Here is a 57,671-nt window from a genome sequence, read left to right on the forward strand (position 1 = left end):
ACGCCTAGTGCATGATTTGGTCGTGCATCAAGATGCACGCTACGCACGAAATCGTAAATTACGCATTCGAGGTTAATCATTCGTGCAATAGGTATAATAAAAAACCTGTGCTGAGTGTTTCTCAGTCACAGGTTTTTTTGATCGCGTTATGGCAATATTATTGTTTTATACCACCAAATGCACCGCGAGATTGATCCGCCTCATTGGTGAATAACCCACCCATTTCTTGAGCATTTTCACCGAAGAATCCACCTTGGGTTTTGATACCATTTACTTCACCGGCAAAGCTATTCGCGGTAATTTTACCACCAAAATGCATTTCCGGCACGGCATTGGTTTTCTTCATGATATTAATGTCAATGACTTTATTGGCAAAATCAGCGGTCGCTTTCATTTCAGTTCTCTCACTGAAATTTCTATCGCCATCTTTCTTATAAACAGCACCTCCTTTATATTCAGCGATACCTGCAGTCGGAATTTGCGCAACAACGGTCGGCAGACCTTGGGCAAAGAAGTATTGGTTGCCGGTTCGATTGTCAACATAGGTTCCGAATGCACTGGATTTAAAGTTATTATTACTTAAAATAGTTTGGCGTTCTTTTCGGAGATTATAGGGATCATCATAGGCTTCATAACTCTCTGGATCCATCTCTCCGGCTCTTCTTAGAATATTGATATCAACAATTTTGCCATTTTCATCAATGATGGCCAGATCACGGATATCTCTTGTTAAAAGACGGGCAGGGCTATTTTGTTTGCCGACTAACGTGCCGCCGGAAATTGTTTCCGTCATTTCACCACTAGCGCCACCAAAAATTTTATCACTGAGCGGAATACGTGATTTTTCATTAGCTTGTAACGTTTCTAATTGTTTTAAACGTTTTTCAGCCTCTTTCTGTGCTTCTTGAGCAGCATTTTTCTCTGATTCAGTTTTTTGGCTGTTAGCTTGTGCCGCTTTGGCAGCCTCTTCGGCTTTTTTTAATGCCTCTTGTGCAGCGTTTTTTTCAGCTTCAGTCTTTTGGCTATTAGCTTGTGCAGCTTTGGCTGCCTCTTCGGCTTTTTTCAATGCCTCTTGAGCGGCTTTTTTCTCAGCTTCAGTTTTTTGGGTGCTTGCTTGTGCAGCTTTAGCGGCCTCTTCGGCTTTTTTCAGTGCTTCTTGAGCAGCATTTTTCTCAGCTTCAGTCTTTTGATTATTGGCTAGTGCGGCTTTAGCGTCCTCTTCCGCTTTTTTCAGTGCTTCTTGAGCAGCATTTTTCTCTGTGTCAGGTTGTTGGCTTTGTGGTTTTTCTGTTTGAGTTGCCTCTTCAGCTTTTTTGTCTGACTCAGTTTGTTTTTGGCTATTCGCTTTTGCTGCTTCTTCCGCCTTTTTCACGGCAGCTTCCGCTTTTTTATTGGCTTCTGCAATTTTTTGGTTGAGTTCAATTTCGGTTTGACGAATTTGTTCAGAATTGTCTGTACCGCCTTTTGAACTGGAAGAACACGCACTTAATGCCATAATACAAGAGAGTGCAATGATTGAGGGTTGAAGTTTATTCATAGGAAAGTCCTTTAAATGAGTTTATAGATTAAATAGACAGCGATATAATCATATGAAAAATGAGAATAATTTGCAATAGTATTGTCAAATTTATCTGATTTTTGTAAACTTTCTCGCAGTATTACTTAATAAACTCTCAGGTGAATATATGCCTCTTAAATATCCTCTTTCCTTAGGTGCATTATGCGTGCTAGTAGCTTTGCAAGCATATGCAGGAGAACAAACCGAATTAGATACTATTACCGTTGATGGAAATGCGACTGAAGTCAAAGCGAATCAAATCAAAAAGACACGTAAAGTGATTCAAGAAGAGCTGATCGCGGATAATTATGACTTGGTGCGTTATGCCACCGATGTCGGCATTAGTGATAATGGTCGGCGTAATAAAGGCTTTGCGATGCGTGGCGTTGAAGGCAATCGCGTTGGTATTAGTATTGATGGGGTGAATTTACCTGATTCAGAAGAAAATTCACTTTATGCGCGTTATGGTAATTTTAATAGTTCACGTTTGAGTATCGATCCTGAATTGGTGCAAGGCATTGATATTATGCGTGGTGCGGATTCTTTCAATGCCGGAAGTGGTTCATTAGGCGGTTCAGTAAATTACCGCACTTTAGGGGCAGATGATATTATTCTGCCGGAACAAAAGTGGGGTGTATTGCTTAAAAATGGTTATGCCAGTAAAAATCGCGAATGGACAAACACATTAGGTGTTGCCTATAAAGATGATAAATTTGATGCAACATTACTTTATTCTTATCGTGATGGACACGAAATGAAAAGTCGTGGTAGTGGGGAAGATATTACAGGGAACGCGCGAGGTATTCCTGATCCTGCACATCATAAAAATCACAGTTATTTAGCAAAGATGGGGTATTTTATTACGCCGTCACATCGTGTGAGTGCGTCATTTAACGGTCAAAGTGCGGATAATTTTATTGATGAAAAATCTTATACGCTCAATCTCAGTTCTTGGCGTGAGTCTAAAGATATTGGAAAACGCTATAACGCCAATTTAGCCTATGAATATTTTCCGGAAAATAATCGTTGGTTAAGTTATTTAAGAACCGATTTAGATTGGCAAAAAACAGATATTGGTTCAAAAAACTATAAAGGCGGACGACGCTATAATTCTGATTTGACAAAACTTTTACCGCAAAAGCATTTATATGAAATTCAAGATACGCATATGAATACACGTTTTATGCGTGCCTCATTACGTGCTGAGCTTATGCCATGGGAAAGCCCTTGGGGAAGTCATCAATTCACATTAAGAAGTGGAATTTCGCAAAAAGATTTTGATAACCGTAACAACCATGAATATCCCAACGATAAAGACAGTAGTGCAAAAGATAGCGAATCTATTCAGCATCCGGTAAGAACACGTTCGTTTTTTGCTCAATTACAAGATAGCGTTACATGGAATGATATGTTCTCTAGTCAATTAGGCGTTCGTTATGACTGGGACGAATTAGTACCACAGGATTTAAAAGCCACTTGCCGTGCTTGTAGTCGTAAACCGGCTTCAAATACCTTTCAAAGTCTAAGTGGATCATTAGGGCTAGACGCACAACTTAATGATATTTGGAAAGTCGGTTATAACGTTTCCAGCGGTTTCCGTATTCCAACAGCATCTGAAATGTATTTTTCTTATGAACATCCTGCCGGTAACTGGATTCCGAATCCGGATTTAAAAGCTGAACAGGCATTAAATCAGTCTATTCACATTCAAGCGGCGCATCAATTAGGTCTCTTTGGGCTAAATGTTTATCATACCCGATATAAAAACTTCCTCACTGAACAGGAATCAACCTATAAAAAATGGAATAAATTTTATAATTCGCATAGTGCCAGCTATGGTCAGCAGCCTTATTACACCACCATTGCACAGCAAGCAGTCAATATTGATCGTGCGCGAATTTCCGGTTTGGAGTTCAACAGTAAAGTTAACTTAGATCAGGTGATTTCGACAATTCCACAAGTCTGGAAATTCCTTGCTAATCTTGGTTATGCCAAAGGAAAATTAAGTGGCACGGAAGCAAGTTTGCTGTCTATTCAGCCGATTAAAGTCATTTTAGGCGTTGGTTATGAAGATCCGAATGACCGTTGGGGCATTAATGCCAAAGCAAGCTATCTTGGGGCGAAAAAAGCCAAAGATGCGCAAGTTGTCCAATATACCTCAAATTTTGTGAGAGAGGTTAAAACCTATCCATATCTTAATGGTTCCGCCGTGTTATTCGATTTATATGGCTTTTATAAAGTCAATCGTCATGTCACATTACGAGCCGGGGTGTATAACATATTGAATCGTAAATATCACACATGGGATACTTTACGTGGAATTAATAAAGTGAGCACCACTGATTCGGTAGATAAAGAAGGAAAAGGGTTAGAACGTTTTTATGCACCGGGACGCAATGTTGCCGGTTCTATTGAAATTCGTTTCTAATTTATCAAGACTTAGTTCAAGTCATTCTAAACGAGAAAGCCCTGATATCTCAGGGCTTTTTTCTTAAAATAATTGTTTAATTTGTGCGGTGCCTAAATGTCCCGGCAATGTTTTTTGCAGTGTGAAATTGGCATCCAATACTAAACTGGACGGATAACCGCGCACTTTGCCGCGTTTAATGGTTTCGCCCTTTTCATCGAGCAACACAATGATGTTTTTGTAATCCAACCCTTTGTACCACTCAATGAAATCTTGGGTTTCCTTTTCGCCTTTGGCTCCCGGAGAAACGATCGTGATAACGTCAAAGTTTTTGCTTTGATCGGCACTCAGTTCGTTAATTTCCGCCAAACCGGCAAGACAAATCGGGCACCAAGACGCCCATGTTTTAACGTAAACCGGTTTGCCTTTGGTGGTAACTTGATCGAGTGTGACCACGTTATTATTTAAGTCCTTAAATTGAATGTCTTTCAATGTATTTTCTCCTTCGGCAAAGCTATTTACGCTGAATGCCATTAATAATAATGCAATGATTTTTTTCATAGTTAATACGTCCTTTTATCGTAAGTTATTGTAAGTTATTGGTAATGAGTAAAACGCCCATGACGATAATTAATAATCCGCCGACAATTTTAAATTTACCCAAGTGTTTATTCAGTGCTTTGCTGCGTTTGAGCAATTCTTGGGAAAACAAAGAGAACAGCACAAACGGGGTAGCCAAACCGAGTACATAAACTAACATCATTCCTGCACCGTATAATGCAGATCCTTCGTCACCGGAAAGTGCCAACACGGATGCTAAAATCGGACCGATACAAGGTGTCCAACCTAGACTAAATGTCAATCCGAGGAAAAAGGCTTCAAAGGAGGCACTTTTCCCTTCGGTTTTTACTTCCACCACTTTGGTTCTTTCTAAGAAATTCAACTTGATAATGCCTAATTGGTGAATCCCTAAAATAATGACGATAATACCGGCAACGATTCTGACGTTATCATTAAAGAACAAATTGCCTAGAAAACCGAAGCTAAATCCAAGGCTCACAAAGGTTAAGGATAAGCCTGCAATGAACAAAAAGGTGTTCAGAATCTTTCTGCCGCCTTTCGCCAAAATACCAAAATAAATAGGAATAATGGGGAAGATACAAGGCGACAAAAAGGAGGCAAGACCGGCAAGGAAAACCGTGCCGATTAATAACTGCTGATCAAACATCTTTTACTCCTTCACCGCATTAATCAGGTAGCCATAGTTTTCCTTTGCCATGTCTTCCAATGGAATGAATTTGATGGAGGCGCTGTTAATGCAATAGCGTAAACCGCCTTTATCTTTCGGGCCATCATCAAACACATGACCTAAATGGGCTTTTCCGCTACGGCTGATGACTTCCGTTCTGAGCATATTAAAGCTGTGATCGTCTTGATAAGTTACCACCTCTTTAGCAATCGGTTTGGTAAAACTCGGCCAACCACAGCCGGATTCAAATTTATCCTTAGAGGAGAACAACGGTTCGCCCGTGGTGACATCCACATAGATGCCCGGTTTGAAGTTATCCCAATACTCATTGCTGAAAGAATGTTCGGTATTTTTGTTTTGTGTCACGCTATATTGCAGCGGGGTTAATTTTGCTTTGAGCTCTGCATCGCTTGGTTTTGGATAGTCTTTTTCGTCAATAATGACGTTATTGGCTTGTTCCAAATCGATGTGGCAATAGCCATTCGGATTTTTCTTTAAATAATCCTGATGGTAGTCTTCCGCTAACACGTAATTGCGTAACGGTTCCACTTCAATTTGAATTTTGTTTTTGTATTTTTCTTGCAGTGTGGCAAGTTCTTTTTCAATCACAGCTTTATCCGCGACGTCTTGATAATAAATACCGGTGCGATATTGTCTGCCACGGTCATTACCTTGTTTGTTGACACTGGTCGGATCAATCACTTGAAAATAATATTTCAATAATTTATCTAACGAAATTTTATTGCGATCATAGGTCACTTTTACCGTTTCTGCGTGATCCGTAATACCGATCATTTGATAACTGGTTTTGTCACCTTTGCCGTTAGCATAGCCGGACACGGCATCTTCCACGCCATAAATGCGCTCCATATAAGCTTCAATGCCCCAAAAACAGCCACCGGCTAAATAAATTTCGTGGATATCTTTTGTTGCTTCGGACATGTTGCTTTTCTCCATGGTTGGTTGAACGTGATTTTCTGCCATAACACTTGTCGGGATTGCTGCACAGGATAAAAGTGCGGTCAATATCAGGACTAATTTTGATTTTTTCATAATAATTCCTTTATTACAGATGAAATAATGAAAATGGTACCCTTTCATTTATGTTAGACGGTGCGACTACAAATTACTTACATATTTTTTTCAAAAAAGACAGAAAGAGGAATGAGGCGAGGGGAGAAGGGCGCGGATGATCCCATGTCATACACGCGCGAAAAAGAGCTTAAAGCTGGTGATACACTTTCAATGCATACGCATCTGACATGCCGGCAATGTAATCGCAAATCACGCGTTTTTTACCGTTTTCTTCTGCATTCCGCCAGCGGTTGGCTGTATTGGTTGGGAGTAATCGTTGCGGATCCGAATCAAAAATTTGGAACAGCTCCGTCAAAATACGCTGACCTTTGTATTCTACACGTTGCGTTTCCACGTTATTGATCACGTATTTCTGGACAAAATTTTTGAATACTTTCAATACACCCACCACTTCCACCGGTAATTCGGCGTTATAACGCAACAGCGGATCGCTAAATTCAGGCTGAATTTTCCAACGCACATTGGTGATGAAATAATTTACTAACGCACCGATAGCGTTTTTGCGTAAGTAATGTTGATCGGAAAACAGTTTTGTACTGATATCTTCAATATGTTGTCGCATCCAATCTGATTGACAGTCTTTCAATGCATTCAAGGCCTCTTGCCATTGCTGCACATTGACCACACCGACGACGATAGCGTCCTCCAAATCATGAACGCCATAAGCGATGTCATCTGCCAGCTCCATAATGCTACAGTCGAGGGATTTAAAACGCGTCTTTAAAATCTCTTGCGGATTTGACCGCACTTTTTGGAGTGAACCGAATAACGCACGATCACTGTCAGAAAGCGGTTCGAGCAACCAGTTAAACATGTCAAGATCGTCACGGAATAATCCTTTCCCCGGTCGCCAGTCAGCGATTTTGACATAACGAGGATCACTGTGTTGGCTTTCAGCGAATTGATCATATTGCGCAGAAGAGACATCCAAAATGGTCGGGTATTTCACAATGCCAAGAAGGGTACGACGGGTTAAATTCATCCCCGCATTGGGCGTGTAAGGTTCAAGCTTGGTGAGCAACCGAAAAGTCTGCGCATTGCCTTCAAAACCGCCATTATTACGCATCATATAATTGAGTGCGACCTCGCCACCATGCCCAAAAGGCGGATGGCCGATGTCGTGCGCAAAACACAAACTTTCGATTAAATCATTGGTAGGCAACAAAGGGCTAAGTTGCTTTTGCAACTCGCTTTTATCCTGAGACAGTTGTTGTGCCAAGGTCGCAAAGGCTTCAGCAAATTTGAGTTGCGCCACAAGGCTGCTGCCGATTTGTGCCACTTCCAAAGAATGGGTTAATCGCGTGCGGTAAAAATCATTTTCGCCCACGGCATGAATTTGCGTTTTTGCCTGTAAACAACGAAAAGCAGCAGAATGGAGAATACGTCCGCGATCACGACGAAAAGGCGGACGGTGGTCTTTTTCCCGTGGTTTATCATCAATAAAACGTTGCTGCCAACGGGGATTAATTTGATTTTTCATGCTATACCAATGCGTAGATCAATTTGAAGACAAGAGGTGCTAAAATTGAGCTAATGATACCGCACAATACTAAAGAAATGGAACTGTAACTCCCTGCTTTTGCATTATTTTCCATGCAACTGACCGTGCCTAACGCATGAGAAACAGCCCCAACGGATAAACCGATCGCTTCTTGATTTTTTAAGCCGATTTTTTTTAAGAGTAAATAGCCGAAAATGGAGCCTTGCAAACCGGCAACGACGACCCCAACAGCTGCCACCGAAGGAATCCCGCCCAAATTTTCAGAGACTGCCATGGCAATCGGTGTAGTAATAGATTTCGGTAAAATGGTCGCCACAATATCCGGTTTCGCCCCCAGAAGTAATGCCAATACGGCGCCACTAAACATGGCTAGGAGAGATGCGGACACAGTGGTAATTAAAATAATCTGCCAGTGACGGCTGATTTGTCGAAGTTGCTCATATAACGGCACTGCTAATGCCACAATACTCACGCCCAATAAATTATTGAGCGGCGCATTACCGGCCATATAGGTGTCATAAGGCAGATGAAATGCCAGCAAGACAGCCACTAACATTAGCACGGTTAACACAAAGCTATTTAATACCACCGATTTCCAGCGTTGATTGATTTTCACCGCCAAAACAAAAGCAAGAATTGTCAATAATGTATAAGCATAAACAAGGTAAGACATCATTCCTCCTTCGCCCGTTTTTTCATGATTTTATGTTTGAGGTGTGTAAAGGATTTGAGGGAAAACAGATAGTCGGACAGTAAACCGATCACAACCAAGGTCACGCAAGTACTGACAATATTCGGCACTAATAATTCTTTCATTTGATCCATGAGCAAGCCGGAATATTTGACGATTCCCACACTGACCGGCACAAATAATAACGCCATATAACGAATTAAAAGACGGGAGGAAAACATCACCCATTCCACTTTGACGATACGTAACACCAAACAGGTAAACAGCAGCAATAATCCCCAAATACTCGATGGAATACCAATAGGTACGTAATGGGCGACTAAACCGCCAAGATAGAGCATAAGATAAAGAATGAGCAACGATCTTGCTAATTCAAACGCTTTCCGATACATAAACAAACTCAACTTTTTTTTAAACTTTAAAATAAAGATGTAAGGTCATTCTACGCCTATTTTAGTACTTAGGTTAGTACTTCGGGGGAATTTTTTATGACAAATTTTCTGCGTTTGTTAGATAGGCTCCTCAAAGCCTCATTTTATCGTTGATAAATTGCCTCACTATAACGATAATTGGCAAACTTCACCCACTTGTTTTATATCGTAAAATTTAGGATAAAAAATGTTTAACCTTATTATTGCTGTTCTTTGCAGCGTTGCGGTGTCTGTCTTACTAAAAGTCGCGCGCAAACGTCATATCGAGATTCAACAAGCCATTGCCTTTAACTATATTGTGGCGTTGTCACTGAGTTGGTTTTTATTGAAACCGGATTTCAAAGGGCTTGAATTTACTGACTTTATCGCACAAAGCGAAAATACGCCGATTTTCTTAGCATTGGGTATTTTATTACCAAGCGTGTTTATTATTATGTCCAAAGCCGTAGAATTCGCCGGCATTGTACGTTCTGATGCGGCACAACGCTTATCCTTATTTTTACCCATTCTCGCTGCGTTTTTAATTTTCCACGAAACCCTAAGCCAATCAAAAGTCGTTGGTATTGTGTTGGCATTTGTCGGGTTGTTTTGCCTTTTAAGTAAACCGAATCAACAAAGTGCGGTCGCTTTTCGAGGTGTTTTGGGCTTAGTCGGTGTATGGTTTGGCTATGGCATCATCGATATTTTGTTTAAACAAGTCGCAAAAAGTGGGGGAGCATTCCCAACGACGTTATTCATTGCGTTTTCCTTGGCAGCCTGCATTATGTTCATTTACTTGTTATTCAAACGAACTCAATGGAATGTCGCCAGTGTTGTGGGCGGCATTATTTTAGGGGTACTGAATTTCTTCAATATTCTATTTTATATTAAAGCTCACCAGAGTTTTGGCTCGAATCCGACATTGGTTTTTGCCGGCATGAACATTGGGGTGATTTGTTTAGGTACGATTACCGGCGCATTAATTTTTAAAGAAAAAATCAGTAAAATTAACTGGTTAGGCATTGTATTCAGCTTGTGTGCAATTTTCTGTTTGTATTATCTCGATAAAATCTTGGCTTAAATTTGAGAAAAATAATGGCAAAAAACGATTTCAGCTTTTTCATTTATGACTATGAAAGTTTTGGTGTCAATCCGGCAACCGATCGCCCGGCGCAATTTGGCGGTATTCGTACAGATGCGGATTTTAATATTATCGGCGAGCCCGTTGTGTTGTATTGCAAGCAAACTAACGATTATTTGCCTGCTCCGGAGGCTGTGTTAGTGACAGGCATTACACCACAGGAGTGTAATGAAAAAGGCCTGCCGGAACCGGATTTTGCCGCTCGAATTTTACAGGAATTCATCCAACCAAATACCTGTGTTATGGGCTTTAATAATATTCGTTATGACGATGAAATGACACGCTATACCTTTTATCGTAATTTTATTGATCCTTATGAATATAGCTGGAAAAACGGTAATTCCCGTTGGGATTTGTTGGATTTAGTGCGTGCGTGTTATGCCTTGCGTCCTGATGGCATTGAATGGCCTTTAGATGATGAAGGTATGCCGAGTTTTCGTTTAGAAAATTTGACAAAAGCCAATGGAGTAGAGCATACCAATGCGCATGATGCCATGTCTGATGTATATGCTACTATCGAAATGGCAAAATTAATTAAGCAAAAACAGCCAAAGTTATTTCACTATTTCTTTGAAAATCGTGGAAAAAAAGAGATTGAAAAACTCATTAATACCGCAGAAATGACACCGTTAGTGCATGTGTCGGGGATGTTAGGCAATTATCGTGGAAATACGACATTAATTGCGCCTTTAGCATGGCATCCAACGAATAAAAATGCGGTGATTGCGTGCGATTTAACCGCCAATATTGATGATCTGCTAACAAAATCGGCAGAGGAGTTGCGTGAAAATCTTTATACGAAGAAAGAAACATTGTTAGAGGCTGGCGTGCTTCCTGTTCCGTTAAAGCTCATTCATATTAATAAATGTCCTATTGTAGCACCGGAAAAAACCTTATTACCGCAAAACGCTGAACGTTTAGGGATTGATCGAGAGTTGTGTGCGCAAAATCAACAGCGTTTGTTGGCATCTAAGGATGTTCGTCAGAAAGTCATGGATATTTTTCAACAAGAACGTGAGTTTGAAGCCTCTGATAATGTTGAAACTGCACTTTATCATGGCTTTTTTAGTGATGCAGATAAAAACAATATGGCGATTTTACGCACTTTGGAGCCCGAAAAGCTTGCTGAACATAATCTGAGTTTTCAAGATCCAAGAATCCCTCAATTGTTATTTCATTATCGTGCCAGACATTTTTATCGCACCTTAAACCGTTCTGAACAAATTAAATGGCAAAAATATCGCCGGAAAAAATTAGAGGCTGAAATTTTGCGATTTGAGCAAAGCCTTCAAGCATTAGCCGCACAACATGCAAACAATGAAGAGAAGCTGATATTATTACAAAAAGTTTATGAATATGGCAGTAAACTCATTGGTTAGAAAGTGCGGTTAAATTTTTTAATGTTTTTTCAATAGAAGAAAAGAGACAACGTCACTAATTATTTAAAACACATCACGGAAAATGGTGTGTTTTTTTATAGCCAGCCAAAGTCTAGCTATAAAAACGATACGCTATGCGTAAATAGCTAAGCGATGAACAGAAAAAAATCCTCGCTATATAATGAACAAAAGGCTGACAACCAAAATTCAACATATAGGACGATTATCTAACCCCTCGTAGCGTGCAACTTGTTGCACGAATAATTAACCCCGATGTGTAATTCGTGATTTCGTTCGTAGCGTGCATCTTGATGCACGACCAAATACGCACAGAACGTTATTTAACGCTTTCAGGCATTCATGATTTCGTGCAACAAGTTGCACGCTACGATTCACTAAAATAGTGATATGAAAATAAATACGGTGACCAGTTTTCACAAGTCCCTTGAGGAACTTGCGAAGTATAGGTCCTTATAAGAGCCTAAAAAACCGCACGTTTTATGTATGGATTGTTATTTGTCTAATTTTTAAAAACTCAAGATAGGAGAGGGAAATCGTTAAAAACACTTCAGATTTAACGTAGCGTTACCAATATATATGGCATCATTTTCTAAATATCAATACCAATAAAAGAAAAACGATAGCAGATTCATTTTGGATGCGCTTTAGCACATTTTTAAACATATTAATCCATATCCATAATCCCTTTGCAATTCATTTACATATTAATCCATCAGTCTATAACTTTAGTTTTCTATTTGTTACATACCTTATCAATCCTAGATTTCATCATGCTTAACTAGTAAGAGTGACTTGTGTATAACTCTGTGATCTTCTTAATCCTTAGCTTTCGCTCACCTTATAACTAATTTCGCATAATGTATATTATGTTAAATATAATATTATCAAAGTCACAATTTAACTTCACCACTCTTATTACCGTGTAACATTATCGCGTCGAGATTTTTGAGATTTTGAATCGTTAAACATCGTTAGACGTTAAAATCTATTTTCAGGAAGGAAGAATTGAATGAGATATGCATACAATCAATATAGATGTTTACCATCTTCTTTTTATCGAAATACATAATCTGTCAATCTGATTGCAATTGAGAATTCATTTCAAGAAAAATATCTAAATGAGAATAGTTGTTGTTATAAATACATTTAAAATTAATAAGTTATCCCGTATAAATGAAAAAATAGCTTGACGATTATCAATTAGGTGGATAGAATGCGCCCAGCAAATTAAGTTGTATTGTGATTGTCTTATAAATCATTAAGGAAAGGAGTTAGTTATGCTTAGCAAAGCAATTACGACCAAATTAAATGAACAAATTAACCTTGAATTTTATTCATCAAATGTTTATTTACAAATGAGCGCATGGTGTGATAACCATGGTTATGAAGGTGCGGCAGCATTTTTACTTCGTCATGCTGATGAAGAACTAGAACATATGCAAAAGCTATTTACTTATGTCAGTGAAACCAGCGGAATGCCTTTATTAGGTAAAATTGATGCACCTAAACACGATTATACTTCATTAAAAGAAGTTTTTGAGACAACGCTTGAGCACGAAAAACTTGTGACCTCAAAAATTAATGAGTTAGTTGAGAGTACTTTTGCAGAAAAGGATTACTCTACTTTTAACTTCTTACAATGGTATGTGGCTGAACAGCATGAAGAAGAAAAATTATTTAGCACTATTGTTGATAAATTCAAACTTCTTGGTGAAAGCGGCACCGCACTTTACTACATTGATCGTGAATTAAAAACGTTATAAGAATTTAGGAGAAATAAAATGTTATCAAATAATGTAATTAAGCTATTAAACGACCAAATGAATTTGGAATTTTATTCTTCAAATTTATATTTACAAATGAGTGCATGGTGTGAACAACAAGGTTTTGAAGGCGCGGCTAAATTTTTATCTGCGCATGCAGCCGAAGAAATGCAACATATGCGCAAATTATTTACCTATTTAAATGAAACAGGTGCGTTGGCAGTGATTACTCAAATTGATGAGCCACCACATCAATTTAAATCATTAAAAGAAGTTCTTGAATTAACGTATCAACATGAAAAATTAATTACCAGTAAGATCAATGAGTTGGTCGGTAGAACTTTTGAAGAGAAAGACTACTCTGCATTCAACTTCTTACAATGGTATGTTGCAGAACAACATGAAGAAGAAAAATTATTCAGTCGTATTTTGGATAAATTAAATCTTCTTGGTGAAGATGGTAAAGGCTTGTTCCTTGTTGATAAAGATTTAGCGGAATTAGCAACAGCAAGCAACTAATCTTTCTAAAACAAAAAAGGCTAGGTTTTACAACTTAGCCTTTTTTATCATATCTCATCCGATAAATGCTAAATTATCAGATGAAATTTACTCCACGCAATTATTTCTTCCGCTCTACCCACTTGCCATCCACAAAATCAACAATCCATTTGGTGGCTTTGCCATTTTTTTCAGAGGTAACATATTGACGTTTTTCTTTACGGCTAAAACGAATAATTGCTTCGTTGCCTTCCGGATCGAATTGTGGTGCATCGGCTAAGTAACGCAATTTTTCCGGTAAACGCTCACGATACAACGCCAATTCTGCCACTTTCGGAGCGCGAGTTTCGCGAGATTTTGGGAAATTATGTGCAGACATAAATACACCGCTGGCACCATCACGGAGTACAAAATACGCATCGGATTTTTCACATTTTAATTCCGGGAAATGAATCGGATCTTCTTTTGGTGGCGCAACTTCACCATTTTTCAAAATCTTACGAGTGTTATCACATTGCGTACAAGCCATGTATTTACCAAAACGACCGAGTTTTAGATGCATATCACTGCCGCATTTATCACATTCAACAACTGGGCCATCATAACCTTTGATTTTGAATTTACCTTCTTCAATTAAATAACCGTCACAATTCGGATTATTACCACAAATATGCAATTTACGATGTGGATCAAGAATATAGCTATCCATTGCTGTACCACATTTCGGGCAACGCTTACGCTCCATTAATGCTTTGGTTTCGGACGCTTCATCTAACACGTTTAATAATTCGGCTTCCGGAATCAAGTTAATGGTGGTTTTACAACGTTCCTTTGGCGGTAAGGCATATCCGGTACAACCTAAAAACACACCGGTACTGGCGGTTCGAATTGCCATATTACGGCCACAAGTCGGACAAACAATATCGGTTTCGACCAAATTATTCGGGCGCATTCCGCCTTCTAATTCATCTAATTCTGCCTTTGTTAACTGCGTAGAAAAATCTTTGAAGAATTGGTTTAATTCCGTTTTCCAGTCTTTTGTACCGGAAGCAATTTGGTCTAATATATCTTCCATATTGGCAGTGAAATCGTAACTCATTAAATCAGCAAAAGACTGATTTAAGCGATCGGTCACAATTTCCCCCATTTTTTCTGCATAAAAACGGCGATTTTCTGTACGCACGTAACCGCGTTCTTGAATCGTAGAAATAATGGCCGCATAAGTCGAAGGTCGGCCAATCCCCCGTTTTTCCAGCTCTTTTACTAATGCAGCTTCAGAAAAACGAGCCGGTGGTTTTGTGAAATACTGTTGAGGTTCCACACTTAACAAATTCAGTGTGGTATTTACGTCCACATCAGGCAAAGCCTGATCTTCCGCTGATTTTCCGGATTGTGGCAATACCTTCGTCCAACCATCAAAGCGTAAAATACGCCCTTTGGCCGTTAAGGTGTAATCCCCTGCTCTGACTGTTAAGGTAGTGCTGTCATATTGAGCCGGCGGCATTTGGCAGGCTACAAACTGGCGCCAAATTAAATCATATAAACGCACAGCATCTTTTTCCATCCCCACTAAATCATTCGAACCAATTTGAATATCTGATGGACGAATCGCCTCGTGGGCTTCTTGTGCGTTTTCTTTGCTGGAATAGAAATTTGGCTTGGTCGGCAAATAAGGTACACCATAATGTTTTTCGATATAACTGCGCACCATATTTAACGCATCTTGACTCAGATTAGTGGAGTCCGTACGCATATAAGTAATATAACCGGCTTCATATAAACGCTGTGCCAACATCATGGTTTTCTTCACACCAAAACCTAAACGGGTGCTGGCTGTTTGTTGTAATGTTGAGGTAATAAACGGTGCGCGCGCTTTAGAACTGGTCGGTTTCGTTTCTAAATCAGAAATGACATAATCAGATTTAGCTAAAAAATCCACCGCACTTTGTGCCTGTTCCGCATTTTTCGGCTCAAATTTTTTACCTTTAAACTGCACCACATCCAAACGAATCTGTTCATGTTTTGCGGTGTCGGTTAACACAGAAACTTCCCAATATTCTTGCGGCACAAACGCCTTAATCTCACGCTCACGTTCTACAATCAATTTCACAGCGACCGATTGCACACGGCCCGCAGATAACCCACGCGCCACTTTTTTCCAAAGCAACGGTGACACCATAAAACCGACGACACGATCTAAGAAACGGCGTGTTTGCTGCGCATTCACCCGATCCATGTTCAAATGTTCAGGATGTTCAAAGGCTTGTTTAATGGCATTTTTCGTAATTTCATTAAAGACGACACGGCTATAGCGTTCATCATCCCCGCCAATCACCTCGCGTAAATGCCAAGCAATGGCCTCTCCTTCTCTATCCAAGTCGGTGGCGAGATAAATATGATCAGCTTTTTTGGCGAGAGATTTCAGTTCAGCAACGACTTTTTCTTTACCGGGTAAAATCTGATAGTTGGCTTTCCAACCGTGATATGGGTCGATCCCCATGCGTTTGACTAAAGCATCTTGTTCTTTTTGTTGTTTTATCGCTTGCTTTTCTTCCGCGCTGAGTCCTTTGGTGGAAATAGGTTTGGCTTTCTCTCCGGTTGCGGAACCCACCGTGGGCAAATCACGAATATGGCCCACGCTGGATTTCACTACATAATTGTTTCCTAAATATTTATTAATGGTTTTCGCCTTCGCAGGCGACTCCACAATAACCAAGGATTTTGTCATTATTATTACCTAATTTCGATTAACTTGTATAAAATTGCCCGCTATATTGCTAACTATCTTCAAGTAGGTCAACTACTTTTTTCCAAAAGGCATCAGAAATGGATAAACTCAACGCAATTTCAATTTTTTGCAAAGTGATTGAAACTCAAAGTTTTACCAAAGCGGCCGCATTGCAAAATATCTCGGTTACCATGGCAAGCAAACTGGTTTCTCAATTAGAAGAACAGTTAAAAACACGTTTGTTACAACGAACCACCCGTAAGATTGTGCCAACGGAGGCCGGCAGCCTCTATTATCAACATTGTCAGCCCATTTTATTGGAATTGGAGGAAGCCGAATCCAGCATCAGCAATCTTACCACCTCTCTGCAAGGGAATTTAACCGTTTCTATCCCACGGGATTTTGGTTTGCGATTTATTACGCCGAATTTAGCGAGTTTTGTTAAAACCCATCCGAATTTACACATGGAAATTGAGTTTAACGATCGTATGATTGATTTGGTCAGCGAAGGATTTGATTTAGCGTTGCGTATTGGTTATCTGCAAGACAGTTCCTTGGTGGCAAAGAAAATTGCGACCTCCTCAATGCACTTCGTCGCTTCACCGGAATATTTAGCCACGCATGGCACACCACAAACACCGGAAGAATTAGAACATCACGACTGCCTTTTATACAAAGCCACAGGCAACCAAATTTATTGGGAATTTAACAAACACAATAAAATTCAGCGTATTAAAATGCGTTCTAAACTGGTGTGTAATAATGGCTTAACCCTTGCTTCATTGTGTGTTGATGGTGTTGGCATTATTAACACACCACGCTTCTTTGTGGAGGAAGAATTGGCTTCAGGAAAATTGGTGGAAATTTTAGCGGATTACCGACAACAAGAGTTGGATTTACATATTGTTTATCCACACCGCCGTCATTTGTCAGCGAAAGTCAAAGCCTTCATTGATTTTATTACTCGGCTGGATTTATGTAAGACAAAACCGTAAAAGTGCGGTCGTTTTTAAGTGGATTTTCGTTTTACGTGACCTTGCAATTAAGCAAGGTCATTTTTTATGTCTAAAACAAAAGGAATATGCTCCGGCAACGGTGCGAGTTTGCCCAATTCCACCCACGCACAAGGAAAATGAAAATCAGACCCCATAGAGCCGGCGAGTTGATGTTCTTCCGCGAGTTTTACCAATAATTGATACTGGTCGCGGCTTTGTCCGCAACCGGAAATTTCAATGGCATCGCCGCCCCAGGCTTTAAAACTCTCCGTTAGTTTTCGTACCCATTTCATAGTCATGGTATAACGCAACGGATGGGCAAACACGGCTACCCCACCGGCTTGATGAATAATGTCGATGGTTGTTGGAATATCAACCCACTGCGGCTTGACATAAGCTGATTTACCCTGCCCCAAATAACGTTTAAAGGCTTGACCATCATTAGAGACTTTACCGATTTGCACTAAATGGCGGGCATAATGGGCTCGGGTCACTTCGCCATTGCCGGCTAATTTTTTTGCCTCTACGTAAGCATTCTCTACACCAATTTTTTCTAACTTTGCCCCGATTTCCTGCGCTCGACTATCCCGCAAATTCGCTTGTTCAGTCAAAAGTGCGGTCATTTTTTCATGTGAAAGATCGAACCCTAATCCCACAATATGAATAGAATGACCTTCCCAAAGGGTCGATAACTCTACCCCATTAATGAGCTGAATGCCTAACGCCTCAGCCTGTTTACGGGCTTCAGGTACGCCGGCTACCGTATCATGATCGGTCAATGCCAGTACATTCACGCCTTTTTCATGAGCACGCAAAACTACCTCTGTCGGCGATAGTATCCCATCGGAAGCTGTGCTATGGCAATGTAGATCATATTTGAGCATGTTTTTCCTTATTTAATCGCTTGAACCAACTCTTTCACTAATTTCGGGCCGTGATAAATCAACCCGGAATACACTTGCAAAAGCTCGGCGCCGGCTTGGATTTTTTCTTGAGCATTTTGCACACCATCAATGCCACCGCTGCCAATAATCGGGATTTGGCCTTTGAGTTCTTGGTGTAATCGTTTAATGATTTCCGTACTTTTATGTTGCAAGGGCTTCCCGCTTAATCCGCCCTGCTGTTCAGCATTTTGGAGGTTTGTGACGTTGTCTCGAGAAATGGTTGTATTAGTGGCAATCACGCCATCCATTTTATGACGCAGCAAGGTATCGGCAATTTGAATTAGCTCGCTTTCCGTCAAATCCGGGGCGATTTTTACCGCAATCGGCACATATTTGCCGTGCTGTGAAGCCAGTTCTTGTTGACGGGATTTAATACTTCTCAACAAATCATCAAAATAATCACCATATTGTAACTGACGTAAATCCGGCGTATTAGGCGAAGAAATATTCACGGTGATATAACCGGCATAGTTATAGGCTTTATTCAAACAAATCAGATAATCATCTTTCCCTTGTTCTAAAGGCGTCAGTTTATTTTTACCGATATTAATCCCTAGCACGCCGTCATAGTGGGATTTTTTGACATTTTCAATCAGCTGATCGATTCCATAATTATTGAAACCGTTTCGATTAATAATGCCTTCGGCCTCAATCAAACGAAATTGGCGGGGTTTGGCATTGCCCTCTTGCGCCAATGGCGTTACGGTGCCCACTTCAATAAAACCAAATCCCATGGCACCAAACCCATCAATTGCTTCCGCGTTTTTATCTGCGCCCGCTGCCAGACCAATAGGATTTTTAAATTCAATGCCCATGACGGTTTTCGGCATGCCTTGTGGGCAATTTAGAAGTTGTTTTAAGAGAAAATGAAATGGTAGGTATGCCGCTAAGCCAAGGGCTTTTATCACTAAATTATGGGCATCTTCAGGATCAAGGGCAAAAATCCCTTTACGAATGAAAGAATACATACTCGTTTATCTCTCCGGAGAGTTAACTGTGAAAGGAATAGAAAAAGTGCGGTTAAATTTAACCGCACTTTTCGTGTTTACTGTAACGCTTTTTCGATTTTCTCAAACAAATCGCGAGATAAATCTTCTGTCTCACTAATGCGTTCTAGCGCACGTTTCATCAAGGTTTGGCGTTGCGCATCATAACGTGCAAAACGAATTAACGGCTCAATTAACCGAGAAGCCACTTGCGGGTTGCTTTTGTTCAGTTTAATTAAAATATCCGTTAAGAAACGGTAGCCTGAACCGTCAATGGCATGGAACGCTTTTAGATTCTGCCCCGCAAAGGCACCAATGAGAGAACGCACACGGTTCGGGTTATTAAAATTAAAGCTTGGATGATCCATCAACTGCATCACGTTTTGTAATACATTTTCTTCCGGACGCGTCGCTTGTAAAGCAAACCATTTGTCCATCACTAAACCGTCATGCTGCCATTTTTGCTCAAAATCTGCTAATAACCCATCTCGACAAGCCAATTTCGCTTGTGTCGCAGAAGTTAAGGCGGCGAGTGTGTCGGTCATGTTATTGGAATAGGTGTAATGTTTGTTCACCAGATTATTGCCAATATTGGTATAGGCTAAATAGCTTAAGCAGACATTACGTAGTTTGCGTAAAGCAATGTCTTCCCGATTGATTTTGTATTCATCCAAACGAATGGCGTTGTAAGTTCTTAACAATACCTCTTGTAAGCTGTCTGCAATTGCGACAGCCATAAACTCCCTGGCAGCGCTGATGGCATCCGGATCAATGGTTTTAAATAATTCCGCAAACTCTGTCGCTTTCGGCAACGTGAGAATCAAACTGGTTAACTCAATATCTTTTTGATAATTATCTAAAACTTGATAAAACACGGCTGCCGTTTCCGCCGATAATTCTAGCGGTTGGCCTTGTTGATAGTGAGAGACGTTACGTCGTAACTCAGAAGCCAGTAACATTTGCGCTGCATCCCAACGAATAAAACCATTTTCAGCACATTTTAGCAAGGTAATCAGTTGTGAAGAGGAATAATCATAATCCAATTTCACCGGTGCAGAGAAATCGCATAACAAGGCTGGAATCGGCTTAGTGTAAAGATTATGAAATTCAAAGGTTTGGTCTTTTTGAGTAATGTTTAACACATTATCCACAACACCATTGGCATCATAAAGGGTTTGTGTCGCACCTTTTTCATCATACAACGCAATTTTCAACGGAATGTGTAAATTCACTTTTTCCATTTGATCTGCCGTTGGTGGCGTTAATTGAGAAACCTGCAATTGATAAACGTGATTTTTTTCATCGTAACGATCACTGATAGTTAACTCCGGTGTGCCTGATTGACTGTACCAGCGGCGGAACTGGGCTAAATCCAAATTATTGGCGCGCTCCATGGCAGACACAAAGTCTTCACAGGTTGCCGCTTTGCCATCGTTTTCCGCAATATATAACTTCATGCCCTTTTGAAAGCCTTCTTCGCCCAATAAGGTATGCAACATACGAATCACTTCCGCGCCTTTTTCATACACGGTAACCGTATAGAAGTTATTCATTTCAATCACTTTTTCCGGGCGAATCGGGTGTGCCATCGGTCCTGCGTCTTCAGCAAATTGTACGGTACGCAAAAACTTCACGTTATTAATGCGATTTACCGGGCGAGAACCGGTGTCAGAGGAAAATTCCTGATCACGGAAGACCGTTAAACCTTCTTTTAGACTCAATTGAAACCAATCACGGCAAGTGACTCGATTCCCCGTCCAGTTGTGGAAATATTCGTGCGCAATTACACTTTCAATGGCTAAATAGTCGTCATCTGTTGCCGTTTGTGGATTTGCCAACACATATTTGTCGTTAAAAATATTGAGCCCTTTATTTTCCATGGCACCCATGTTGAAGAAGTCCACCGCAACAATCATGTAAATGTCGAGGTCATATTCTAAATCAAAACGTTCTTCATCCCATTTCATGGCACGTTTTAAACTTTGCATTGCCCAATCTGCGCGATCTAAATTGCCACGATTCACATACAATTCCAATGCGACTTCACGGCCCGTTTTAGTAATGAATTGATCTTTCAAAACATCAAAATCGCCTGCCACTAACGCAAATAAATAGCTTGGTTTCGGGAACGGATCATGCCATTCAACCCAATGGCGACCATCCTCTAAATCGCCGCTGTTAATGCGATTGCCGTTAGAAAGTAAAAATGGGTATTTCGCTTTATCGGCGGTAATTTTCGTAGTGTAACGTGCTAAGACATCCGGTCGATCTAGCATGTAGGTAATTTGACGAAAGCCCTCCGCTTCACATTGTGTACAAAAAGCGTCACCGGATTGATACAAACCTTGTAGTGATGTATTGGCTGCTGGATTTAAAATCGTCGTGATTTCTAGTTCAAACTGATTTGCATCGATTTGCTCAAGATTTAGCGTCAAACTTTCCGGATCTTGTTGATATTGTGTAAAAGGTGTTCCATTTAATTTAATGGAAGAAAATTGAAAATCCTGTCCATCTAGGCGCAAGGTAGTGCTGTTTGGATTAAGACGTTGATATTGGCTTGTGGCAACCACCACGGTCTTTTCCGGTTCTAATTGAAAATCGAGATGGATATCGGTTACCGTGAAATCGGGGGTTTGATAATCTTTTCTATATTTGGCTTTAGCGAGCATAAAACAACCTAATTCTAAGGGCTAAAAAGTGCCGTTAAGGATATGATTTTTAGCATTAAGTTGCAAATGGATTTTCTTTGGCAAAGTTATCGCAAACGTTTGCGCATTATGCTATTCTAGCGCCGTTTTTTATCTCCAAGAATGAGGCAAAAATGTCTTTAACATCTCCTAAAATTGCCATTGTGATGGGGTCCAAAAGTGATTGGGCAACCATGCAAGAAGCTACGCAAATCCTCGATCAATTACATGTTCCTTATCACGTCGAAATTGTTTCGGCACATCGTACGCCTGACAAACTCTTCCAGTTTGCCGAAAACGCACAACAAAACGGTTATGAAGTGATTATTGCCGGCGCCGGCGGTGCAGCACATTTGCCGGGCATGATTGCTGCCAAAACCATCGTACCCGTGCTTGGCGTACCGGTGAAAAGCTCAATTTTAAGTGGTGTCGATAGCCTCTATTCCATTGTGCAAATGCCCAAAGGGATTCCTGTCGGCACCTTAGCCATCGGGCCGGCCGGTGCGGCAAACGCAGGCTTATTAGCTGCACAAATTTTGGCGATGAATAATGTAGAATTAGCGCAACGCTTGCATCAGTTCAGACAGGCACAAACACAAAGCGTATTGGACAATCCGGATCCTCGAATTTAAAAACAGCTAAAATTTCCACCGCACTTTAAACAGACAAATATTAAAAGTGCGGTCATTTTTTCCCGTGTTTTTTAATGAATCACTGAAGATAACGCAAGCATGAACGTTTGTGCATCCCTAAAAATCAATGAGAAAACTATGCAAAAATCAGCCCTCTACACAACCATTTATGTTCTTGGCAATGGACAACTCGGCAGAATGTTACGCTATGCCGGTGCGCCTTTAGATATTCACGTTCAACCGCTGCCTTTTGATGCGCCGGTGTTTGAGTTGTCACCGAATGACATTATTACCGCAGAAATCGAACGCTGGGAAAAAACACCTCTGACCACGCTCCTCGGCAATCACGCCAATTTCGTCAATCAAAAAGTCTTCGCACAATTAGCTGATCGCTTAAGCCAAAAATCCTTATTAGATAAATTACATCTTCCAACCTCGCCTTGGTGTCTATTGAAAGAACCATCACAATGGGACGAAGTATTTCAAGATATCGGTGAGAAAGTCGTTGTTAAACGCCGTATGGGCGGTTATGACGGTCGTGGGCAGTGGATTGTGTCTGATGAAAACAAAGCACAAATTACTGAAGACTTGTTTGGGGAAACCATTGCTGAAAAATTCATTCCCTTTGATTACGAAGTGTCTCTCGTGGGCGCCCGTTTCCGTAACGGCGAGACTCGTTTTTATCCGGTCACTCACAATTTACAGCAAAATGGCATATTACGTTACAGTGTCATGGATGCCACTTTCCCACAACAAAGCGCACAGCAACAGCAAGCTGAAATGATGTTAAGCAAAATCATGAATGAACTGAATTATGTGGGCGTGATGGCAATGGAATGTTTTGTGGTGGGCGATCAGCTTTTAATTAATGAGCTTGCACCACGCGTACACAACAGCGGACACTGGACACAACTTGGCTGCGCTGTGAGTCAATTTGAATTGCATTTACGCGCATTATTGGATTTGCCTACGCCGCAATTAAAGGTCTCTGCGCCAAGCGTGATGATCAATTTGATTGGTACTGAGCACAACCCGCAATGGTTAAACACCGCCTTTGCACAATTACACTGGTATGGCAAAGAAGTTCGCCCGGGGCGTAAAGTGGGACACATTAACCTTTCCCATCCGGATAAACAGGTGATTATCACGCAATTGGACAAATTAGCAGCGGAATTGCCGGAAGATTATCAATCCGGTTTGCAATGGACAAAAAATAAGTTGATATAGTTAACATATTTGAAACATATTGCTTGTCAAAAAGAACACCGAGCAGTATAACTAAAACAATTTTCACCCACCATCCGAGGATAACACTATGTTTGAAAAGATTACTCCCGCACCGGCGGATCCAATTTTAGGTTTAGGCGAAGCATTTAAATCCGAAACCCGCAGTAACAAGATTAATTTAGGCATCGGTGTCTATAAAGACGCCAAAGGCAATACCCCGATTGTTAAAGCGGTAAAAGAAGCAGAAAGACGTTTATTAGAACAAGAAAATACCAAAAACTATTTGCCGATTGATGGTGTTGCTGATTTTAACGCACGTACCAAAGAATTATTATTCGGTGCGAATTCCGATATCGTAAAAAATAACCGTGCCAGAACCGCTCAAAGTTTAGGTGGCACCGGCGCGCTCCGCATTGCTGCAGAGTTCGTTAAACGCCAAACTAACAGCCAAAATGTGTGGATCAGCACGCCAACCTGGCCAAACCACAATGCAATTTTCAAAGCGGTAGGCATCAACATTCGCGAATACCGTTACTACGATGCCGAACGTAAAGCCTTAGACTGGGACAACTTGATTGCCGATTTAAGCCAAGCCGGCGAAGGCGATGTGGTTTTACTTCACGGTTGCTGCCACAACCCGACCGGTATCGACCCGACACCGGAGCAATGGGACAAACTGGCTGAAATGTCTGCACAAAAAGGCTGGTTGCCATTATTCGACTTCGCTTACCAAGGCTTTGCTCATGGCTTAGAAGAAGATGCTTACGGTTTACGCGCCTTTGCTAAAAACCACAAAGAACTTTTAGTGGCAAGCTCTTTCTCTAAAAACTTCGGTTTATATAACGAGCGTGTTGGTGCATTCACTGTCGTGGCAGAAAATTCGGATATTGCGGCGACAGCATTAACTCAAGTGAAAGTCATTATCCGTACCCTCTACTCCAACCCGTCTTCTCACGGGGCAAATACCGTTGCATTGGTATTAAATGATGCAAAATTACGCCAAGACTGGGAAAACGAGCTTACCGAAATGCGCGACCGCATCAAAAAAATGCGCCACCGTTTTGTTGAGTTGCTTAAAGAATACGGTGCGCAGCAAGACTTTAGCTTCATCATCAACCAAAACGGTATGTTCTCTTTCAGTGGCTTGACCGCAGAACAAGTTGACCGCTTGAAAGAAGAATTTGCCATTTATGCCGTGCGCTCAGGCCGTATCAACGTTGCCGGTATTACCGAAGACAATATTCGTTACCTCTGCGAAAGCATTGTCAAAGTGTTGTAATTTTTAACCGCACTTTAAAAAGAAAACGGCATCGAAATAGATGCCGTTTTTTGTTAAGGTTACGAGCCTTGGATAAATCCAACCCTTGAAATAGGCGCTTACCAAGGGTTAGAATAAATTACGCAGATAAGATCTTATCTGCTGCGATTTTGGCTAAAAAACTGCTACGGTTTTTATATTCACGGTGCGTTGAAACAAAATCATCAATACGCTTAATTAAATAAGCCGGCATTGTGATGTTGATTTTTTCAGACTTACCCAACAAATGCGTAATATCCACATCAACCACACCAAAAAACATACCGTAATTAGTAAAATCAGGGTTGTTACGATGATTTTCCATTGATGTTGGTAAAGGCACTTCCTCGCCCATTTCAACCAATAATTCTAAATGCCCGGCAATGGCTTCTTTTGCATTGGCGTAAGCTTCTTCAAGCGTATCACCGGCAGAAAAACAGCCAGGAATATCCGGCACGATCACACCAAATGCGTGAGTTTCGTCACCTGGCTCAATTGCGATTGGATATAACATAATCTTTCCTCTTTGTTTTAATAACAGGACTATTTTAGCCTTGCTTGTTTTAATATTGAATTTTCCGTCCCTTTCTTTAAATCCTTTTTAGGATGTGGAACGGTCACAATCCCTTTCTTTATCGGATGAGTAAAGTGATAGTGGCTTCCTGTAGCATGGTGAAAAATCCAACCATCCGCTTCAATCATCTTAATTATTTTTCGACTATCCACATTGATTTGCTCCCATGCTGTTTGATTATGTGGTTATTATACCTACAATTAAATTATAGTCAATTATTTTATGGTTATCATACCTCTACTTCATCGATTATTGGCTGGGAGCGATATTTCAGCAAATAATGTATCGAGTTTCAGTTTAGCAAATCCCGCTGAAATACGCGGATACTCCCCATCATAACGTGGCGTCACCCAATCGCCAAACTCAACCGAAACTTTGTTAATATTGATACTACTCATCTACACCTATAATTCTTTAAATTGCGGTCAGTTTCCTACTCGTTTTGTCTACTCCCTTAATTTCGTTATATAAAACAAATTACAAAGATATATATAATTTCATATATAATGAACCACATTAAAAACTAACCGCGCTTTTCTCATGAATAAAAACACGCTGATTTTTATCTTGCTTATTTTATTGCTTTTTAGCCTTGCCTTGTTTTCCTTGTCTTGGGGACGCTTTGCTATTCCGATTGAAAACGTAGTGCAAAGCCTAATGGGCAATAACACCAGTGACGTACAAAACAACATCATTTTCAATCTGCGCTTGCCACGCATTCTTGCTGCTATTTTAGTGGGCTCTGCGCTTGCGGTGGCGGGTGCAACCTTTCAGGGGATTTTCCGCAATCCGTTGGTGTCGCCTGATCTGTTAGGTGTATCCAGTGGTGCTTGTATTGGCGCAGCCATTGCGATTCTACTCGGTTTCGGGTTGTTTGCCATTCAGGGATTTGCATTTGTGGGCGGTTTAATTGCCGTGTTGATGACCATGAGCCTGCCGAAGCTTGTGCAGCGCGATTCCACGATTATTCTTGTGCTTTCCGGAATTATCATTTCCGGCTTTATGATGGCCTGCCTTGGTTTAATTAAATATCTCGCCGACCCGGAAACCCAACTTGCCGACATTGTGTATTGGCAAATGGGGAGCCTGACCAAAGTAGATTATAAAAACTTGAGCATGCTCTCCCCGATTATTTTGTTTACTACCGGTGGTTTACTCATGATGCGCTGGCGTATTAACGTGTTGTCATTGGGTGATCGGGAAGCAAAATTAATCGGTGCCAATATTCGTTTGGAACGTAATCCGATGGTGATTTTTGCCACTTTGCTTACCGCCTCTGCGGTCTGTTTAAGCGGTACGATTGGTTGGATTGGCCTCATTATTCCGCATTTGGCGCGTATGTTTATCGGCGACAATAACCTTCGCACCCTTCCGCTGTCTGCACTGATCAGTGCCTTATTCTTGCTCATTATCGATACCTTAGCACGCAATTTATATACCCAAGAAGTTCCACTCGGCATTCTCACAGGCTTTATCGGTGCGCCGTTTTTTGCTTGGGTGTTAGTGAAGCAAAAAGTCGCGGAATAAGGAGCCGATATGTTAAAAATCAACCAACTTTATTTTCAACATCAGCCTCATATTCCGTTATTAAATGGTGTGGACTTAACGCTGAATGCAGGTGAAAGACATTCTCACAGAAGACAATCTGCGAGAACTTTACCAAACAGATTTGCGTTTAATTGAGGTGCCTGAATTAGGATGCAAAATCTGTGCCATTACGCATATTTAAGAGGACGTATTTATGACCCTGAAAAAACTTCCCTAAAACTTACCGCACTTTTTGCTGCTACTTTGTTGGCATTTTCCGCGCAAGCGAAAATCGTCACCGACGTGGATGGTAACCAAGTGGAAATCGCTGATCGCGTGGAATGTGTCGCCGACCTTTGGCATGCCAATAACCAAATCGTGTTGTTATTAGGTGGGGCCGACAAATTAGTTGCAACGACCACCGCTATTGCGGCGAATCCTTGGTTCGCTGAAGTGTATCCAAACATTAAAAACGTTCCGGTACTAACTAACGGCGAAACGATTCAAGTGGAAGAATTGTTGTCACAAAAACCGGATGCAGTGTTGTTGTCTAAAAAATCCATGCTAACTGAAGTAAACCAAGCCGGCTTAAAAGGCGTGCGTGTGAGTTTTCAAGATTTTGAGGGATTAAAGAAAACGGTGAGCATCACTGCCGAGGTTTTAGGAGACAAAGCCCCTGAAATCGCGAAAAGTTACATCAAAGAACTTGAAGGCAACATTCAATTCGTCGAATCCCGCATTAAAGACGTGAAAGAAGAAAAACGTCCAACTGTATTGCACATCACTAGCGGCGCTGATTTACTTAAGATTGACGGTGGCAAATCCATGATTGGTGAATGGATTCGTTTAGCCGGCGGTAAAAGCGTGTTACCGGATCAAGCCAACATGGTGACTGTCACCATGGAGTCCATTGTGGAAGCCAACCCGGATGTAATTATCATCGGCAGCAGCGGCAATAAATCTCAAGCCGCCATTCAGAAAATCAAATCTGATCCAACTTGGCAATCCATCAGTGCGGTCAAAAATAATCGTATTTATGCGAACCCGACGGGGACTTTCCCATGGGATCGCTATAGTGCGGAAGAAGCTTTACAAATTTTGTGGGCGGCACAATTATTCCATCCGGAAAAATTCCAAGACGTTGATATGGTAGAAAAAACACAGGCGTTTTACAAAAAATATTACGGTTATGTGTTAAGTAAAGAAAACGCTGAGCAAATCTTAAAAAGGCTATCACCTCTTAAGTAGTATTGGTTCTTATCGCCATTATCGATAAAACGTACTCTCTTTTTCATCCGCCTACTTTTTAGGTATCAACACAAGGACATTTCTATGAAAATCAGTGCAAGAAATCAATTAAAAGGTAAAGTTATTTCAATCGAAAGCGGTTCTGTGAACGCAATCGTTCACCTTGATATTGGTGGCGGCAACGTGATTTCTTCTACCATTTCTCTTGAAGCGGTAAAAGAATTAGGTTTAGCGGTAGGCAAAGACGCTTACGCAATTATCAAAGCCACTTCCGTGATGGTTGGTGTAGAATAATTTATCTTAATGAAAGATAAAACAACCGTACTTGAAAAAGTGCGGTTGTTTTTTATTTATAGCCAGTCAAAGCCAGACTATAAAAATCATAGGCTATGCGTAATTCAAGATCTCGTGCGTAGCGTGCATCTTGATGCACGACCAAACCACGCACGGAACGTTATTTAATATTCACGATTTCGTGCAACAAGTTGCACGCTACGATTCTAGAATCGCTATATCTTAGATCCGTAATACGAACGTATTTTTGGTATTACAAACGCAGAAAAACTGAAGTTATGATGCTAAATGTAATACTAAAATCATGAAATTGAATGATACTCTATGAAACTCTACGAGACAATAAGACAAACAAAAAGGCTATAAGTATTTGATTTTATATGATGAATGGAACTTTATGATACTTTATGAAAGGAAAAGATGGTGCGACCGGCTGGACTCGAACCAGTGACCCCCACCATGTCAAGGTGGTGCTCTAACCAACTGAGCTACGGTCGCAAATTGCGTGCGATAATATCTAGCTTTTTGTATTAACACAAGCTTTTTATCGTATTTGTTGACTGAATGCAAAAAAAATATACAAAAAAACGGAATTTTCCTTTTGGTGTTTGGGTTTACCATGCTTCAATAACAAGTCATTTCATAAAATACCTCTTTTTGATTAATGTAATCAATTTCATCCATCGTTTTTTCAAATCATTTTTATTGATTTAAATCATATATTTAGATTTCTTTTTTCGTCAAAATCGCGCTGCTGTTTTTACTTTTCTAACATTGGAGCACAAAGGATGAAAAAATTTGCACTTAAAGCCGCCGTCATTGCGATTACTGGTTACTTAGGCGTTGTTGGATATATCCATCAATATGATAAAGGACAGTCAGAAAAATTACTTGCTGAGGGTAATTACTCTGCCGAACAACAGAAGGTTGCCAAAATTTTGTTTGATAATGGTTGCCAGTATTGTCATACCTCGAATGCTGATTTGCCTTTCTACGCTAACCTTCCCTTCGCAGATGCTATCTTAAGCCATGATATTGAATCAGGTAAACGCGTCTTTTTATTAAATAAATTACTGGATGGCTTAAAAGATCCGAGTAAATTATCTGAAGTGGATTTAGCAAAACTTGAACGTGTGATTGAAAATAACGAAATGCCGGTAGCTAAATTCCGCCATATCCACTGGGGAAGTCGCCCTGATGACAGTGAGAAAACCACGTTATTAAATTGGATTCGTGAGCAACGAAAGGCCTTTTTGCCGGCAAATACGCAAGGCGCCAATCCCCACAATCTGATCCAACCAATTCCCGATGCTATTATGACCGATCCTGCCAAAGTAGAACTTGGTCGCAAACTCTTTATGGATGACCGACTCTCTGCAGATAGCACCGTTCAATGCCACAGCTGTCACCAGCTTGACAAAGGTGGGGTTGACCGCTTAGATGTCTCCACCGGTATTGACGGTAAAAAAGGGGGTATCAATGCGCCAACCGTATTTAATGCCGCATTTAACTTTGTTCAATTCTGGGATGGTCGCGCAATCGATCTTGCTGCACAAGCGGGAGGACCACCAATTAATCCGGTCGAAATGGGCAGCCATTCATGGGATGACATCGTAGCGAAATTTAAACAGGATGAAGAATTCCAAAAAGAATTCTTGAAAGTGTATCCTGAAGTGAGCCAAGCGACATTAACCCACGCTATCGGTGAATATGAAAAAACCCTGATCACCCCAAATAGCGATTTTGACCGCTACTTAAAAGGCGATAAAACCGCATTAAATGAACAGCAATTAAAAGGCTATGAATTGTTTAAGAAACATAAATGCGACACCTGCCATACCGGTGTGAATATGGGCGGACAATCTTACGAATACATGGGTATTTACGGCGATTACTTCAAAGATCGCGGCACACCAATCACGGAAGCCGATCAAGGTCGTTTCGCACAAACCAAGGATCCATATGATATGCATCGCTTTAAAGTGCCGTCATTGCGTAATATCGCATTAACTGCGCCTTATATGCATGATGCCTCTGCAAAAGACTTGAAAGAAGCTGTTCGTATCATGCTGAAATATCAAAGCAATGTGGCGAAACCGCAACAACAAGACATTGATGACATTACGTCTTTCTTAGAAAGTCTCAATGGTGAGTTTGAAGGTAAGAAATTGCAATAATCACCATCAATAAAAAGTGCGGTGGATTTTCAACACGTTTTTAAACGTCGTAAAAATTCACCGCACTTTTTTAGAATCGTAGCGTGCAACTTGTTGCACGAAATCATGAATGCCTGAAAGCGTTAAATAACGTTCCGTGCGTAATTTGGTCGTGCATCAAGATGCACGCTACGAACTGTTACATTCTTTTATTTGATATGTCATAGAAATAAAGGAGAGAATGTGCTGTAAAGCGACATTCTCTCTCGCATTGATTAATAAAATAACTTAGGCCGTTGTCGCTCGTTTCGCAATTTCTTCATCACGTAAAACACGACGTAAAATTTTGCCCACGTTGGTTTTCGGCAATTCCTCACGGAACTCAATGTCTTTTGGAATTTTATAGCCGGTTAAATATTTGCGGCAATGTTGTCGCAACTCATCACGGGTTAAACTGTCCTCTTTCTTCACAACGAAGAGTTTGATGGTTTCCCCTGACACGTCATTTGGCACACCGATTGCCGCGACTTCAGCCACTTTATTGTTTAACATCGCCACATCTTCGATTTCATTCGGATACACGTTAAAACCGGACACCAAAATCATGTCTTTTTTGCGATCCACAATGCGCAAACTGTAACTTTCATCCATGATCACAATATCACCGGTTGCCATCCAACCGTCTTTGATCACTTCTGCGGTGGCTTCCGGGCGTTGCCAATACCCTTGCATCACCTGTTCGCCTTTCACCCACAACTCCCCTGCTTCACCGAGAGCCGCTTCAGAGCCGTCTTCTTTCACAATTCGAATATCGGTGTTCGGGACCGGCACACCAATACTGCCGTTATGCTTCACCACATTCACCGGGCATGCCGCAATTAGCGGAGAGCATTCCGTCATGCCGTAACCTTCAATAATGTTACAACCGGTCAATTCATGCCAACGAGTGGCAACGGATTGGTGAATCGCCATGCCGCCGCCTACGGAAAGTTTTAAGGCAGAGAAATTCACGTTCTTCAACTCGTCATTGTTTAACAAGGCGTTAAACAAGGTATTTACGCCGGTAATCGCCACAAACGGATATTTTTTCAGTTCTTTTACAAAACCCGGAATATCACGCGGGTTCGTAATTAATACGGCAGTCACCCCTAATTCAATAAACAACAAGCAGTTCACGGTGAGAGCAAAAACATGATACAGAGGCAAGGCCAAAATGGCTAATCGCTCACGACTACGATCGCCCACAAAAGGATAGGCAATCCACTTGGCTTGGAACACATTCACGATAATATTGCCGTGCGACAACATCGCGCCTTTTGCTACTCCCGTCGTACCACCTGTGTATTGCAAAAAGGCCAAATCATTGCGTTCTATTTGCGGACGCACATATTGACGATATTTACCGACACTCAACACTTCACGGAACGTGACCGCATTTGGCAACTTATATTTTGGCACGAGTTTCTTCACGTATTTCACCACGAAGTTCACTAATGTGCGTTTACCGAAAGACAACTGATCGCCCATACGGGTCAAAATAACGTGTTTCACGGAGGTGTTAAAAACGATTTTTTCTAAGGTAGAAGCAAAGTTAGACACCACCACAATGGCTTTAGCACCACTGTCTTGAAGTTGGTGTTCCAACTCACGTGGTGTGTAAAGCGGGTTCACATTTACCACCACAAGGCCGGCGCGTAAAATACCAAACAAGGCGATTGGATATTGCAACAAATTCGGCATCATTAATGCCACACGCTCACCACGCTCCAACTTCAATTCATTTTGCAAATAGGCCGCAAAAGCACGACTGCGTTCTTCCAATTTACGAAACGTTAACACTTGTCCCATATTAATATAAGCGGCACGGTCGGGATGTTCGCGAATCGCTTTATCAAACATATCTAAAATCGAATCGTATTCTGACGTATCCAATTCACGCTCAGAACCTTCCGGATAATTTTGAAACCAAGGTTTAGTCATAGTGATGCCTAATCTTTTTTCTTTATTTTTATGAAATGAGGCGGAATTCTAACATTCCGCCTAAACTTAATACAAATTATAGCGAAGACGTGGTTCAGCCCACATGAATCTCGGTGCGCCCCAACCGTATGGATAAAACGGCCCGTAATCATACATGTCGTCCGGATCGTAATAATATTCTTGTACTAACTTCCAAAGACGATATTGATGCGCCTGCACCACCGGATAGCTGTAATCTGCTTGATCAATTTTGCCCGGCTCTTTGCCGCTTAATACACCGGCAACAGTAATATATTGATCTTTTAAGTTTTCTGGGTCCACAAAGCCGTTTAAGTAGGCAATAAATCGCCCATTGCTGTGGCTATCAATCATCGGTTTTGCGGAGAAATACGCGACCGTTTGGTTCAACACTTCCACTTTTGTCTGATTTTTTAATGCGGTAGCGGAAATCACTTTGCCGCCCAGACGTACTTTCACACAACGGCAGTCATAATCTTGCGGTTGGATGTTATTTAAATTTAACGCATCAAATTGTTTTGGCTCTAACCCTTGCGGCGCCGACACACAACCGCTTAAAACAAGAGAAAGTGCGGTCAATATTAACCCTATTTTTTTGGTCATTTTAATGCTCCTCTCAAAAGGTGATTAAAATCTATTCTCGCCCCGGCAATTTCTTCCACGTCACTTCATTGCGTAAGTAAATCGGCTCAATCTCCAACGGGCTAATGGTCTCGCCGGCAAACCATTTTGGCAATGCCAAATCCAGCATATATAAAGCGGAAGGCAAGGTGATCTCTGTCACTTTACCAAGATTCGCTTCTTTTAACTCAGGATAAGCCGCCCAGCCGGTTCCTGCTAAAACGGCATTTTCATGATGTTGTTGAGCGACTTGCTCAATGACTTTTGACGGGCTACAAACCTGCTCGGCAATCATCGGCTGCCAATCTAAAAACTCACCGAAATCTGACCGCACTTTTTGCGCCTGCCATTCGGCGAAATACACTTCATTCATACGGGCATCAATGGCCGTCAACACATTTTCCGCCTGATATTGCACATAAGCAGCTTGTGCCATGGCGGCCAAATTCGACACCGGAATCACCGGCAACGCTGCCCCAAAGGCTAGGCCTTGCGCAATGCCAGCACCAATACGCACACCGGTAAAACTGCCCGGGCCACGGCCGAAAACCAGGGCATCCACTTGATGTAGAGTAATGCCCGATTGGGCCAAAATTTCATCCACCATCGGCAAAATATGTTTGGTGTGTTCACGCTGTGCAAATTGCGCTAAATGTGTTTTTTCACCGCCGCGTAACAAAGCAACAGAACAAGCCTCTGTTGCGGTATCTAAAGCTAATAATGTGACATTTTTCATGGTTATATAGATTCGTTGTTATCGTCTGTCTTTAACGTTGTTAAGAATTGTACCACTTTGTGCAAATCCCGCGTACGTTTAAAATTCGGCAAACTGCGCAAAAAGGTTTCTCCATAAGGGCGCATCACCAAACGGTTATCGCAAATAATCACAGCACCGCGATCAGTCACATCACGAATTAACCGCCCTACGCCCTGCTTCAAGGTAATCACCGCTTCGGGAATCTGAATATCGTTAAATGGATCGCCGCCCTGCAAACGGCAATCTTCAATGCGTGCTTTCAATAATGGCTCATCAGGTGCAGTAAAGGGCAATTTATCGATAATCACCAGCGACAAGGCATCGCCCCGCACGTCCACGCCCTCCCAAAAACTGGAAGTTGCCACCAGCACGCTGTGCGATTGCGAAATAAATTGTTCCAACAACGTGGTTTTCGCCGTTTCGCCCTGCAATAAAATCGTCAGTTCACTGTTTTCACGAAAATAGTCCGCCAGGCTACGCATCATGGCATAAGACGTGCAAAGCACAAAACAACGGCCTTGGTTGGCTTCGATAATCGGCAGTAACATTTTGCCTAATTGGGTGAACGTACTGTTGTGATTGGTCGCCGGCAGATAACGCGGCACGCAAAGCAAGGATTGCTCTGCATAATTAAAAGGGCTCGGCAGAATTTTCTGCTCCGCATCTTGAATACCTAAACGCTGGCAAAAATGGGCAAAAGTGCCGCCCACTTCCAAGGTGGCAGAAGTGAAAATCCAGGCGCATTTTTGTTTCGCCATTTGCTCACCAAACTTATCCGCCACGGTGAGCGGGGTAATATGCAGCCCAAACTGGCGACCGATACACTCAAACCAATAGCAATACCCGGTGATTTCTGTTTCCGTCAGGCGTTTAAGTAAATTTTGTAACTGCGCAATGCGCTCAAAAATGCTGTCCAGCGTTTGTGAACGCCCTAAGCCCAATTTCACCACTTCGGCAGTAAAATTCAGTTTTTCCAGTAAAAAATCAAAGGCTTTTTTGACCGCACTTTGTTGTAGCATTTGCCGCCAGTTGCCGCGCAAATTGCCTTCACCCAACATTAAACGAAAATCCTGTACGATTTTTAACAGCTGATCCGCCGCCACACCAAGCTGTTTCATGTCTTTTACTTCAGTGCGATAGGTAATTTGAATGTCTTTACATAAATCAAAAAGTTGGCGGGATGTCACCGATTGACCGAAATATTGGCTGGCGATATCAGGCAGTTGGTGCGCTTCATCAAACACAATCACTTCTGCATTTGGGATCAATTCACCGAAGCCGTTTTCTTTCACTGCCATGTCGGCAAAAAATAAGTGATGATTAACCACCACCAAATCCGCATTCAACGCTTTTTTACGCGCCAATGCCACAAAACAATCCGCATAATTGGGGCAATCACTCCCCAAACAACTTTCTGCCGTGCTGGTGAGCTGAGGCAAAATCGGGCTGTCTTCGGCAATTTCAATACATTCGGACAAATCGCCGGTCTTCGTGGCGTTGCGCCATTTGCGCACTTTGGATAAATCGTGCAGCACACTGCGATCACCCAGTACCCCTTGCGCAATCACCTGTTCCAAACGCTCTAAACATAAATAATTGGCACGCCCTTTGAGCAAGGCAATTTTGCCGCTGTACCCGAGGGCTTTTTGAATGGCTGGCAGGTCACGATTAAACAGCTGATCCTGTAAATTTTTGGAACCGGTGGAAATGATGGTTTTCTTTTTCGCCAATAACGCCGGCGCCAAATACGCAAAGGTTTTGCCCGTACCCGTACCGGCTTCCACCACTAACGCCTCTTGCAGTTCAATGGCATTGCCCACCGCCGTCGCCATGTCAAGCTGTTCTGCGCGGGGACGAAAGCCCTTGATATGGGCGCTCAATGCACCATCTGGGGAAAATGCCTTGCTAATTTGTTTTGAATACGCCATTATTTTTCACCTGTTAAAAAGTCAGCACAGTATAGCAGATTTCCCCTCTTTCTGAATCAACAAGGACAAGATGATGAACATTCAATTACAACAACAAATCACACCGGAATTGAGTTTATATGCGTATAACGAAATTCCCGTTTTACATTTACGCCACGCCGTCGGCACCGCAAAAATCGCCTTACAAGGGGCGCATTTATTCAGCTGGCAACCGGCGCACAGCAAACAAGACGTATTGTGGTTAAGTGACATCGAACCGTTTAAAGCCGGCACAGCAATTCGTGGCGGCATCCCGATTTGCTATCCATGGTTTAATAATGCCGGCACGCCGGCGCATGGCTTCGCTCGCACCAGCCTGTGGCAACTAAGCGACTATGAGATTAGCAACGACAAAGTGCGGTTGGTTTTTTCGTTGTTTTCCAAACACAACATCATCTTGGCTAAAATTGAAATGCTGTTCACCGAACATTGCGATCTACGCTTTACTCACTGCGGTGAAACCGGCATGGAAAACGTGCAACTGGCACTGCACAGTTATTTCAAGATTGGCAACATCGCCAACACGAGTATCGCCAACCTGCCAACAACCTGTTTTAACTCTCTCACTAAATCACAGGAAACCGTGCCTTCACCACGCTCCATCAATGAAAACGTGGATTGCATTTATACCGCGCCACAACAGCCAACGGAAATTCACGACCAAGCCAACCAACGTACTCTATTCGTGACACATCAAAATGCCAGCGATGTGGTGTTATGGAACCCATGGCACAAAGCCACAAGTAGCATGGCTGAAAACGGCTATCAAACCATGGTATGCGTAGAAACCGCGCGAATCCATCGCTACCTTGAGGCTGGCGAAACCGTGGCGGTGAGATTGAGTGTGAAATAGTTCTAAAATAGATCAAAGTGCGGTCAGATTTTTAGATGTTTTTCAACACTCAACATCTGATCGCTTGAGCTTTGGCTAAATTCCCTTAAATCTCCTTAGCTCCCTATCAAAGCAATTCGTAAAATGTTTTATTTTTAACCTACTTTGCCATTTATTACTGCCGTGTTTGTGAGTAACATAATGGGCGATTCAAAACACATAACCATCCATATAAAAGGAGATTAAATCATGAAAAAATTAATGACTGCGGTCGTTTTCGCTGCTGCGATGACAGCGCCCTTAGCTGCCTCTGCAGCTTCTATGTCAGAAACAGAAAAAGCAATGGCGCAGCAAGCAAACACAAAAGGCGTTTGGATCGATGTTCGCTCCGCCGAAGAATTTAATGCAGGCCATTTACAAAATGCGATTAACATTCCGCACGAGCAAATCCTTGACCGCATCCAAGCCGTTAGCCCGGATAAAGATGCACCTATCAACCTCTACTGCCGCAGCGGTCGCCGTGCAGAAGTGGCGTTAAACGCACTGAAAAAAGCAGGTTACACCAACGTTACCAACCATGGTGGTTATGAAGATTTGGTTAAGAAAGGCATGAAATAAGCACGCCTTATTTAAAATAACAATCCCCTAAATTTCTCACTGGAGTATTTAGGGGATTTTTTATAAGTATATTTGTTTAATCAAGAGGCTCAAAACATATGTCATTAACTATTTTATTAGGAAAATCCTTACTAGGATAATAAGATGGTATGCCAACTGCAATAAATGTATTATCAATTATAATATCTCCCTTAATTTTCGTCTAAGATAGATTCAATATTATACAATGGCACATTTACCATCCAATCCTGCTCTCTATAATCCGCCATGGAAAAGCGGATTGCCTGTTCGGGCTGAAATTGTTCTACATACACTTTTAAACTTTTCGCTTTCAAATTTTCTTCCGCTTTAACTTCAATCGGAATCACAGCTTGCTTACGTTGCACAATAAAATCGACCTCTGCCGTACCTTTTTCAGTTGCCCAATAAAACACTGGATTGTCTTGTGTAGCAATCAGCTGTTGCAGGACGTATTGTTCGGTTAATGCGCCTTTAAATTCGCTGAAGATACGGCTACCCTCTAGCAGTACGCTGGCATCCAAATGACTTTGTGCGGCAAGCAACCCCACATCTAAGCCATACAATTTAAAGGCATTATCTTGATAGGCGGAAAGAGGCAAATGTGGTTTTTTCACGCGAGGTACAGGATGCACCAAACCGCTGTCTTTTAGCCATTGCAACGCAATTTCATAATCTTTGCTCCGTGCCCCTTTTTGGAGTTGCGAATAGATGAACTTTTTATTTTCTTTGGCAAGCTGTTCAGGAATGGAAGCCCAAATTGACCTCACTTTTTGCACCGTGTTGCCATCTGAAATGTGTTTGGAAAAATCTTGCTCATACGCCATCAATAAGTTGCGCTGCACTTGGCGAACCTCATTAACATTTTGCGTGTCAACAAATACCTTTACCGCTTCCGGCATACCGCCGACAAAATAATATAAGCGGAGCAAATCAATATAAGTGGTTTTCATAGCTGTAATCAGCGACCAGTCCTTCAGTTCAAGCAATTTCACCAAATCTTGTTTGCCAAGTGCGGTTAGAAATTCGTGAAAATCCATGGGATAAAGCGGTAGAAAATCCACCTTGCCGACAGGAAATGACGCTTGATGATGTAACGATACTCCCAGTAATGAACCTGCTGCGACAATATAAAACTGCGGTGCATTTTCATAAAAGTATTTCAGTGATGACAGTGCTTGCGGGACTTCTTGCACTTCATCAAAAATAATCAGGGTATTTTCCGTTTGAATATCAACGCCGCTTTCAATTTTCAAACCAAGAATCAAGCGCTCAATATCATAGTCGCTAGAAAATAACGTTTTCATGCGAGGGTTATTATCAAAGTTGATATACGCCACTTTCTCAAAGGATGCCTCGCCAAAGTGTTTCATCGCCCAAGTTTTACCAACCTGCCTTGCCCCTTGAATAATCAATGGCTTGCGGTTGGTTTTGTGCTTCCATTTTTCTAAGGATTGAATAATTTTTCGCTGCATAATGTTTCTCAACGTGATGAATTGAATAGATTATAGCGAGTTTTAAACATTTTTTCTAACGAAAAATCTATACTTGAAACACTTTTTCCAATGTAAAACTGTAATAAGTTAACATTTCTTCAATGGAAATTTTTTGATTATCGCCAGCCAAAGTCTGGTTATAAAAACCATACGCTAGTGTAATATTTGCCCTCTCGTAACGTGCATCTTGATGCACGATCAACCCACGCACGGAACGTTATTTAACCCTTTCAGGCATTCACAATTTCGTGCAACACGTTGCACGCTACAGAAGAGATGATTAATTGCTTTAGACGGTTTTTGTATGTAACGTCTTGTGGGAGGAAAAATGCCAATGGTAGAGGCTGTTTAACATTAACAACAGCAATCCGCTCCAAATGAAAAAATAGGTTAAATAGGCGGATTCATTCACCGGTGTGTGTAAGAACCAAATGGCGAATAAAAAAAGCAGGCTTGGTTCAAGATAGCTCATCATGGAAAATAAACTCACCGGCAACAATAGACCGGATTTTAGATTGGCAGTCACGGAAACGGCGCTAATTAATCCCAATAATGGCACGAACAACCAATAGCGCGAATCACTAACCAGTAAATCTGTCACATTCGGCTGAAACGCCAAATAAATAAAGCAGGGAATCGAAATAAAAATAATATCTAGCGTCAATCCTTGCAACGCCGGTGTTTTCATGGCGCGACGGCTTAAATAATACGGTGGATAACCCAAGCAGACCCATAGGCTGGTCCAAGAGAAGGTTTGTGTCGTCCACAACTCATGAGCAACACCCAGTGCGGCTAAAAATAACGCCATTTTTTGTAATAAGGTTAAGCGTTCTTTAAACCATAAATAACCGCCGAATGCCATCACTAAGGGAAATAAAAAGTAGCCCACCGCCACATTCACGCCTTCGCCATTCACCGGCGCCCACATAAATAACCAAAACTGACTACCTGCCAAGGCGCTACCCATTAAAAAGGTTAACCAGCGTTTCCAGCTTGAGCCTAATTCGTTGCGAATAAAGGTTTTCAAACCGGATAAGCCCATTATGGGTAATAAGATCGCCAATATGGCAAATAATGATCCGATCATGCGCAAAACAAAAACATCCGTACCATTTAACGGCAACATCCATGCGCTGAATAAATACATAATGCCAAATAAACTTTGCGAAAAAATACACAGCCACACACCTTTGGATACCGTTTGCATTGCTCTCCTCCACCCTTAGTTGATTTTAGGGAAATTATACTTAAAGCGCTAAATAACCCATTTCAATTAATCGGGAATAATGAGATAATTTCTCAAAATTTACATTAATTTTGGTAAAAATTCTCAAATGGTGAAATTATGTACCACTTAGATAAACTCGATAGGGCGATTCTCAATGAATTACAGACTGACGCGACCATTCCGTTAAAAGAACTCGCTGATCGGGTTAACAGCACCATCGCCACCTGCCAACGCCGTATTCAGTTACTTAAACAACATCACGTTATCACCAAACAAGTGGCCATTGTCTCCCCTTCTGCCGTGGGGAAATCCATTAGTGTATTTGTGTTGGTGGAGTTAGATAATCAACAATCTCATTATCAAGCTGAATTTGAACGCAAAATGCGCGGGGAGAAGGATGTGATCGCTTGTTATGAAATTTCCGGTGATTATGATTATTTGCTGTTGGTGCATACGGAAGATATGACAAGCTACCACCGTTTTATTCACGAAGTGCTAATCGGCGGTGCCCATGTGAAAGGTTACAAAAGTCAGTTTGTGATGAATTTCTTTAAGACGGAAAGCAAAATTATTCTATAGCCTAATGTTGCCTAAATTACCAGAGGCTCATTTGTTCCGAGGTTTTTTCTTCCGGCAGGGTGACGTGCAAGCCGATTAAGCGAATGCTTCTCCCCTGCCGACGTGTCCAAATTTGCCCCAGCAATTGTTGAAAATTTTCATGTGAAAATTTCACCGCACTTTTCTCTAACGTGGTTACTTGGAAATCTTCAAATTTGAGTTTCACACCGATTTTTCTTAATTGTGCCAAAGGCATTTCCGGACAGGCGCGTTGCACGCGTTTCACCAGTTGCGGATACAGGTTTGCCAACACGTCAATGCCCTCTTCTAACTGATGAATATTACTGAATAAGGTGGTTTCTACGCCCACAGACTTACGCTCACGATGCGGTTGAATTTCCCGCTCATCAATCCCATGGCTATATTGCCAAATGCTTTGCCCCATTTTGCCGAATAAATTTAACAACAGGTGACGATCCGTTTTCTGTACATCAGCACAGCGCACTAACCCCATTTGCAATAATTTTTCTGAGGTGACTTTGCCCACACCAGGGATTTTCTTTAAGGGCAAATTGGCGATAAATTCACTCACCTCTTTTGGCTCAATCACAAATTGTCCGTTCGGTTTATTTTGATCAGAGACGATTTTGGCGAGAAATTTTAATGGTGCAACACCGGCAGATGCCGTGAGGTGCAGTTCATTGAAAATCGCCTGGCGAATTTCCTGCGCAATCCATGTGGCAGAACCTGCGCATTTATCACAGTCGGTGACATCTAAATACGCTTCATCCAGCGAAAGCGGCTCAATAATAGACGTATAACGTTGAAAGATTTGATGAATTTGTTGGGAAACGGCACGATACAACGGCATATTCACCGGCAACAACACCAAATTCGGGCACAGTTTTAAGGCTTGGGCAGTGGGCATTGCGCTATGTAACCCAAATTGACGGGCAATATAATTACAAGTGCTCAACACCCCTCGTTGTTCAGCACGCCCTCCCACCGCAACCGGCTTATCGGCTAATGCGGGATTTTCGCGTATTTCAACAGAGGCATAAAAACAATCCATATCAATATGGATAATTTTTCTGGGTTTGCCATTCAACATATCAGACATAACTAAAGTTCAGACAACTAAAGTGCGGTGGCTTTTTGCGATGTTTCTTGAGGCGGTATTTCAGGTTGATAAGAAAAAGTGCGATAAAAGAATGCAATCAGTAATATTATCAACATGATAAGAATCTGAATTAAGCGTTTTTTCGTGAGTTTTTCGGCAGCCATAAATCCTCGCTCGGTGTTTTATACTTCTTAAATTGACCATTTAGTGGTATTATTGAGGCAGATCAATTTTACACCATTTTTAATACGTTTTCTTTGAATTTGGGGAACAGATGAAAATTCTAACGACAGAGACAAAATTAGGACGTCGAGTTCAATCAGGAGGATGTGCTATCCATTGTCAAAACTGCAGTATTAGTCAGTTGTGTATTCCTTTTACACTCAATGAGCACGAGTTGAACCAGTTAGACAATATTATTGAGCGCAAGAAGCCTATTCAGAAATCCCAAGTCCTTTTCAAAGCCGGTGATGAACTGACGTCAATCTACGCAATTCGTTCCGGCACGATTAAATCTTATACCATTAGCGAAACCGGTGAAGAGCAGATTACTTCATTTCACTTACCCGGTGATTTGGTTGGCTTTGATGCCATTATGAATATGCAGCATCCTAGTTTTGCGCAAGCGTTAGAAACAGCGATGGTGTGTGAAATTCCCTTTGATATTTTAGATGATTTATCCGGCAAAATGCCGAAATTACGCCAACAAATTATGCGTTTGATGAGTAACGAAATCAAAAGCGATCAAGAAATGATTTTATTATTGTCGAAAATGAACGCAGAGGAACGCTTGGCCGCCTTTATTTATAACCTCTCCCAGCGTTATTCCGCTCGCGGTTTTTCTGCCCGCGAATTCCGTTTAACCATGACGCGTGGTGATATTGGTAACTATCTTGGTTTAACGGTTGAAACCATTAGTCGGTTGTTAGGCCGCTTCCAGAAATTGGGTATTCTATCGGTTCAAGGTAAATACATTACGATTAATAATATGGCTGAATTAATCGAATTATCCGGTACCAATAAAACAAAAATCAAAATGGTTATCTAAGCCAGCCTTATTACTAGTGCAGCAAAAATGTTGCACTAGATCACCTTTTTAAAGACCGTGCCTTGTTATTTCAGCAAATATGTTCTACCCTATTTGTCATCGCAATAATGGAGGTTGTGTATGAAATTCAATAATATACTGGTGGTCTTAAACCCGGAAAATGACAAACAATACGCCCTTGCGAGAGCCGTTCGCTTAGCACAAGAGCAAAAAAGCCCAAACCCCGTCAATATTACCCTATTCCTTGCCATTTATGACTTATCTTACGAAATGTCAGCGCTCCTTTCTTCTGAAGAGCGGACAGAAATGCGCCATAACGTCATTGAACAGCGCAAGTTAGCGATTCAACCGTATATTGAAAAATACGCCTCTGACGGCATCCAATTCTCCTCTACTGTGGTTTGGCACAGCAATGAAGCAGAAGCCATTACTCGCGAAGTGGAAACCCATAATTATGATTTAGTGGTGAAATACACGAAAGCAGAAGAAAGCTTGAAATCTTTAATTGTTACCCCGGTAGATTGGCAAATTTTGCGTAAATGTCCTACGCCAATTTTGGTGGTAAAAGACGGTGACTGGAAACATCAACGTCGTATTTTAGTCGCGGTAAACGTTTCTGATGATGAAAACGAGGCACATAGCTCATTTAATGATGAATTGGTTTCACTCAGTATGGACCTAGCCGATTCCTTAGACCGAGGCAATATTCATCTGGTTACTGCCTATCCGCCAACCCCGATTAATATGGCAATTGACTTACCGGAATTTAGCACTGGCGACTGCAATAGCGGATTACGCGGACAGTATTTGTTAAATATGAAAGCATTACGCCAGAAATATGGGATAAGCGATGATCATACGCATGTTCTAGAAGGTTTCCCGGAAGACGTTATTCCTCAAGTAGCAGAAAAACTAGAAGCGGAATTGGTTATTCTTGGAACGATTGGACGAACAGGCCTATCCGCGGCTTTCTTAGGTAACACGGCAGAACACGTAATTAGTAAATTAAACTGCAATTTATTAGCCATAAAGCCATCAAAAAAGGACAATTAAGATAAATTTTGGGAGTAGTGCATATTTTTATTGACTACTCCTTTTTTTTACATTACTTTTTTCACACTACGAAATTACTTTTTATTTTGATTTTTAATTAATCACCCATCAAAAAGGAAACAAAGAATGAGAAAATCATTACTGATCACATTATTAGGATTAGCCGGTTTAGTACAAGCACATGAAGTTTGGGTTGTCGCGCCGGCACATATTAACACAAAAGAAGCACTTAATGCGGAATTAGCCTACGGTCATCATTTTCCGTATGCTGAGAAAATTGCAGCAGATCGCTTGCATTTTTTTGCACCGCTTGAATTAACCGATAAAAATGGCATGACCAGCGCGCTCAAACAACAAGGGGAAAATTACCAATACACTACAGAAAAGCCATTGGCAGAAGGTTCGTATTGGGTAAGCGCGACCTATAAACCAACATTTTGGTCGCAAAATGCAAAGGGCTGGAAGCAAGAAAATATGCAACAAATGACGGATGCCACATATTGTGAACAAACGCAAATGTTTGGTAAAAGCTTAGTGACCGTCGGTGATAAAGCTGATTCAACGGTATTTAAAGAAAAATTAGGTCAAGAATTAGAAATTGTGCCACTCAAAAATCCTGCTGAACTCAAAGAAGGTGAAGTTTTCCCATTACAGATTTTCTATAAAGGTAAACCATTGGCTGGTGAAACCGTAATTGCAACAGCAGACACCGTGGTTGTTAAAGATATTGAATCTGCTGAAGATCACCGTGAAATTCAGGGTTTTTCCAGCAAAACGGATAAAGACGGCAAAGTGAATTTCTTACCATTAATTGAAGGATTATGGAAAGTCAAAGTGGTACATAAAACAGCCTTTAGCGACCCTAAAGTGTGCCAACATTCAGCCAGTTATGCGACATTGGTCTTGCCGGTGGGTGAAAAACGCGCACAATATACCCCGCACGAACATCATCACTAGTGACATTATCACGACCTAATGAGCATTTCCGCTAACGCAAGTGGAAATGCTTTTTTATTCTCTGCCAATAAGAATGTCAGCATAATAAGCATAAAATAAGAGTTTCCTTTTTAGCGATATTTTTTCTAAGCGGGAAACTCTTCTTTTTTATGATGATTTAATGATTTTAATCCACTTTATTATTTTTTCTTCGCTTTAGCATTTGGAAGGTCAGTAATTGAACCTTCAAACACTTCAGCCGCAAGACCAACAGATTCATGAAGTGTTGGGTGGGCATGAATCGTTAATGCAATATCTTCTGCATCACAACCCATTTCAATCGCAAGACCGATTTCACCTAATAATTCACCACCGTTCACACCCACGATGGCGCCACCAAGTATGCGATGAGTATCTTTATCAAAGATTAATTTGGTCATCCCTTCTGAACATTCAGAGGCAATCGCACGACCGGATGCCGCCCAAGGGAATTTAGCCACTTCGTAGTTTAAACCTTCTTGTTTACAGTCTTTCTCAGTTTTACCTACCCAAGCCACTTCTGGTTCGGTATAAGCGATTGATGGAATCACTTTCGGATCGAAGTAATGTTTTTGTCCGGCAATAACTTCCGCTGCAACGTGACCTTCATGAACACCTTTATGCGCCAACATCGGTTGGCCCACAATATCACCAATTGCGAAAATATGAGGCACATTGGTACGCATTTGTTTATCCACATGAATGAAACCACGCTCATCCACTTCAACGCCTGCTTTGCCGGCATCGATTAGTTTGCCGTTTGGTGTACGGCCAATCGCCACTAACACTGCATCATAACGTTTAGTATCGTTACAGGCTTTGCCTTCCATTGAAACATAGATGCCATCATCTTTTGCTTCAACTGCGGTAACTTTGGTTTCAAGCATTAACTTGAATTTTTTCTCGATTTGTTTGGTATAAATTGCCACAACATCTTTATCCGCAGCAGGGATAACTTGGTCGAACATTTCTACCACTTCAATTTCCGATCCTAATGCGTGATAAACTGTCCCCATTTCCAAACCGATAATACCACCGCCCATAATAAGAAGTTTTTTCGGCACTTCTTTTAATTTAAGCGCATCTGTTGAATCCCAAATACGTGGATCTTCATGTGGAATGAAAGGTAATTGAATTGGGCGAGAACCGGCTGCAATAATTGCATTATCAAATTTGATTGTTGTTGGGTGACCATCACGATCGCGTGCCACTAACGTATGCGGATCCGTAAATGCCGCCAAACCTTCAACCACAGTGACTTTACGTGCTTTAGCCATCCCGGCTAAACCACCGGTTAATTTTGCTACAACCGCTTCTTTACCAGCACGTACTTCATCTAAATCAATACGTGGTTCACCGAAGTAAATACCATTTTTTGTTGCGTGTTTTGCTTCTTCAATCACTTTTGCAACGTGCAATAATGCTTTAGAAGGAATACAACCCACGTTTAAACATACCCCACCAAGGGTTGAATAGCGCTCAACTAATACGGTTTCTAAGCCTAAATCCGCACAACGGAACGCCGCTGAATAACCAGCAGGGCCGGCACCAAGCACCACGACTTGGGTTTTAATTTCTTTACTCATTTTTACCTCGTAAAAACGTTCAAATTTTTGACCGCACTTTGCGATCTTTGTGGGGCGGGCTTTCAGCCCACCAAGAGATCTCATTAATCGGTGGGCTGAAGCCCACCCTACAGATTACATCACTAAGCGACGTAAATCCGCTAATACGCCATTAATATAGCTTAAGAAACGCGCACCATCTGCACCGTCGATCACGCGGTGGTCGAAGGACAATGATAACGGAAGCATTAAGCGAGGCTCGAACTCTTTACCGTTCCAAATCGGTTGCATTTCAGATTTAGAAACACCCAAAATGGCCACTTCAGGCGCATTCACGATAGGTGTAAAGTGCGTTGTACCAATACCGCCTAAGCTTGAAATGGTGAAACAACCGCCTTGCATATCGGAACCGGAAAGTTTACCGTCACGGGCTTTTTTAGAGACTTCCATTAATTCGCGAGAAAGCTCGATAATGCCTTTTTTGTTCACATTTTTAAAGACAGGCACGACTAAGCCGTTTGGTGTATCTACTGCCACGCCAATGTTGATGTATTTTTTCAGCGTTAATTTTTGGCCATCTTCAGAAATAGAACTATTGAAACGCGGGAACGCTTCTAATGCTTTGGCAACCGCTTTCATAATGAACACCACTGGTGTGATTTTCACGTCTAATTTTTGTTTTTCAACAATCTTGTTCTGCTCTTTACGGAAAGCTTCTAAGTCGGTGATGTCGGTGCGATCAAAGTGCGTCACATGTGGAATCATGACCCAGTTACGGTGTAAATTCGCGCCGGAAATTTTGTTAATACGGCTTAACTCAACTTCTTCTACTTCACCAAATTTGCTGAAGTCCACTTTCGGCCATGGTAACAAGCCTAAACCTGCGCCATTCGCTACGCCATTACCTGCGGCTGCAGCAGAAACCGTACCGGTTTCAAATGCTTTTACAGCAGTTTTCACATAGGCTTGAATATCTTCTTTAACGATACGACCTTTACGACCGGTACCTTTTACTTTATCAAGATTTACACCGAATTCACGTGCAAGACGACGAATCACCGGTGTGGCGTGTGCATAGCCTGCGCTTGCAACCACTTGATCTTGGCTCAAACCGGATACATTGCCTGATTGTGCTGCCGGCGCGGCTGCGGATACGGCTTGAGGTGCTGGCGCTGCGGCTTGTGGTGCAGCAGCAACCGGTGCGGCACCTGCCACTTCAAATTTCATAATTAATGAACCGGTAGAGACTTTGTCACCCGCTTTCACTAAAATTTCTTTAACGACACCGGCAAATGGTGCAGGCACTTCCATCGAAGCTTTGTCACCTTCAACGGTAATTAACGATTGCTCTTCTGTGATGCTATCGCCTACTTTGACCATAATTTCAGTCACGTTAACTTCGTCACCACCAATATCCGGAACGTTTACATCCTTCACACCACCGGCAACCGGTGCTGCAGGTGCAGCAGCTGGCGCAGATGCCGCTGGTGCTGAAGCAGACGCACTGCCGGCAACTTCAAAACGCATAATCAATGTGCCGGTGGACACTTTATCGCCCGCTTTAATAATGATTTCTTTCACGATACCGGCAACAGGTGCTGGCACTTCCATAGACGCTTTATCGCCTTCAACGTTAATAATGGATTGATCCACTTCAACACGATCACCCACTTTTACCATAACATCAGTAACGTTGACTTCATCAGAACCGATATCCGGCACGTTCACATCAACCACTTGTGCAGTCGCTGGTGCAGTGGCAGGTGCTGCGGCCGGTTGAGCGGCTTGTGCAGGTGCCGCGTCAGCACTCTCTAATACCAACATAGGCGTGCCGGTGGTCACTTTATCTCCCACTTTCACTAACACTTCTTTAACCACGCCTGCTTCAGGTGCCGGCACTTCCATCGATGCTTTATCACCTTCAACATTGATGATGGATTGATCCGCAGTAATCGTATCTCCAACTTTTACCATCACTTCGGTAACGGTCACTTCATCACTACCGATATCCGGAATTTGAATTTGTTTAGCCATTTCTTTTTACCTTTTAAACGTTTGGAAAACCAACCGCACTTTCATCAAGTGCGGTCGTTTTTTTCGTTATTTTTTATGCGTATAACGGATTCAATCTTTCAGGATCGATACCGTATTTTGCGATTGCTTCGGCAACCACTTTCTTGTCAACCGTGCCTTCTTGTGCCAACACATGTAATGCGGCAACCACAACGTGGTGTGCATCTACTTCAAAGTGGTCACGCAAGTTCGCACGGCTATCGGAACGACCGAAACCATCCGTACCCAACACATGATAATGTTTAGCCGGTACATAAGCGCGGATTTGCTCAGCAAAAAGCTTCATGTAGTCGGTTGCTGCAACGGCAGGCTTGTCGTTCATCACTTGAGCAACGTATGGCACACGTGGTGTTTCGGTTGGATGTAACATATTCCAACGAACCGCATCCGCTCCTTCGCGAGCCGCTTCAGTGAAGGATGGCGCACTATAAACATCAGCGCTGATGCCGTAGTCATTCGCCAAGATTTGAGCGGCTTCACGTACATGACGCAAGATCGCACCGGAACCAAGTAATTGCACTTCGCCTTTACCTTTTCCTTGTACGCGTTCAAATTTATAAAGACCTTTACGAATACCTTCTTCTGAGCCTGCTGGCATTGCCGGTTGATCGTAAATTTCGTTTAACGTGGTGATGTAATAGAACACATCTTCTTGTTTTTCACCGTACATACGGTTAATACCGTCTTGCATGATAACTGCCACTTCATAAGCGAATGCCGGGTCATAAGAGACACAGTTCGGAATCGTTAAAGATTGAATGTGGCTGTGACCATCTTCGTGTTGTAAACCTTCACCGTTCAATGTTGTACGGCCTGACGTACCCCCGATCATGAAACCACGAGCCAATTGGTCACCGGCTGCCCACATCAAGTCACCCACACGTTGGAAACCGAACATGGAGTAGTAAATGAAGAATGGGATCATCGGCATATTGCTCACAGAATAAGACGTTGCTGCCGCTAACCAAGAAGAGGTTGCACCTAATTCGTTGATCCCTTCTTGTAATACTTGACCGTCTTTCGCTTCGCGATAGTAAGCCACTAAATCACGGTCGGATGGCACATAGTTTTGACCATGCGGGTTGTAAATACCGATTTGACGGAATAATCCTTCCATACCGAACGTACGCGCTTCGTCTGCCACGATTGGAACGATATGTTTGCCCACTTCTTTGTCTTTTAACAACGTATTTAAGAAACGAACAAATGCCATTGTGGTTGAAATCGGACGCGGTTGCGCTTCTAACAACGCAGAGAATTCAGAAAGCTCAGGTGCTTTGAAGTTCACAGTAAATTTCGGATGACGTGCCGGCAAATAACCTTGTAAAGCTTTGCGATGTTCGTGCAAGTATTTATATTCTTCAGAACCTTCAGGGAAAGTCACATATGGCAGTTTTTCCAAATCTTCATCTTTCACTGGGATGTGGAAGTAATCGCGGTAAGCTTTGATACTCTCAGCAGACATTTTTTTGGATTGGTGCGCAGTATTTTTACTTTCTGCTTCAGCAATTTTATAGCCTTTGACTGAGTGAACTAAAATCACGACCGGTTTACCGGCATTTTGTGCTTTCTTGAATGCAGCAAACACTTTAAGCGGATCATGACCGCCACGTTGTAACGCCCAAATTTCATCATCAGTCATATCAGCCACTAATGCAGCGGTTTCTGGGTAACGACCGAAGAAGTGTTCACGTACGTAAGCACCGTCTTTAGATTTGAAGGTTAAGTAGTCACCATCAACCACTTCCATCATTAATTGGGTGAGTTTACCTGTGGTGTCTTTGGCAAATAATTTATCCCAACGGCTACCCCACATGACTTTGATCACTTCCCAACCGGCGCCCACGAATAAGCCTTCTAATTCTTGAACGATTTTACCGTTACCGTTTACCGGGCCGTCTAAGCGTTGTAAGTTACAGGAAATGACGAAAATGAGGTTATCTAAATGTTCGCGTGCGGCGAAAGTTAATGCACCTTTAGATTCAATTTCATCCATCTCGCCATCGCCTAAGAAGGCATACACTTTTTGATCAGCGGTGTCTTTCAAACCACGATTTTGTAAGTATTTTAAGAAACGGGCTTGATAAATGGCGTTCACCGGGCCTAAACCCATAGAAACCGTTGAGAATTGCCAGAAATCCGGCATTAATTTCGGATGAGGGTAAGAAGACAAGCCTTTGCCATGCACTTCTTGACGGAAGTTGTCTAGTTGTTCTTCCGTTAAACGTCCTTCTAGGAAAGCACGAGCATACATCCCCGGCGCTGCGTGGCCTTGGAAGAAGACTAAGTCACCGCCGTTTTTCTCTGTTGCCGCTTTGAAGAAATGGTTAAAACCAACTTCATACATCGTCGCAGCAGATTGATAAGTCGATAAGTGACCGCCTAAATCCAAATCTTTTTTCTGACCACGTAACACCATCATCACGGCATTCCAACGAACATAAGAGCGAATGCGACGTTCAATGTCTAAATTGCCCGGATACGCCGGTTGTTCTGACACAGGAATGGTATTCACATAATCGGTTGTAATCCCGCTTGGTAAAGAAACGCCACCGGCGCGAGCTTGTTGCATAACTTGATCGATAATGAACTGAGCGCGCTCAATGCCTTCCTCACGAATTAACGAATCAATTGATGCCAACCAATCGTTAGTCTCGATCGGATCTACGTCATTTTTTAACAATTCTGACATAGTTTTTTCCTTATTTTGTTAAGTTAGAAGTACGTTTAACCCTAATTTTTAATAGAAATTAAACAACGAAATTGATCACTAAAAAAAGCCTAATTTGCCAAAAACTGACATTACAAATTTTTAACAAATAATGTAAATGTTATTAGATTTTTTGAAAAAATGATAGTAATTTTTCTCTCTTCACTTGAAAATACCCCATATTTGCATAGTTTCAAACTAACGCTATATAAATTAATATATCAAAAATTGTAATGTCCCATAAAATCCTTAAAAAACAACCGCACTTTCTAAAATGCTTGATTTTTATCATCTCTTCGTTTGAAAAAGAATTAAATATTGCGTATTTCACGTAATTAACCTACCATTAAACTCAACTATTAACACCCTAAAATTTGGAGAAAAAAATGCAAAACGAACTTATTTGCTATAAAAAAATGCCGGTTTGGACCAAAGACAGCTTGCCAAAAATGTTTCAAGAAAAACACAACACAAAAGTCGGCACTTGGGGAAAACTCACCGTATTAAAAGGTAAACTTAAATTTTATGTCCTCACAGAAAATGGCGATATTGTGAGCGAACACATTTTCACGCCACAAGATTCAACCCCTTTTGTTGAACCGCAACAATGGCATCGTGTTGAAGCCCTTTCCGATGATTTGGAATGTTTTCTGGAATTTTATTGCACCAAGGAAGACTACTTCAGCAAGAAATACAATATGACCGCCACGCACGGTGATGTAGTCGATGCCGCTAAAATCATCAAACCTTGTAAAGTGTTGGATTTAGGTTGTGGACAAGGTCGTAACTCTCTCTATTTGAGTTTACTCGGCTATGATGTCACCGCTTGGGATCACAATGAAAACAGTCTTCAATTTCTAAACGAAGTCAAAGAGAAAGAAAATCTAAAAATTCAGACCGCACTTTACAATATCAACGAAGCAAACATTCAAGAAAACTATGATTTTATTGTGTCGACGGTGGTCTTTATGTTCCTCGATCGTGCTCGCGTACCGGCAATTCTTGAAAACATGCAAAACCATACCAATCCGGGGGGCTACAATTTAATCGTAGCTGCCATGTCCACTCCGGAAGTGCCTTGCCCACTGCCATTCTCATTTACTTTTGGTGAAAATGAATTGAAAGAATACTACAAAGATTGGGAATTCTTAGAATACAACGAAAACATGGGTGAACTGCACAAAACCGATGAAAACGGCAATCGCTATAAAATGAAATTTGTAACCATGTTGGCAAGAAAGAAATAGTTTGCCGATTTAGAACAGAAAAAGACCGCACTTTATTACTGCGGAATATGAAAAATCTGCGTCTTATGTCATGTATTAAGACTAAGACGCAGATTTTTTTAATGGGATTAGCCTTGATTAAACCATGTTACATAATCAAATTGGTCATAATATTTTTTACCGTTCCAGCCCGAAAATGCGAATAAATCCCCGACTTGATCGCTTTGCTCAAAACCCGGAATATACACGGCAGATGCCAACTGCGGATAAGGTTTATGCGTAAATACCACTTTGTTTTTAAATGGCAACCGATCAAAGGCTTCGAGCTCTTCATAACTCACCCCTTGAGGGCTATCTTTATCTGTCATGATAATAAAAAGATTATCAAGATTAATCCGTTTTAAACGTGTTTCCCACTTCTCTTTCGCCTCTTGCGCATTGAGGTAATGCATAAAATGGATAGGAACATCTCCCAACCAACCGACAGGGTAAGGCTTGTCGCTCGGTTTGAATTCCAATGTTTGCTGATGATAAAAAGCCATATTTTGTAAATAACGGATAAAATCTCGTGGCTTTACATATAAATTGACAAAAGGCGAATTAAAAGGCTCATTCAAATCATGCAAGATGAATGCGCCGACACAGTTGCTTGATAGCACAGACATCCCATGATTTTGCAAACGTTCTCTTAGTTGGCGATTGATGGATTTTCGATGAAATTGATTCACCGCACTTTTGAATTTTGAAAATAAGGACATCATTGCCTCCAAATAACGCAATACGACCACAACACATTGAAGAAAATCACTAGGCGTTCGCTATGAACGATGATGCCATAAAAACAGACTCCCCTCAATTTTACATTCAGGGGAGTTGTTCTCAGTCAAATTTAACCGTTATAACGTTTAAACACGAGTGTGGCGTTCGTGCCACCAAAACCAAAGCTATTTGACATTACAGTTTGTAAACCGGCATTTTCTTTTGTTTCAGTCACAATGTTGCAACCCACGGCTTGTTCATCTAAGGTTTCAATGTTAATGCTTGGTGCGATGAAATCGTTATCTAACATTAACAAGGTGTAAATGGCTTCGTGCGCACCGGCAGCCCCTAAAGAGTGACCTGTCATGGACTTGGTGGAAGAAATCGCCGGCATTTTATTGCCAAATACGTTTTTAATCGCACCCAATTCTTTCACATCACCGACTGGCGTTGATGTACCGTGCACGTTGATGTAATCGATTGGTGTGTCAACAGTTGCCATGGCTTGTTTCATGCAACGTTCTGCGCCTTCACCGCTTGGCGCCACCATGTCATAACCATCGGAAGTCGCACCATAACCGACGATTTCCGCGTAAATTTTCGCACCACGGGCAAGCGCGTGCTCTAATTCTTCTACAACCACTACTGCACCGCCGCCGGCAATGACGAAGCCATCACGGTTTGCGTCATACGCACGGGACGCTTTCGTTGGAGTTTCATTGTACTTGGTGGACACTGCACCCATCGCATCAAATTCGGTCGCACATTCCCAAGACAACTCTTCTGCACCACCGGCGAAAACGATGTCTTGTTTACCTAATTGGATGAGTTCTAATGCGTTACCAATACAGTGTGCTGAAGTGGCACAAGCGGAACTGATACTGTAACTGACGCCTTTGATTTTGTATGGAGTCGCTAAGCAAGCAGACACGCTGGATGCCATAGTTTTAGTGACGGCATAAGGGCCAATCGCTTTCACACCGCGCGGACCACGCACAGCATCACAAGCCACTAACTGATTATGTGCAGAACCTGTGCCGGCGCCGATCACCAAGCCGGTACGTTCGTTAGACACTTGTTCTTCAGTTAAACCCGCATCTTCAATAGCTTCTTTCATGGAAAGATAAGCATAGGCTGCCGCATCGCCCATGAAACGATACACTTTACGATCGATTAACTCGCTCGGGTTTAATTTAATGGTACCGGCAACATGGCTGCGCATTTTCATGTCAATAAATTCAGGGACGATTTCAATACCGGATTTACCAGCTTTCAATGAAGCCAAGACTTCTTCTTTGTTGTTACCAATACTGGAAATAATACCAAATCCGGTGATTACTGCTCTTTTCATTCGTTATTCCTTAATGAGTTGGGAAATTGATTTTCGACTTACATTTGTTAGCTGAACGCAATTTACTATGAAATCAAAATATTGCAAGCATTAATTATAACGTTCGACCAGTTAGGGCAATTAGGCGTATTATATTAGACACCTCAAAAGCAACGAAAGGAAATCACGCCCAATGCGCTTAGTGACTCGTGCCGAGATTCATTTTAATCAAGAAAATACGCCCATTTCCGACCAATTTGACGATGTTTATTTTTCTAACCAAGACGGTTTGGAAGAAAGCCACTACGTTTTCCAACAAGGCAATCAACTATGGCAACGTTGGCTAAAACATGAACAAGCGTATTTTATTATTGCTGAAACCGGCTTTGGTACAGGGCTCAATTTTTTGGCGGTCACCACGCTTTTTCGTGAATTTCGCCAACAATTTCCACAGGCAACATTACAACGGCTATTTTTTATTTCCTTCGAAAAGTATCCATTAACACGGGAAGCATTAACGCTTGCCCATCAACATTACCCGCAATTTAGCGCCCTCACGGCACAATTACAAGCACATTGGCTAGACCCGATTGAAGGTTGCTATCGTTTTCATTTTGAGGAAACCACGCTCGATCTTTGGTTTGGTGATATTCACGATAATTTGCCACAGCTCGGCGATTATATGCGTGACAAAATTGATGCGTGGTTTTTAGACGGATTTGCCCCGAGTAAAAATCCTGATATGTGGAATGACGCGCTTTATACGCAAATGTACCGTTACACCAAACCGCAAGGCACGTTCGCCACCTTCACTGCCGCAAGTGCGGTGCGTAAAGGCCTAGAAAATGCCGGTTTCAGCGTGCAAAAGCGCAAAGGTTACGGCAAAAAACGGGAGTGTTTGGCGGGTGAAAAAATACTTGAAAAACCCACCGCACTTTTCACCCCATGGTATTTGCCACAATCCGCCCAGTTTGAAGGTGTGGCAGATGTTGCCATTGTGGGGGGCGGCATCGCCTCCTTATTTACCGCATTCGCCTTAATGCAACGTGGCGCGAGCGTCACTCTTTATTGCGAAGATCCACAGCCGGCGATGAACGCCTCCGGTAACAAACAAGGCGCGTTTTATCCGCAACTGAGCGACGATGACGAACGTAATATTCGCTTTTATATACAGGCTTTTGCTTACGGCTTACAACAATTACGTAATGCCGAAAACCTCATTGAATTTGAACATGAATTTTGCGGCGTGGCGCTGTGCGGGTATAACGAAAAAAGTGCGGTCAAATTACAGAAAGTTTCGCAACTTCAGTTGCCTGAAGATCTTTATCAAAACCTAAACCAAGCTGAATTAAGCGATAAAGTCGGTCTCCCGTTGCCTTGTAGGGGCGGATTCATTCCACAGGGCGGATGGCTTGCGCCACAGCAATTTGTACAGAATCTGTTTGCTTATTTGCAGCGGCGCGGGCTCAGCATAAAAACATCGCAAAAAGTGACCGCACTTTCCCCTCAAAAAAACGGCTGGCTGGTGACAAATGCTGAAAATGACGCGTTCCATCATCAAATCGTTGTCCTCGCCAACGGGCATCAACTACATGAATTTCCGCAAACGCAGTCACTACCGCTTTATGCCGTACGCGGGCAAGTCAGCCAGATTCCCACGTCAGAACATCTGCTAAAACTGAAATCTGTGCTCTGTTATGACGGCTACCTCACGCCTGCTGATTTGGCAAAAACCAGTCATTGCATTGGTGCCAGCCATGTGCGTGATTGTGCTGACCGCACCTTTAGCGAGCTGGAACAGCGGGAAAATCAGGAAAAAATCCAAAATAACCTAGAGGGTATGCCTTGGGTGAAAGAGGTGGATACGTCTGCCAATCTGGCGCTCATCGGCGTGCGTTGCGCCGTGCGGGATCGAATTCCAATGGTAGGCAATGTGCCGAATTTTGAACAGCAATGCGTGGATTATAAAAATCTGTTCAACTTACGCCGTCGCAAACAACCCATTCCACCGGCTGCCGTATTTCCGAATTTATATCTCATCGGCGCCCTCGGCTCACGCGGTTTAACCTCTGCCCCGATATTGGGCGAAACACTCGCTTCGTTAATCTACAACGAACCACTTCCACTCAGCGAAGACCTTATTCACCACCTATCCGCAAGTCGCAGTTGGATACGTAAATTGTTGAAAGGCACGTCGATTGAGAATTTATCGTCTTAATACAATGATTTTTAACTTTTATATTTGGAAGTATCATTATGACTCGAATTAATCTGATTCCACCTAAAGAGCTATGCGATCAGCATTTACTGGCAGAACACCGCGAACTGACACGCATTCCGAATGCCGTCGCCAAAGGTAAATTTCACTTAAAAGGGCAACCGGAGGAATATAAATTAGGTGAAGGCCATGTGAGATTTTTCTTTAATAAAATGGCATTTTTGAAAAGGCGATATGATGAATTACATACGGAATGTAAAGCGCGTGGTTTTAAGGTTCAATATATTTGGCCTGAAACACTGCCCTCATCACCTGAACTTTGGCTTGATTATCAGCCGACCGATGCAGCACTTGAAATAAATCGTCAAAGGATTCAAGAACGAATGCCCAAAAAAGCAAGATTTACAGCACATCAGTCATTTGCACCAAATAAGTGCGGTGTGTTTTAGGCGTGTTTTGCGAATGTAAAACAAAACCCCATTCAGATTCGAAC

At 41.8% G+C, this 57,671-nt stretch carries 48 protein-coding genes, 1 tRNA gene and 1 pseudogene; 23 read left to right on the top strand and 27 right to left on the bottom strand.

Annotated features, from left to right (window positions below; genetic code table 11):
• Positions 1-157: 157 nt before the first annotated feature.
• Positions 158-1,372, bottom strand: coding sequence for a transferrin-binding protein-like solute binding protein (locus Q0203_RS02790; protein ID WP_297929360.1), 1,215 nt, complete (start codon positions 1,370-1,372; stop codon positions 158-160).
• Between the two features lie 313 nt (positions 1,373-1,685).
• Between Q0203_RS02790 and Q0203_RS02795 the strand changes: the two genes are divergently transcribed.
• Positions 1,686-3,986, top strand: coding sequence for a TonB-dependent hemoglobin/transferrin/lactoferrin family receptor (locus tag Q0203_RS02795; protein ID WP_297929362.1), 2,301 nt, complete (start codon positions 1,686-1,688; stop codon positions 3,984-3,986).
• Positions 3,987-4,049: 63 nt separating this feature from the next.
• Here Q0203_RS02795 and Q0203_RS02800 read toward each other — a convergent pair whose 3' ends face one another.
• The 6 genes from Q0203_RS02800 to Q0203_RS02825 all read right to left on the bottom strand — a co-directional run bounded on the left by Q0203_RS02800 (position 4,050) and on the right by Q0203_RS02825 (position 8,893).
• Positions 4,050-4,526, bottom strand: a complete 477-nt coding sequence (locus tag Q0203_RS02800) for a redoxin family protein (protein WP_297929364.1) — start codon at positions 4,524-4,526, stop codon at positions 4,050-4,052.
• A 25-nt stretch (positions 4,527-4,551) separates the two neighbouring features.
• A complete protein-coding gene (locus Q0203_RS02805) occupies positions 4,552-5,193 on the bottom strand; it encodes a cytochrome c biogenesis protein CcdA (protein ID WP_297929366.1) in 642 nt (213 codons plus the stop codon).
• A 3-nt stretch (positions 5,194-5,196) separates the two neighbouring features.
• A complete protein-coding gene (gene msrB, locus Q0203_RS02810; RefSeq protein WP_297929368.1) occupies positions 5,197-6,267 on the bottom strand; it encodes a peptide-methionine (R)-S-oxide reductase MsrB in 1,071 nt (356 codons plus the stop codon).
• 169 nt (positions 6,268-6,436) lie between these two features.
• Positions 6,437-7,789, bottom strand: a complete 1,353-nt coding sequence (locus tag Q0203_RS02815; protein WP_297929370.1) for an anti-phage deoxyguanosine triphosphatase — start codon at positions 7,787-7,789, stop codon at positions 6,437-6,439.
• 1 nt (position 7,790) lies between these two features.
• Positions 7,791-8,486: a CidB/LrgB family autolysis modulator gene (locus Q0203_RS02820; protein ID WP_297929372.1), complete on the bottom strand. Its 696-nt coding sequence runs from the start codon at positions 8,484-8,486 to the stop codon at positions 7,791-7,793.
• On the bottom strand, positions 8,483-8,893 hold the full coding sequence (locus Q0203_RS02825) for a CidA/LrgA family protein (protein ID WP_295974176.1): 411 nt from the start codon (positions 8,891-8,893) through the stop codon (positions 8,483-8,485). The genes Q0203_RS02820 and Q0203_RS02825 overlap by 4 nt, the downstream gene beginning before the upstream one ends.
• 226 nt (positions 8,894-9,119) lie before the next feature.
• On the opposite strand from Q0203_RS02825, the gene Q0203_RS02830 reads away from it, so the two are divergent.
• The 4 genes from Q0203_RS02830 to ftnA (Q0203_RS02845) all read left to right on the top strand — a co-directional run bounded on the left by Q0203_RS02830 (position 9,120) and on the right by ftnA (Q0203_RS02845) (position 13,734).
• Complete coding sequence (locus tag Q0203_RS02830; RefSeq protein WP_297929374.1) at positions 9,120-9,992, top strand: DMT family transporter; 873 nt, start codon at positions 9,120-9,122, stop codon at positions 9,990-9,992.
• Between the two features lie 14 nt (positions 9,993-10,006).
• On the top strand, positions 10,007-11,431 hold the full coding sequence (gene sbcB / locus Q0203_RS02835; protein ID WP_297929376.1) for an exodeoxyribonuclease I: 1,425 nt from the start codon (positions 10,007-10,009) through the stop codon (positions 11,429-11,431).
• Positions 11,432-12,729: 1,298 nt separating this feature from the next.
• Positions 12,730-13,215 (top strand): non-heme ferritin, encoded by a 486-nt coding sequence (gene ftnA, locus Q0203_RS02840; protein ID WP_297929378.1) that lies wholly within the window; start codon positions 12,730-12,732, stop codon positions 13,213-13,215.
• Positions 13,216-13,233: 18 nt separating this feature from the next.
• Entirely contained in the window at positions 13,234-13,734 is a 501-nt protein-coding gene (gene ftnA, locus Q0203_RS02845; RefSeq protein WP_297929380.1) for a non-heme ferritin, read from the top strand.
• Between the two features lie 100 nt (positions 13,735-13,834).
• Here the strand turns inward: ftnA (Q0203_RS02845) and topA are convergent, their stop codons facing one another.
• Positions 13,835-16,441: a type I DNA topoisomerase gene (topA, locus tag Q0203_RS02850; RefSeq protein ID WP_297929381.1), complete on the bottom strand. Its 2,607-nt coding sequence runs from the start codon at positions 16,439-16,441 to the stop codon at positions 13,835-13,837.
• Between the two features lie 98 nt (positions 16,442-16,539).
• On the opposite strand from topA, the gene Q0203_RS02855 reads away from it, so the two are divergent.
• Positions 16,540-17,436, top strand: coding sequence for a LysR substrate-binding domain-containing protein (locus tag Q0203_RS02855; protein ID WP_297929382.1), 897 nt, complete (start codon positions 16,540-16,542; stop codon positions 17,434-17,436).
• 47 nt (positions 17,437-17,483) lie between these two features.
• Here the strand turns inward: Q0203_RS02855 and Q0203_RS02860 are convergent, their stop codons facing one another.
• From Q0203_RS02860 to pepN, 3 genes are all read right to left on the bottom strand, one after another.
• The gene (locus Q0203_RS02860; protein WP_297929384.1) at positions 17,484-18,320 is read right to left on the bottom strand and encodes a PHP domain-containing protein; all 837 of its coding nucleotides are present in this window, start codon (positions 18,318-18,320) and stop codon (positions 17,484-17,486) included.
• 8 nt (positions 18,321-18,328) lie between these two features.
• Positions 18,329-19,348: a quinone-dependent dihydroorotate dehydrogenase gene (gene pyrD, locus Q0203_RS02865; protein ID WP_297929386.1), complete on the bottom strand. Its 1,020-nt coding sequence runs from the start codon at positions 19,346-19,348 to the stop codon at positions 18,329-18,331.
• Positions 19,349-19,425: 77 nt separating this feature from the next.
• Positions 19,426-22,035 carry an aminopeptidase N gene (gene pepN, locus Q0203_RS02870; protein WP_297929388.1) on the bottom strand — a complete coding sequence of 870 codons (2,610 nt, stop codon included), beginning with the start codon at positions 22,033-22,035 and terminating at the stop codon, positions 19,426-19,428.
• A 152-nt stretch (positions 22,036-22,187) separates the two neighbouring features.
• Here pepN and purE point away from each other — a divergent pair, with 152 nt between their 5' ends.
• The 3 genes from purE (at position 22,188) to Q0203_RS02885 (ending at position 25,191) form a co-directional block, all read left to right on the top strand.
• Positions 22,188-22,685 (top strand): 5-(carboxyamino)imidazole ribonucleotide mutase, encoded by a 498-nt coding sequence (gene purE / locus Q0203_RS02875; protein WP_297929390.1) that lies wholly within the window; start codon positions 22,188-22,190, stop codon positions 22,683-22,685.
• Between the two features lie 138 nt (positions 22,686-22,823).
• On the top strand, positions 22,824-23,912 hold the full coding sequence (gene purK / locus Q0203_RS02880) for a 5-(carboxyamino)imidazole ribonucleotide synthase (RefSeq protein WP_297929392.1): 1,089 nt from the start codon (positions 22,824-22,826) through the stop codon (positions 23,910-23,912).
• A gap of 88 nt (positions 23,913-24,000) precedes the next feature.
• The gene (locus tag Q0203_RS02885) at positions 24,001-25,191 is read left to right on the top strand and encodes an amino acid aminotransferase (RefSeq protein WP_297929394.1); all 1,191 of its coding nucleotides are present in this window, start codon (positions 24,001-24,003) and stop codon (positions 25,189-25,191) included.
• Between the two features lie 118 nt (positions 25,192-25,309).
• On the opposite strand, the gene Q0203_RS02890 is transcribed toward Q0203_RS02885, so the two are convergent.
• On the bottom strand, positions 25,310-25,723 hold the full coding sequence (locus Q0203_RS02890) for a type II toxin-antitoxin system HicB family antitoxin (RefSeq protein WP_111277557.1): 414 nt from the start codon (positions 25,721-25,723) through the stop codon (positions 25,310-25,312).
• Between the two features lie 29 nt (positions 25,724-25,752).
• The gene (locus Q0203_RS02895; RefSeq protein WP_111277555.1) at positions 25,753-25,935 is read right to left on the bottom strand and encodes a type II toxin-antitoxin system HicA family toxin; all 183 of its coding nucleotides are present in this window, start codon (positions 25,933-25,935) and stop codon (positions 25,753-25,755) included.
• Between the two features lie 388 nt (positions 25,936-26,323).
• Here Q0203_RS02895 and Q0203_RS02900 point away from each other — a divergent pair, with 388 nt between their 5' ends.
• The 4 genes and pseudogenes from Q0203_RS02900 to Q0203_RS02915 all read left to right on the top strand — a co-directional run bounded on the left by Q0203_RS02900 (position 26,324) and on the right by Q0203_RS02915 (position 28,852).
• Positions 26,324-27,310 (top strand): iron ABC transporter permease, encoded by a 987-nt coding sequence (locus tag Q0203_RS02900; protein WP_297929395.1) that lies wholly within the window; start codon positions 26,324-26,326, stop codon positions 27,308-27,310.
• 94 nt (positions 27,311-27,404) lie between these two features.
• Positions 27,405-27,512 (top strand): annotated as a pseudogene (locus Q0203_RS02905) (ABC transporter ATP-binding protein); the annotation flags it as partial.
• Positions 27,482-28,558 (top strand): ABC transporter substrate-binding protein, encoded by a 1,077-nt coding sequence (locus Q0203_RS02910; RefSeq protein ID WP_297929397.1) that lies wholly within the window; start codon positions 27,482-27,484, stop codon positions 28,556-28,558. The pseudogene Q0203_RS02905 and the gene Q0203_RS02910, both read left to right, overlap by 31 nt.
• Before the next feature lie 84 nt (positions 28,559-28,642).
• Positions 28,643-28,852, top strand: coding sequence for a TOBE domain-containing protein (locus Q0203_RS02915; protein WP_297929399.1), 210 nt, complete (start codon positions 28,643-28,645; stop codon positions 28,850-28,852).
• Positions 28,853-29,273: 421 nt separating this feature from the next.
• Here the strand turns inward: Q0203_RS02915 and Q0203_RS02920 are convergent.
• Positions 29,274-29,350 (bottom strand) — tRNA-Val (locus Q0203_RS02920).
• A gap of 290 nt (positions 29,351-29,640) precedes the next feature.
• Between Q0203_RS02920 and Q0203_RS02925 the strand changes: the two genes are divergently transcribed.
• Entirely contained in the window at positions 29,641-31,029 is a 1,389-nt protein-coding gene (locus Q0203_RS02925) for a cytochrome c peroxidase (protein ID WP_297929401.1), read from the top strand.
• 267 nt (positions 31,030-31,296) lie between these two features.
• On the opposite strand, the gene fadD is transcribed toward Q0203_RS02925, so the two are convergent.
• The 4 genes from fadD to Q0203_RS02945 form a co-directional block, all read right to left on the bottom strand.
• Positions 31,297-32,988, bottom strand: a complete 1,692-nt coding sequence (gene fadD / locus Q0203_RS02930; protein WP_297929402.1) for a long-chain-fatty-acid--CoA ligase FadD — start codon at positions 32,986-32,988, stop codon at positions 31,297-31,299.
• Positions 32,989-33,054: 66 nt separating this feature from the next.
• A complete protein-coding gene (locus tag Q0203_RS02935) occupies positions 33,055-33,609 on the bottom strand; it encodes a Slp family lipoprotein (protein WP_297929403.1) in 555 nt (184 codons plus the stop codon).
• Between the two features lie 31 nt (positions 33,610-33,640).
• A complete protein-coding gene (gene tsaB / locus Q0203_RS02940) occupies positions 33,641-34,363 on the bottom strand; it encodes a tRNA (adenosine(37)-N6)-threonylcarbamoyltransferase complex dimerization subunit type 1 TsaB (RefSeq protein ID WP_297929405.1) in 723 nt (240 codons plus the stop codon).
• Between the two features lie 2 nt (positions 34,364-34,365).
• Positions 34,366-36,312 carry an ATP-dependent DNA helicase gene (locus Q0203_RS02945; protein WP_297929406.1) on the bottom strand — a complete coding sequence of 649 codons (1,947 nt, stop codon included), beginning with the start codon at positions 36,310-36,312 and terminating at the stop codon, positions 34,366-34,368.
• Positions 36,313-36,382: 70 nt separating this feature from the next.
• Between Q0203_RS02945 and Q0203_RS02950 the strand changes: the two genes are divergently transcribed.
• Together Q0203_RS02950 and Q0203_RS02955 are read left to right on the top strand one after the other, a co-directional pair.
• The gene (locus Q0203_RS02950) at positions 36,383-37,204 is read left to right on the top strand and encodes a D-hexose-6-phosphate mutarotase (RefSeq protein WP_297929408.1); all 822 of its coding nucleotides are present in this window, start codon (positions 36,383-36,385) and stop codon (positions 37,202-37,204) included.
• 228 nt (positions 37,205-37,432) lie between these two features.
• Positions 37,433-37,801 carry a rhodanese-like domain-containing protein gene (locus tag Q0203_RS02955; RefSeq protein WP_297929410.1) on the top strand — a complete coding sequence of 123 codons (369 nt, stop codon included), beginning with the start codon at positions 37,433-37,435 and terminating at the stop codon, positions 37,799-37,801.
• Between the two features lie 191 nt (positions 37,802-37,992).
• Here the strand turns inward: Q0203_RS02955 and Q0203_RS02960 are convergent, their stop codons facing one another.
• Both Q0203_RS02960 and Q0203_RS02965 read right to left on the bottom strand, forming a co-directional pair.
• Positions 37,993-39,294 (bottom strand): ATP-binding protein, encoded by a 1,302-nt coding sequence (locus Q0203_RS02960; RefSeq protein WP_297929411.1) that lies wholly within the window; start codon positions 39,292-39,294, stop codon positions 37,993-37,995.
• 310 nt (positions 39,295-39,604) lie between these two features.
• Positions 39,605-40,522, bottom strand: coding sequence for an EamA family transporter (locus tag Q0203_RS02965; protein WP_297929413.1), 918 nt, complete (start codon positions 40,520-40,522; stop codon positions 39,605-39,607).
• Between the two features lie 138 nt (positions 40,523-40,660).
• On the opposite strand from Q0203_RS02965, the gene Q0203_RS02970 reads away from it, so the two are divergent.
• Complete coding sequence (locus Q0203_RS02970; protein WP_297929415.1) at positions 40,661-41,122, top strand: Lrp/AsnC family transcriptional regulator; 462 nt, start codon at positions 40,661-40,663, stop codon at positions 41,120-41,122.
• 16 nt (positions 41,123-41,138) lie between these two features.
• On the opposite strand, the gene dinB is transcribed toward Q0203_RS02970, so the two are convergent.
• Together dinB and Q0203_RS02980 are read right to left on the bottom strand one after the other, a co-directional pair.
• Positions 41,139-42,221 (bottom strand): DNA polymerase IV, encoded by a 1,083-nt coding sequence (dinB, locus tag Q0203_RS02975; RefSeq protein ID WP_297929417.1) that lies wholly within the window; start codon positions 42,219-42,221, stop codon positions 41,139-41,141.
• A 17-nt stretch (positions 42,222-42,238) separates the two neighbouring features.
• Complete coding sequence (locus tag Q0203_RS02980; protein ID WP_297929419.1) at positions 42,239-42,385, bottom strand: hypothetical protein; 147 nt, start codon at positions 42,383-42,385, stop codon at positions 42,239-42,241.
• Positions 42,386-42,495: 110 nt separating this feature from the next.
• Here Q0203_RS02980 and Q0203_RS02985 point away from each other — a divergent pair, with 110 nt between their 5' ends.
• The 3 genes from Q0203_RS02985 to Q0203_RS02995 all read left to right on the top strand — a co-directional run bounded on the left by Q0203_RS02985 (position 42,496) and on the right by Q0203_RS02995 (position 45,279).
• On the top strand, positions 42,496-43,269 hold the full coding sequence (locus tag Q0203_RS02985; protein ID WP_021616200.1) for an FNR family transcription factor: 774 nt from the start codon (positions 42,496-42,498) through the stop codon (positions 43,267-43,269).
• A gap of 120 nt (positions 43,270-43,389) precedes the next feature.
• Entirely contained in the window at positions 43,390-44,322 is a 933-nt protein-coding gene (uspE, locus tag Q0203_RS02990; protein ID WP_297929421.1) for a universal stress protein UspE, read from the top strand.
• 126 nt (positions 44,323-44,448) lie between these two features.
• Positions 44,449-45,279 (top strand): DUF4198 domain-containing protein, encoded by an 831-nt coding sequence (locus tag Q0203_RS02995; protein WP_297929423.1) that lies wholly within the window; start codon positions 44,449-44,451, stop codon positions 45,277-45,279.
• 179 nt (positions 45,280-45,458) lie between these two features.
• On the opposite strand, the gene lpdA is transcribed toward Q0203_RS02995, so the two are convergent.
• The 3 genes from lpdA to aceE all read right to left on the bottom strand — a co-directional run bounded on the left by lpdA (position 45,459) and on the right by aceE (position 51,627).
• Entirely contained in the window at positions 45,459-46,883 is a 1,425-nt protein-coding gene (gene lpdA, locus Q0203_RS03000; protein ID WP_297929424.1) for a dihydrolipoyl dehydrogenase, read from the bottom strand.
• Positions 46,884-46,997: 114 nt separating this feature from the next.
• A complete protein-coding gene (gene aceF / locus Q0203_RS03005) occupies positions 46,998-48,896 on the bottom strand; it encodes a pyruvate dehydrogenase complex dihydrolipoyllysine-residue acetyltransferase (protein WP_297929426.1) in 1,899 nt (632 codons plus the stop codon).
• A gap of 73 nt (positions 48,897-48,969) precedes the next feature.
• On the bottom strand, positions 48,970-51,627 hold the full coding sequence (gene aceE, locus Q0203_RS03010) for a pyruvate dehydrogenase (acetyl-transferring), homodimeric type (RefSeq protein ID WP_297929428.1): 2,658 nt from the start codon (positions 51,625-51,627) through the stop codon (positions 48,970-48,972).
• A 404-nt stretch (positions 51,628-52,031) separates the two neighbouring features.
• On the opposite strand from aceE, the gene tehB reads away from it, so the two are divergent.
• On the top strand, positions 52,032-52,892 hold the full coding sequence (gene tehB / locus Q0203_RS03015) for an SAM-dependent methyltransferase TehB (protein WP_297929430.1): 861 nt from the start codon (positions 52,032-52,034) through the stop codon (positions 52,890-52,892).
• Positions 52,893-52,999: 107 nt separating this feature from the next.
• Here tehB and Q0203_RS03020 read toward each other — a convergent pair whose 3' ends face one another.
• Positions 53,000-53,629 carry a DUF1919 domain-containing protein gene (locus tag Q0203_RS03020; RefSeq protein ID WP_297929432.1) on the bottom strand — a complete coding sequence of 210 codons (630 nt, stop codon included), beginning with the start codon at positions 53,627-53,629 and terminating at the stop codon, positions 53,000-53,002.
• Positions 53,630-53,760: 131 nt separating this feature from the next.
• Complete coding sequence (fabB, locus tag Q0203_RS03025; RefSeq protein ID WP_295973859.1) at positions 53,761-54,981, bottom strand: beta-ketoacyl-ACP synthase I; 1,221 nt, start codon at positions 54,979-54,981, stop codon at positions 53,761-53,763.
• 172 nt (positions 54,982-55,153) lie between these two features.
• Here fabB and mnmC point away from each other — a divergent pair, with 172 nt between their 5' ends.
• Positions 55,154-57,178, top strand: coding sequence for a bifunctional tRNA (5-methylaminomethyl-2-thiouridine)(34)-methyltransferase MnmD/FAD-dependent 5-carboxymethylaminomethyl-2-thiouridine(34) oxidoreductase MnmC (mnmC, locus tag Q0203_RS03030; RefSeq protein WP_297929434.1), 2,025 nt, complete (start codon positions 55,154-55,156; stop codon positions 57,176-57,178).
• A gap of 38 nt (positions 57,179-57,216) precedes the next feature.
• The gene (locus Q0203_RS03035; protein WP_297929436.1) at positions 57,217-57,627 is read left to right on the top strand and encodes a pyrimidine dimer DNA glycosylase/endonuclease V; all 411 of its coding nucleotides are present in this window, start codon (positions 57,217-57,219) and stop codon (positions 57,625-57,627) included.
• Positions 57,628-57,671 lie beyond the last annotated feature (44 nt).

The sequence above is a fragment of the uncultured Aggregatibacter sp. genome, from assembly GCF_938046485.1.
Classification (GTDB): domain Bacteria; phylum Pseudomonadota; class Gammaproteobacteria; order Enterobacterales; family Pasteurellaceae; genus Aggregatibacter.

Excerpts from the sequence above, each read along its gene's own strand:
- Q0203_RS02995 (WP_297929423.1), top strand. The coding sequence starts at position 44,449 with ATGAGAAAATCATTACTGATCACATTATTAGGATTAGCCGGTTTAGTA.
- Q0203_RS02970 (WP_297929415.1), top strand. The coding sequence starts at position 40,661 with ATGTACCACTTAGATAAACTCGATAGGGCGATTCTCAATGAATTACAG.
- purK (WP_297929392.1), top strand. The coding sequence starts at position 22,824 with ATGCAAAAATCAGCCCTCTACACAACCATTTATGTTCTTGGCAATGGA.
- Q0203_RS02925 (WP_297929401.1), top strand. The coding sequence starts at position 29,641 with ATGAAAAAATTTGCACTTAAAGCCGCCGTCATTGCGATTACTGGTTAC.
- pyrD (WP_297929386.1), bottom strand. The coding sequence starts at position 19,348 with ATGTATTCTTTCATTCGTAAAGGGATTTTTGCCCTTGATCCTGAAGAT.
- Q0203_RS02950 (WP_297929408.1), top strand. The coding sequence starts at position 36,383 with ATGATGAACATTCAATTACAACAACAAATCACACCGGAATTGAGTTTA.
- Q0203_RS02900 (WP_297929395.1), top strand. The coding sequence starts at position 26,324 with ATGAATAAAAACACGCTGATTTTTATCTTGCTTATTTTATTGCTTTTT.
- Q0203_RS02955 (WP_297929410.1), top strand. The coding sequence starts at position 37,433 with ATGAAAAAATTAATGACTGCGGTCGTTTTCGCTGCTGCGATGACAGCG.
- tsaB (WP_297929405.1), bottom strand. The coding sequence starts at position 34,363 with ATGAAAAATGTCACATTATTAGCTTTAGATACCGCAACAGAGGCTTGT.
- Q0203_RS02935 (WP_297929403.1), bottom strand. The coding sequence starts at position 33,609 with ATGACCAAAAAAATAGGGTTAATATTGACCGCACTTTCTCTTGTTTTA.
- Q0203_RS02960 (WP_297929411.1), bottom strand. The coding sequence starts at position 39,294 with ATGCAGCGAAAAATTATTCAATCCTTAGAAAAATGGAAGCACAAAACC.
- Q0203_RS02815 (WP_297929370.1), bottom strand. The coding sequence starts at position 7,789 with ATGAAAAATCAAATTAATCCCCGTTGGCAGCAACGTTTTATTGATGAT.
- fadD (WP_297929402.1), bottom strand. The coding sequence starts at position 32,988 with ATGACTAAACCTTGGTTTCAAAATTATCCGGAAGGTTCTGAGCGTGAA.
- Q0203_RS02890 (WP_111277557.1), bottom strand. The coding sequence starts at position 25,723 with ATGTTATATCCAATCGCAATTGAGCCAGGTGACGAAACTCACGCATTT.
- Q0203_RS02805 (WP_297929366.1), bottom strand. The coding sequence starts at position 5,193 with ATGTTTGATCAGCAGTTATTAATCGGCACGGTTTTCCTTGCCGGTCTT.
- ftnA (WP_297929378.1), top strand. The coding sequence starts at position 12,730 with ATGCTTAGCAAAGCAATTACGACCAAATTAAATGAACAAATTAACCTT.
- lpdA (WP_297929424.1), bottom strand. The coding sequence starts at position 46,883 with ATGAGTAAAGAAATTAAAACCCAAGTCGTGGTGCTTGGTGCCGGCCCT.
- aceE (WP_297929428.1), bottom strand. The coding sequence starts at position 51,627 with ATGTCAGAATTGTTAAAAAATGACGTAGATCCGATCGAGACTAACGAT.
- Q0203_RS02825 (WP_295974176.1), bottom strand. The coding sequence starts at position 8,893 with ATGTATCGGAAAGCGTTTGAATTAGCAAGATCGTTGCTCATTCTTTAT.
- Q0203_RS03020 (WP_297929432.1), bottom strand. The coding sequence starts at position 53,629 with ATGTCCTTATTTTCAAAATTCAAAAGTGCGGTGAATCAATTTCATCGA.
- aceF (WP_297929426.1), bottom strand. The coding sequence starts at position 48,896 with ATGGCTAAACAAATTCAAATTCCGGATATCGGTAGTGATGAAGTGACC.
- sbcB (WP_297929376.1), top strand. The coding sequence starts at position 10,007 with ATGGCAAAAAACGATTTCAGCTTTTTCATTTATGACTATGAAAGTTTT.
- Q0203_RS02885 (WP_297929394.1), top strand. The coding sequence starts at position 24,001 with ATGTTTGAAAAGATTACTCCCGCACCGGCGGATCCAATTTTAGGTTTA.
- ftnA (WP_297929380.1), top strand. The coding sequence starts at position 13,234 with ATGTTATCAAATAATGTAATTAAGCTATTAAACGACCAAATGAATTTG.
- Q0203_RS02830 (WP_297929374.1), top strand. The coding sequence starts at position 9,120 with ATGTTTAACCTTATTATTGCTGTTCTTTGCAGCGTTGCGGTGTCTGTC.
- Q0203_RS02860 (WP_297929384.1), bottom strand. The coding sequence starts at position 18,320 with ATGCTCAAATATGATCTACATTGCCATAGCACAGCTTCCGATGGGATA.
- pepN (WP_297929388.1), bottom strand. The coding sequence starts at position 22,035 with ATGCTCGCTAAAGCCAAATATAGAAAAGATTATCAAACCCCCGATTTC.
- msrB (WP_297929368.1), bottom strand. The coding sequence starts at position 6,267 with ATGAAAAAATCAAAATTAGTCCTGATATTGACCGCACTTTTATCCTGT.
- Q0203_RS02980 (WP_297929419.1), bottom strand. The coding sequence starts at position 42,385 with ATGGCTGCCGAAAAACTCACGAAAAAACGCTTAATTCAGATTCTTATC.
- tehB (WP_297929430.1), top strand. The coding sequence starts at position 52,032 with ATGCAAAACGAACTTATTTGCTATAAAAAAATGCCGGTTTGGACCAAA.
- Q0203_RS03035 (WP_297929436.1), top strand. The coding sequence starts at position 57,217 with ATGACTCGAATTAATCTGATTCCACCTAAAGAGCTATGCGATCAGCAT.
- topA (WP_297929381.1), bottom strand. The coding sequence starts at position 16,441 with ATGACAAAATCCTTGGTTATTGTGGAGTCGCCTGCGAAGGCGAAAACC.
- uspE (WP_297929421.1), top strand. The coding sequence starts at position 43,390 with ATGAAATTCAATAATATACTGGTGGTCTTAAACCCGGAAAATGACAAA.
- mnmC (WP_297929434.1), top strand. The coding sequence starts at position 55,154 with ATGCGCTTAGTGACTCGTGCCGAGATTCATTTTAATCAAGAAAATACG.
- Q0203_RS02820 (WP_297929372.1), bottom strand. The coding sequence starts at position 8,486 with ATGATGTCTTACCTTGTTTATGCTTATACATTATTGACAATTCTTGCT.
- Q0203_RS02985 (WP_021616200.1), top strand. The coding sequence starts at position 42,496 with ATGAAAATTCTAACGACAGAGACAAAATTAGGACGTCGAGTTCAATCA.
- Q0203_RS02965 (WP_297929413.1), bottom strand. The coding sequence starts at position 40,522 with ATGCAAACGGTATCCAAAGGTGTGTGGCTGTGTATTTTTTCGCAAAGT.
- Q0203_RS02915 (WP_297929399.1), top strand. The coding sequence starts at position 28,643 with ATGAAAATCAGTGCAAGAAATCAATTAAAAGGTAAAGTTATTTCAATC.
- purE (WP_297929390.1), top strand. The coding sequence starts at position 22,188 with ATGTCTTTAACATCTCCTAAAATTGCCATTGTGATGGGGTCCAAAAGT.
- fabB (WP_295973859.1), bottom strand. The coding sequence starts at position 54,981 with ATGAAAAGAGCAGTAATCACCGGATTTGGTATTATTTCCAGTATTGGT.
- Q0203_RS02910 (WP_297929397.1), top strand. The coding sequence starts at position 27,482 with ATGCAAAATCTGTGCCATTACGCATATTTAAGAGGACGTATTTATGAC.
- Q0203_RS02795 (WP_297929362.1), top strand. The coding sequence starts at position 1,686 with ATGCCTCTTAAATATCCTCTTTCCTTAGGTGCATTATGCGTGCTAGTA.
- Q0203_RS02945 (WP_297929406.1), bottom strand. The coding sequence starts at position 36,312 with ATGGCGTATTCAAAACAAATTAGCAAGGCATTTTCCCCAGATGGTGCA.
- dinB (WP_297929417.1), bottom strand. The coding sequence starts at position 42,221 with ATGTCTGATATGTTGAATGGCAAACCCAGAAAAATTATCCATATTGAT.
- Q0203_RS02800 (WP_297929364.1), bottom strand. The coding sequence starts at position 4,526 with ATGAAAAAAATCATTGCATTATTATTAATGGCATTCAGCGTAAATAGC.
- Q0203_RS02855 (WP_297929382.1), top strand. The coding sequence starts at position 16,540 with ATGGATAAACTCAACGCAATTTCAATTTTTTGCAAAGTGATTGAAACT.